Raw genomic sequence first — 57,671 nt, forward strand, 5'->3', positions numbered from 1 at the left:
GGCCGACGTCTTCTATTATTTTCTGCCATGTTTCACCTCTTATATGTACTAACTAAGATATTACACTTTTTCGTAATTATTGGAAATAAATGTATTATTCTAACTAAAAATTTTAATATTATTTAACTTTTTCATGACAATTATAGCTTTATGTTGCATAACGATTCTAGTAAACTATTAGCGGTATATTATAAATATCGGATCAGTTGGGAGAAAAAATGGATTATATTGATAAATTAAAACAAGACGTGGCGTTATTGCCTAATGGAATGAGATTCAATGTCAAAATTAGATTTATAGAACGTGTTTTTGACACTTTGTCGCAGCAACAATTGCCTAAATATCATTTTCCCCAATTGGAGTTGAGCGAAGATGAAATCACAGACTGCTTACGTCAAAACATGGACATTAAAGAAGCCGACTTTGAGGCTCTTTTGAAAAATTTAGAAACATTTGACCACGATCTTGGTGAATTTCGTACACAACTACAGAATAAGTTTGGTTATTGGGCAACGATCACTCAGGATTTCGTTAAAGAATTAATTACTGAATTTCCAGAACAGAACTTTTTGGAATTAATGGCTGGTAATGGTTATTTATCAAAAGAGTTACGTAATTTGAATGTAGAAACATACTGCACGGACAATTTAAGTTGGGCTAGTCATAATCAAACTGGCAAAAATCTATTAACAAGAGTTGAATCAATGGATGCTTTGCAGGCTTTAAACGAGTATGGTAGTAAAGTTAATAATGTCATTCTGGCTTGGAGTCCTGATCGTGAAGATATTGATGTTAAAGTTTTAAGAAAGGTTCGTGAGATGGACGTAAACTTTTTAGTTATTGGTGAAAAATCCGGTGCTACCAATAGCAAGGAATTCTGGAGTACGGCCAAATTAATTGATGATCCTCGAATTGATCGAATCAATCAGTTCTATTCACGTTATGATTTAGTTCACGATCAACTTTATCTAGTCAAATAGGGTAGAATAAGATACAAGATAAAATAATAGGTGAATATTTATGAAAAAGGTAATATCAAGTATTGTTATTTTTCTGATAGTTCTGCTAACCGGAGTTGCTATCTCAAAAAGTGATTCAATCAAGTACAACAATACAATGAACCGATTAGGTATGAGTGAACAAGCCATTGTTTTGCATACCAAATCTAAAAAAAATTTAGTCACAGCAGTTCAAGAATTGAGCAAGAAGAAGAAGGTTTCATCTTATCAACTGATCTTCTTTGAAAAAAGCAACAGTGATTTGGGATATATATACGGGCATAATAAGATCAATAAATTACCAATAACTTCGGGACGTTATTTTTCCCAAGATGATTTCATCTCGCAAATTCCATTTGCGGTACAAGGTAAGTCTTCCCAATTAGAATCCTACAAACCTCAGGGCCAAGCCTACATTCAAATGGGTGATCGCTATATTTCAGTTATTGGTAATATCGGTTTTGACGGTGCGGATATTCTAAACGGTCAAACATTGATCTCATTATCACCAAATCAACCAAAATCGAAATTACATCTGAATCAGGTAACGACAGTTCTAGATGGTAATGCTCTTTCAAATAAAGAGAGTTTGTCGAAAATTAAGAGTGTCCTACATGCTAAGTCATCCCATAAGTATGTACCCCAGACAGATGATTTTACTAATGCCGAAACGGTTAATAATGGTGAGATGTATCTAGTGGGAATTGTTTTACTATTCGTTTTGATCGTAATTGTTGACTTCTATATCTTAGTTCCTCTGAAATATGATCTGTCTAGATCACATTTAACGGGAGACTTGAAGAACAATTACCAAAATGGTTTAATGATTCGTTACTTAATTTATACATTAGTTCCTTTTATTGCTGGTTATGCTGCAGTTAATTGGACAATTGCTATTATCAGTCACAATACATTTAATATGTTCATATTAGTTTCTGTGTTAATTACTATCCTAATAGGAATGTCGCAAATAATTTTTACCAAAAAACGGAGTGAATAGTTTAATGAAAGTCGATTTGAGTCCTGACTTTAAAGAAAAATATCGTAATTTAATGGGAGAGCGTGCTGATAAGCTATTTGATGCTATTCAACAAGATAGCCAAGAGGCTTTTCGGCTTAATCCGCTTAAACCTAATTTTAAAAATGTTTCTTATTCTCTAAATCAACCAATTGAATATAGCAATATTGGCTATTTTGGTGAGATAAATGGTAATTCAATTGATCATTTATCTGGCTATGTTTACAGTCAAGAACCAAGTGCCATGTATGTTACGGAAATTCTTGATCCGCAAGAAAATGAAAAGATTCTGGATCTCTGTGCAGCACCTGGCAGTAAAACTACTTATATTGCTTCAAAAATGGCTTCTAAGGGCCTTTTGGTAAGTAATGAGATAAATACTAAGCGTGTTAAGGTGTTGTCTTCTAATATTGAAAGAATGGGAATCTCTAACACTGTTGTCACTAATAATTCTCCTAAGGACTTTGAAAAGAAGTTTGGACAATTTTTTGATAAGATCTTGGTAGATGCACCTTGTTCAGGCGAAGGAATGTTTCGTAAAGATCCCGAATCGGTTAAGTACTGGTCCTTAGACTATGTAGAACAGTGTGCTAATCGTCAGCAACATATCCTCGATTCGGCGTACAAATTATTAAACAACGGTGGCTCATTAGTATATTCAACATGCACCTTCTCACCGGAGGAAAATGAACAAAATGTCGATTGGTTCTTAAAGAAATATCCAGACATGCATCTGGTAGATGTTAGGAAGTATTCTGGAATGGAAGATGCTAAACCAGAGTGGGGAAATGACAATCCTGAATTGTCTAAAGCTTTACGAATGTTCCCTGATCAATTCAATGGTGAAGGCCATTTCATGTGCAAAATGGTTAAAGATGGAGACATTGAAGAACCTAAGGAACGTCAAATCAACAACAATTTAAAAAAAGACGATCTCAAGTTTGTTCAAAAATTTGCCAAAACTAATTTAACTACTTTGATTGACAAGAACTGGTTACGCATCAGTGATTTCTTATATCAAGCAGCTAGTTTAGATAGTCGTTTTAAAGGATTACATATCTTGAGAAACGGTTTAAAACTAGGAGAATTCAAAAAAAATAGGTTTGAGCCCGATATCGCTTGGATATTGGCACTCAAACCTGAAATGTTAAAAACTGTTTTTGAATTAGATGATGATCAATTTGAAAAATATCTCCATGGTGAATCGATCATTTTAAAAGAACGTCCTGATTTCGATAATAAATGGATTGGTTTGTCTTATCAAGGTAAACTCTTCAGTTGGGGACGTTACAGCAATTCCCAAATAAAAAACGTCTATCCTAAAGGATTAAGACGGTAAAATAATATTACGTTGTTTAGCATAATTTATTAAGTTTCCATCAAAGATGATGGGAGCTTTTTTTATATCCGCAATTGATTTAGCACCGATAGCAGCCATAATTAAGCGCAACTGTTTAACGAATTCATCAAAGAAGATTTCCGTTTCACTTAAAGAATACTTTTGTAAGTGGTGTAAGACTAATCCGGACATACCAACAGCACTGGCACCCATACGAATTGCTTTGATGACATCCATTGGTGTTCTAATGCCACCAGAAGCAAAAATAGTCATTTTATTTTGGTAGGGAATAGACTCCAAAAGTGACTCCACAGTTGAAAGCGAGAATCTATCTAAATAAGTCAGATCCAATTCATGATTGCGAGCACTCTCAATTTGAGCAAAGTCAGTTCCACCGAAGCCTGAGATGTCCACGTATTTAACGCCAACTTTATAAAGGTCGGCTAGATTATCTTTTGACATTCCAAAACCGACTTCTTTAACAATTACGGGTACATCGACTGAGGCAACAATTTGTTTGATATTATCCAACCACATGAATTCTTTATCACCTTCAGGCATTGCTAATTCCTGTAGGACATTCAGATGAACTTGTAGAGCACTAGCTTTTATCAGATCGATAGCTGTTTGGGCTTGTTGGGCATTAACCTTGGCAGAAACATTGGCAATTACAAATCCTTCCGGATTGTTATCCCGCAGAACGGAGAAAGAATTTTTAGTTTCTTCAGGTAAACGAAGATAGACCCCCATTGAACCGCTAGACACGGGGATATTTAGCTTATTCGCTAGTTGGGATAGTTCAGCATTAAATCTGGTCGATTGTTTGGATCCACCAGTAATTGCGTTGAAGTATATAGGTAAAGCCATTTTTCGATTTATAAATTGAGTTGAAAGATCAATCTGTTTCAAATTCAATTCAGGTAAGGCATTATGTAATAACCTAACACCATCAAAATCAGCAAAAGCCTCGTCTGTGAAGTATTTTTCAGCTAAGAAAAGATGTTCAACTTTACGTTGAATTTGGGCATCTTGTTTAGGCATGAGCAATTATTTCTCCGATTTTTAAAGTAAGAGGGGTGATTCCAACTTTTTGCCACTCTTTTTTCAATTCGGCGACATTTAAGTTCTTATCACTTAAGACAATTCCACAATCGCCACCACCGGCACCAGAAGTTTTAGCAGAACCGCCGAGTTTTTCAGCAATATCACAAAGATCGGTTAATAAATCGGTTTCAATGTGAACGTCACTAAATTCAGCTAGATCATCTAGCAAAGAACGATACTTGCTAAACATCTTTTTGATTAAAGCCGAATCATTGTTTTTAAAACCTTTAATTAATTGTTCAACATTTTTACGACTTTCTTGCAAGAAGTGTTGATACTTTTTAACTTTTTGAGCTTTGGTCAAGGCGATACGGTCAACTAAGATAGAAGTTGACGCTGGAGAACCAGTCCAACCGACTGTTAATTCAAGGTCTTCAGGTAATTCTAAACTTTGAATCTTTAGTTGGGGCCAATCTAAGGATAAAATTTCAGTAATACTGTGATTGCGAATCATGTTAAAGATCCAGTTTCGGTCAGGAGAGTAATAGGCTACAATGCCACCAAAGGCACTAGCAGCAATATCTCCCAAACTTCCATTTCCTTGAACTGATAAGTGTGAAATAGCAGCAATTTTGTAAATATCCATCGCTGACAGATCTAAATGATAAAAGTCGCCTAAAGTTTTAACTACGGCAACGGTGACGGCTGCCGATGAGCCTAGACCATATTTTTTACCATCTTGGGAATCGAGTTCACTTGTAACTAGTAAGTCATAGTAATTCAATTTTTTACCACGTTCTAGGGCGTATTTTTCAATGAACTTAATGGCTGCCAGAATGTATTGGAGTTGACTTTCAGAATCATCAAAGACTAGTTCAGTTCCTTGACGGTTCCAGTGAATGAGTTCCTTATTTAAGTTTTTTGACTGGATAGTTCCACCATTTTGAGTCTTATTAACGGTAACGGTGACGTATTTATTTACTGATGTAAGAACTGCGGGGAATCCTGTTTCAACAACAGCGTATTCTCCAGCTAAATATAATTTTCCAGGTGCTTTTCCTGTAGACAAAATATCATACCTTTCAATTTATATCAGATGTATTGGATGCCACTACCGATATTAGCAACAACGCAAGATACATTGGATAATTGTTCCTCAATGTATTTTTGAACCTTAGTAATCGATTCATTAGTACATATAATTTTAACATTTGGACCGGCATCAATTGTAGCATATGCGAGGATGCCTTTTTGACGTAATTCTTGAATTATTTGAAAAATTCGAATCGTCTCTGGTTCGAAATATGTAAATGAAGGATTAGCTGAAAGCGTTAAAGCATGCATGCTCATAGCGTTGTGTTCGGCAATTTCTCCAATCCTTTGGATATCTTTTTTAGCAATCGCTTGCTTAATTTCTTTTATCTCTGAAGCCACTAGTGTAACCCAATTTGGGTAAAAAGGGGAGGTTTTTACGCTATTTTCCATCCCTACGGTAGAAGAAATTTTTTTACTACCCTTATTAATAACCACAGATAATAACGTTAAATCAATTTGAGGATTTTCGTCAATAGGTGCAGCAAAAGAAGTTTCATTACTGTCTCCAGCAATCCATTCAACAAAACCACCATAGATTGAACGGCTAGCGGAACCGGACCCATTGCGAGCTAAAATTGAAAGTTCTCTTTTATTCAAGTTTAATTGCTTTGTTTCATTGATAGCCGCCGCTAACGCTGCAAAACCTGAAGCTGAAGAGGCAAAACCAGCTGAAGTGGGAACATGATTAACTGTGTCCACGATAAAATGATCATCAAAACTATAGAATTGACGAACCGTATCTAAGTATTTGAGAATTCGCTTGTTCTGAGTCTGATCCAACAGTTTATGGTTCAAATAAACTGTATCATGATGGTCATTAACTATTGTTACTTTGGTATCGGTATAAAATCGGTCAAGTGTTAGTGAAAGACTATTAGTACACGGTAATTTCAGGATTTGATTCTTTTTACCCCAATATTTGATTAAAGCAATATTTGTAAAAGCACGTGCTGTTCTAACCAATGTCTTCATCCTCCGCATAAATTGATAATGGTTGAATCCAGGTTTGTTCAGCTCCAGATTTGATCAATGCTTTTTGAATCATTTGAGCACTTTTCAAGTTTCTAGCTAAACAGATGATACAACCACCACGACCACCGCCAGTAATTTTACTACCTAAAGCCCCAGCGTGGTTAGCAGCTTCAATTAATTTGTCTGTTTTGGGAATAGCTAGATTCAATTTAGTTAAAGCTTCATTGGCCAGAGTAAAGACCAAACCTAATTTTTTGAGATTACCTTTAATAAGGTAATTACTAGCTTGAGTGGCATAATCACCTAATTGTTGTAGGTAAGCTCCAATTTTCTTAGGATCTTGATCGTACATTTTTCTGACATCAGCAACAGTTTCTTTAGTACGACCTTTAACACCAGAATCTGCAATAACGATGAATCCCTCAGAATTAAAATTAAAGTGTTCAGGTTCTACATCTTTACCAAATTTAATCGGATCATCTGAACTAACTGTCAAAGCATCCAAACCACTAGCTTTACCATGAGTAATAGTTTCCGATTTATTGACGTAATCTAATAATAGATTATGATTTAAATCTTTTTTAAAAAAATCGAAAAAGGCACGTGTAATTGCGGCCACAATCGCAGCTGAAGAACCCATACCACGTTCGATTGGTAATCCACTATCGATGTTGATCGTATAATTCAAATGTTCTTTGTTTAACTCAGAATCTAATAAGTTGATTAAATACTTTACGCCTGACAATGAATCAGGAATCTTATCTATTTTCCCTGCATAGTACTTTGAAATTAAAGAATTTTCTTTACTTTGTTGCATTTTGACGATCACGGGGGTACTCAACAAAGGGATTGCAAAAGCAGGGTAGCCATAAACTACCGCATGTTCTCCCATTATGATCGTTTTCCCATGACTTTTTCCTATTCCTTTAAGCACATGCTCACCTCAATTTCTCTAAGTCTTTATTTTATACATCTATTGATGCGATTTCCACTTTCAAACGACCAACTATGATAGAATTTTTTCGGGTGATGAATAATGACATTAAATTTCGTACTAGGTAAAAACCAATTTGATCATCATAAAAAGATGATGGAATTGTTCCAAGAGGATTATACCAAGGATCCAACGGGACAATTCTTCTTTTTAGTACCGAATCACATAAAATTTGAATCAGAAGTTAATATTTTAAAATACTTTCAAAAAGATAATGATTCATTAATTGCAACTAACAACGTCCAAACCTTTTCATTCTCACGATTGGCTTGGTATTTTTTGCGTGACAGTAGCGATTATAATTTAGAAACCTTAACACAAACTAAATCAGCTATGCTATTGAAGAATATTGTTCAAGAACATAAGTCTGAATTAAAAATATTTGCTGGGATGATTGATAAACCAGGATTTATTGACCAGATGATTTCCCAATTTAATGAATTCATGAATGGACAAGTTCAGCCAGATGATATTGATCTAGCTTTGAACTCGGAACAACAGGGGATTTTTGTCGATAAAATTAAAGAATTGAATCTTATGTACGGAGCTTATTTAGAACAAATTCAAAACTACAATACAAATGATTTTCAATTGAATTCATTAGCTGATTTTTTGAATACCAAGATAGGGACGTCCCATTATTATTTCTATATCGAAGGTTTTTCATCTTTCACAGCAACAGAATCCAATTTGGTTAAATCAATGTTGGTTAATAGCGGTAGTTTGAATATTTCATTGGTACTAGACCAACCAGTTTTTGATTCTACCGATGAATCGGACTTTTTTTTCCGCCCAGCTGCAACTTACCAACAACTCCATGACATGGCTAAGCAGAATCGTATTGTAACCAGAAACTACTTTGCCGATGAAAAGAGAATCAGCCTTGATTTGAGTAAATTGGAGGACTACTGGATTGAATCTAACATTGGTGGTATCAAAAAGAGCGGTTTAGATAGTCAAAATTCCGTTCAAATTTGGAAATGTACTGATAAGCAAACCGAAGTTTCAGCTATTAGTACATACATTCGCCAATTAGTAGCCACTCAAGATTATCGTTATAAAGATTTTCTGATTGTGGCACGTGATTTATCTGAGTACGCTTCATTTATCGAATCGTTTATGGAGAATAACCAAGTACCATACTTCATTGACTTACAAAAGAAAATGGCTAATCATCCCTTTAAACGCTTGATCGATTTACTATTTGCTATCGTTAACCGTGGTTTGCAAGTGGATGACGTAATTAGCTTATTGCGGACTGAATTGTTAATACCTGAAGCTTTTAGAGATGATCTACAGATTTTTCGTCAGGCGGTCGACTTAACTGAAAACTACGTTTTGACTAATGGAATTACTAAACGTGGTTGGATGGGAAAAAGCTTTAAACCGGATGTTAAATTAGATCCTGTAGTCGATAAAATTAAAATTTCTGAATATCAATTAATCAATCAAATTAAAGAATTTGTAAAGAATATTTACAGTCAACTAGAGAAATTTTTGAAGAAAGCACATTCCTCGATTGATAGTGTTAGTTTTCTGTACAATTTTTTAGAGCAGAATCATGTCTTCGACACACTGTTATTGTGGCAAAAACAAGCGACTGAACAAAAAAACTTAACTTTAGCTAATCAGCCAGAGCAAATTGTCAGCTTGTTCAATCAAATCTTGGATGAATATATTTCAGTTTTTGGTGAACGTGAATTTGATTCAAAAGATTTCATTGAAATTTTGGATGCAGCTTTTGAAAACGCCACTTATTCACAAATTCCTTCAACCTTGGATGCCGTCAGTATTTCAGAAATCGGAATGATTCAACCTAATAATCGAAAAGTAACATTTGTTTTGGGTTCAACAACTAATAACATGCCTGGAACAACCGTTTCCAATGATATTGTAACCGATGACGAACGTCTATTCCTCAATGGTGAATTAACTGATGGAAAATACTTGAATGAACCAGATGAGGTCATGAATAATTCTGAACCATTCCTACATGACATTACTTTCACAACTAGTTCTCTGCGTTTGATCTTTACATATCCTAATTTCACTGAGGATAACAAACAACAAGATTTATCCAGTTATGTAGTTCGAATTAAAAATCATTTCCGTTTAACTGAACAATTAGTGCTATTGAATCCATCAAGCGATGATCAATCCGAAAATGAAGTTATCCGTTACTTAGGATCTAAAGCTTCCAGTTTAAATTATTTAATTCGTGTTTCACGTTCTGCATTAGACAATAAAACTGACCTACCAGATGCTTGGAAGTATGTTCGTGGCGTCCTGTTAAACGAGGAACCAGAAACTTCAGAATTTGCTTTGAGTTCATTGAATTATCAAAATATTCCACAAAGCTTAAGTTTAGATACAGTTGAAGCCTTGTATGGTAAAAATATCAATGTTTCTATTTCTCAATTAGAAACTTTCTATATGAATGAATACGAGTATTTCTTAAAATACGGCTTAAGATTAAAACCTAGACGTTTATTTGAAATTACACCAGCACAGACGGGCTCAATTTTTCATGCGGTTTTGGATAGCTTAGTTAAGTATCTGCATCAAGAACAGGGACGATCATTGCGTGATATGTCTGATGGAGATATTCAAAGCTTAGTTACTGATTTATTTGCTGCCCAAATTGATTTACCAGAGAATCGAATTTTTAATTCTTCTGCCCGCATGCAATATATTGCTGACAAACTGAAAACTACTTTGATTCAATTGGTTAAGAATATGAAATTGCAATTCTTACGTAACAGTTCTGAACCCGAAAAATCAGAAGTTACTTTTGGTCGTATCAACAATAAACAGGATTTACCTGGTCTTTCTTACCAAATTCCAGGGGGACATTTAGTTAATGTTCGTGGAAAAATTGATCGTATCGACGAAATGGTTTTGGATAACATCACTTACTTAACGATTATTGATTACAAGTCAGGTAATAAGAGTTTTGATTTTTCACAATTCTTAGACGGTATCACAATGCAGATGCCAACCTACATTCAAAGCGTCCTAAATAATCTTCATCTCTTAACAGATCGTAAAAATGCTAAAGTAGGTGGAGCTTTGTATGAACATATTCAAAATCCTCTGATTACCTTGGATCGTTCCTTGATCAATACTAAGTCGTTGGACGATTCCGCAGATATTCAAGATAGCGACATTCAAAATAAAATCTTCAAAGAGTTCCAGTTAAATGGTCTGCTGGTCAATGATGAAGAATTACTGGCTAATATTGATACTCAAGCTCTTACTAAGCAAGGTAAGGTTGCTAAAACTTCGCCAGTCGTAAAAAAGGGAAGTAACAATGTTATTTCCCAAGAAGATCTATTCAGAATTCTGAACTATAACGACCACCTAATTCGTCAAGCAGGAGAAAAAATTTATTCTGGTAAATTGAATTTGAATCCGTTCCGCTATGGGCAAATGACTGGTTTACAATACAGTGATTATCGACCTATTTTTGAGTTTGATGCAATGTTACCAGAAAATGAATACCACGATGTTATCAATTACAATAAAGAAAATGTCATTAAAGAAATACAAAATATTTTAGAGGATGGTGAAGAGGATGCCTAAATGGACTGATGATCAAGAAAAAGCCATTTATCATCGTGGGCACGATATTCTAGTTTCAGCAGCGGCTGGTTCCGGTAAGACGACCATTTTGATCGAACGAATCGTTGAGATGTTAAAAGACGGTGAAAATATTGATAATCTTTTAGTAGCCACTTTTACCGATGCAACAGCGTTAGAAATGAAAGAACGTCTTCTAAAACGAATCAAAGAACTTGTGAATGATAAAAGTTTGAATGCAGAAACTCACAAACATCTTCAAAAACAAATTTTTAGAGTTCCCATCGCCAATATCAGTACTCTACATGCTTTTTGTTTGAGCATTATCAAAAAGTTTTATTACGTTATCGATTTAGATCCCAATTTCCGTTTATTGAGTGATACAACTGAACAGTCAATTATGAAGGAACAAGCATACGATAATTTACGAAATAAGTATTATGACAAAGATGATGCTGACTTTATTAAATTGACTGATAATTTTACCGATGACCGTAGTGATGATGGCTTAAAGGATGTTGTTTTTAAACTGTACGATTTTGCGATTACTAATGCTGAAACGCAACAATGGTTGGATAATTTGATTGCCACATACCAGTTTACTGATAGTTTTTCCGAATCGAATTTTTACAAAAAAGATGTTGTTCCTCAACTTAAACAACGGTTAGAACAATTGATTGAATTAGCTAATCAGGGAATTGATCTGGCAGGTGAAGATGAATTAGTTAACAAATCACTCTTTGAAACTTTCGATGTAGCCAAGAAAAATTTGGCATCTCTGGAAGCTGAAGTGGGAGTAAAAACGTATTCTGAGATTAGAGCTGAATTAATTGGTTTCAAGTTAAAAACTGCTAAGCGCCTTTCTAAAGATGATAAGGAAGGTAACGATCTTACTTTTTTGGAAAAATCTAAAAAAGTACGTGACCAATTAAAACGTCAATTAGATAAACTATTCAATAATTTTTTTGTGCAATCAGAAGCAGGCGTTCAAGAATCATTGATACAATCACAAACCATTATTGCCAAGTTAGTAGAAGTTGAACGTGGTTTTATCAAAGAATATGATCGCTTGAAAAATAATAGTCATACTTTGGATTTCAATGATTTGGAACATATGGCTGTGATGATTTTGCAAACACCAGTCGACAATCATATGGTGGCACTCGATTATTATCAAACTAAATTTCACGAATTGATGATCGATGAGTATCAGGATGTCAACGCTATGCAAGAAAAAATCATCCAACTCTTATCAAATGACGACAACCACATCTTCATGGTAGGGGACATTAAACAGTCAATTTATGGATTTAGGCAAGCAGCACCATACATTTTTGCTCAAAAATACGAGGATTTTCAAAATTCAGATAATCCTAGTGAATTGATTCAACTATCTAAAAATTTTCGTTCGGCCGAGTCAGTTGATGATTTTGTTAATCAAATTTTTAAACGAATCTTTGATAAAAAGATTGGGGATATTGACTACGATGACAAATCTAAACTGATTCCTGGAACTAATTTTCCAGATACAGTCGATAGTGAGAACGAGTTCAATTTAATAGTGAATAATGACGATGAAGATATTGAAAAGCGTCAGTTATTGATTGAAAATGCTGCCAAACGTATTCAAGCTTTAATTAAGAGCCAATATCAAATCTATGATGGCAAGAAAGATGAAATGCGAACTATCAAGTATTCCGATATTGCAATTCTTTCTCGAACTAAGGAAAATAATACCGATTTGATCTCTTATTTTGCTAAAGCTGACATTCCTATCATGGTTACTGATGCTCAGAATTATTTTCAAACAACAGAACTACAGATTATGATGTCAATGTTAAACATTATCGATAATCCTTATCAGGATATTCCACTAGTAGCTGTGTTACGTTCACCAATTGTGGGATTAAATGAAGAAGAACTGGCTGAGATTCGTCTCGTGGATAAACAAGAGTTTTACTTTACGGCTTTAAACGAATACTTACACGCTGAGACATCAAAAGAGAACATCAGAAATAAGGTTCAAACTTTCTTGTTACAATTGGAAAATTATCGTGATTTTGCCAATAAGAATTCTATTGCCCGTTTGATTTGGAAGATTTATCAGGAAACAGGTCTCTTAGAGTATGTTTCAGGGATGCCTGGTGGTAAACAACGTGCTGCTAATTTACATGCCTTGTATCAACGTGCTAATGCCTATGAAGAAACCAACTATAAGGGGTTACATCAATTTATCAATTTTATTCAACGAATGCAGGATCTTGATAAAGATTTGTCACAACCCAATAGTATTGAAGCAACTGATGACACGGTTAAAGTCATGACAGTCCATGCTTCCAAAGGATTGGAATTTCCAATCGTAATTTACTTGGATATGGCTAAACAATTTAACAAGCTTGATTTTCAGGGTCAAACTGTTTTTGATACTGACCAAGGTATTGGTATCACGCTAATTAATAGTCAAACCCGCTTGAAATATAGTACTATTCAACACAGTGTTATTAGTAATCGTCGAAAAGTTGCTACAACTTCGGAAGAGATGCGTTTGCTGTATGTAGCCTTGACACGTGCTAAGCAGAAATTAATCATGTTTGGCTTTACCAAAAAAGTTGAAGATACAATCAATACTTGGGATGAAGTTAGTCCTAAAACCGGTGTTATCAATGAAGCTATTCGTCTAAAAGCTAATAATTTTCAGGATTTAGTTGGTATTAGTACTTTATCAGATGAAGATCGAGAAAAAGTTTCCGATGAACTATACCTAAATAAAGATTGTAACCTGCGTTTGAACTTGATCTATCCAGAAATTAAAGATGATCTGACTTCTAAGATTATTATTCCTAAGAAGGTTCCAGTAGAACCATCGGATTTATTTAAGAAAACTGTCAAGCAGTTGCTTGATTTTAATTATCGCTATCAAGAATCGGTTGATACAACGGCTTATCAATCAGTTTCTGAAATCAAAGGTCTGTTTGCTGATCCTGATGATGAGAATATGGCTGAAGATTTACTGGAAGATAAGTCTCGTTATAATTTAGGTTCATTTGCAAAACCGCAATTTTTAACAAAAACGAAGAAAGTTACTGCTGCAGAGGTGGGTAGTGCCACTCATTTAGTTTTACAAAAAATCAATTTAGATAAAACACCTGAAATTGCTGATTTTCAAGATTTAATTCAACAAATGATTAATGAAAAACTCTTAACGGACGAATTGGCAGAAAAAATTGACAGTCAAAGCTTAGCCGACTTTTATCAAAGTAATCTTGGACAGACAATTATTGAGCATCATGATGATGTTAGTCGGGAATTTCCTTGTTCAATTTTGATGCCAGCACAAAAATTGTTTAAAAACTCTTCAAAAGACTATTCTATTAACGATAAAATATTAGTTCATGGTATTATTGATGGAGTAATTGAATTAGATCATGGAATAATTATTTTTGACTATAAGACTGATCATATAACTGACCAAAATTTTGAAGAATTAGTCTCTAAATATTCCGGACAAGTCAATTTATATGCAGAAGCTATTTCTGTGATTAAGAATAAACCCGTTGTGGGTAAATATCTTTACTTCTTGAAGATCAATAAAGCTATTGATTTACAAGAAAAATGAAGATGAGAGGTGAATGATTTGAAAAATTCTTACGCTGTTGTTGATTTAGAAACAACCAATTCTAATTGGCATGACAACGGGCGTATAATTCAATTCGGCTGTGCCCTTATCGAAAACGGTGAAATAACACATATCTATGATCAAAAAATCAATCCTAAAGTACCGATTCCAGGTCGAATCACGGCTTTAACGGGATTGAGTGATGATGATGTTAAGGATTCACCAACATTTGAAGAAGTTGCACCTGATATCTTTAAACTTTTAAAAAATCGAGTTTTTATTGCACATAATGTGAATTTTGATTTGACCTTTTTAAATCGAGAACTTAAACGTATCGGAATGAACCAACTCAATGTCAAAGCTATCGATACTGTTGAATTATCGCAAATACTTTTTCCAACCATTAGTAGTTATAAACTACAAGATTTAACACATTATTTGAGTATTACACATAAGAATCCACATAGTGCTAACAGTGATGCTCACGTTACCGCTGAACTATTTTTGATTATTCTAAAACGAATTCAGCAATTGCCAATTCCAACTTTACAAATGTTAGCTAAATTTGGTAAAAATACTATTCGTGAAACTAATTTAGTTTTCAAAACTATATTGGAGGAACGCGAAAAGAATTCACGTTCTTCAGTCCTACCGGCTTATTTATATGAAAAGAATGGCTTGATTTTACGTAAAAAAGATTTTCATGTTAGTGAAAAAATCGATCACACAACTAAATATCCACAAACTCGTGAAGCAAAAAAAGAGTTATTAGATGGAATTTTAGATTATCGTGTCAATCAGTCAAAATTGATGGATAACATTTACCATACGAGTCAACACCGTGATAAAGTTAAAAAATGGAATCTGATTGAAGCACCGACTGGCGCTGGTAAAACATTAGGTTATCTTTTGCCATTATCCTATTTGGTTAATATTGATCAAAAATTAGTTATTGCGACAACGACAAAGGTTTTGCAACAACAAATCGTGGAACAATCGATTCCGTTGCTTAATCAAGTTACTGACAATGAGTACCACGCTGAAATAGTCAAAAGTAGCTATAATTTTATTGACCTAGATCGTTTCTACGAGGCTTTAGATAATTACCGTCTGCATAGTCATACGGCAATTTTGAAGATGAAAATTATCGTTTGGCTCACAATGACAACGACTGGTGATTTGAGTGAACTACATTTGACTAATTACAACAGTCCCTTGTTCAGTATTATTCGTCACCGTGGTGAATCTAAGGAAAATACTATCTTTAGTAATGATGACTTCTGGCTTTATCAACAAAATCGTTATTTAGAGTCAAAGATTCTGGTCACTAATCAGGCTTTCTTGGCCCGTCACTTGGATAGTCAATATTGGGGTAAAAACTCTTATTTGGTTATTGATGAGGCTAATCATTTTGCTGGAAGTCTACGTAGTGCTAGTTCGCCGACAATTGATTTTCTCAAATTGAACGAATATGTTAAGAAGATAAGTGATATTCTCTATCAAAATCGTGTAACTTTACGTTATGCTTTCACTGAAGTAACAACACAATTGTGGAATTATCAGGATTTGCAAGGGATGGAAACTCATTTTCAAGCAATCGACGAATTAATGGAACGTTTGGAATATAATATTTTTGGAACTTATGTTCAAAATAAAGTTAAATTCAAGGATCGTGAAGATTTCGTTTCAATTTTAGATAGTAACCATAAATTTGGTCGGAACAATCCCAAATTATTTGAATTATTGTCTGATTTGATTGTTGAACTGTCACTCGTTTCCAATCGTGTTGAGACTTTATTCGATCAATATAACTTTCAAAAGAATTTTATTTCGGTTGAACTCTCTAAAGTTATTTCAAATCTAACAATTGAGAATAACAAGCTACGTGATGTTATTTTAAATTTGGATGACTTACTACAAGCCATTCAGGAAAAGGATACTAAGTTCGGTGTCCAAATTGATATGCGTGATTATTATGAAGTCAATACGCTTAAAATCAGTTGGCGCCAATTTGATATTCAAGGTCTAATTGAAGCAACTACGGAACGATTCAGTCAGATTTTTGCTATCGGAGCCGCGATTACGATTCAAAAAGATTTTTCACATTTTATTTTGGATACACAATTGAATCAAAATCAGATTAATCAAATGGTAATTTTGCCTGATGCTAATAGTATTTCGAAGAATAGTAAAATTTATTTGCCATCTAATTTGCCTGATATTCAATCCTTAAGCAGTGAAGAGTATTACGCAATGGTGACGAAATATATCGTTGATGTTTTGGATAATCTGGACCATCAAACTATGATTCTCTTTAATTCATTGAATACCTTGAGTAATGTTTACGATCGATTGATGGAAACCGACGTCAAAGAAAAGTGGGAAATCTTAGCTCAAGGGGTCACAGGCTCAAATGAGAAGATCAAGAAACGCTTTGCTATTGGTCGTCGTTCTGTCTTACTTGGAGCCAATTCCTTCTGGGAGGGAGTCGACTTTCCTAAGAAGATGTTGGAAATTTTGATTGTTACGAGAATTCCATTTGAATCACCTGAACAACCAGATGTAAAAATCAAACAGGATATTTTGAAGGAACAAAATCTTAATGTCTTCAAAGTTGATTCTTTGCCAAACGCTATTCTGCAGTTACGACAAGGCTTAGGGCGTTTAGTGAGAACACCAAACGATCGTGGCGTTATTTTACTATTAGATAATCGCATTTTAACTAAGAGTTATGGCAAAACAATTTTGGATTCCTTGCCAAAGGGTCTACCAGTTGTTAATGAAGATATGGATACGATTAAAAAAGATATAAATGAGTTTTTGAATTAGCCAAAAGATTGCTATACTATTCTGGTAACTGAGAAAAGGAAGAACTTATGAATAGAAGTACAAAAGTTTTATTGACCATATCTTTGATCGCACTTGCTATTGTGTCAGTACTAACGTATTTAAATCTTTCATTTGCAACATTTTCAAGTGCAAAGTCACAAGCTAACGATATTGCAAAGGAAAAAGCGGGAATCGTTCAGCCGGACTATTTCGGTAACTATACCCGTAAAAAACAATATTATGCAGTTGGTGGTTTAACCAAAGGTCAAAAATATCGTTATATTATTATCAATGCAAAAAGCGGTAAAACAGAAATCGTCAATAAGAATACAGCACCCGTACGTCAAACAGTTATTGCTGATGTAGCTCAACGTTATGGTGCCAAAAAGATTTTGCATATCAATTTGGGACTATACAAGAAAAAGCCAACTTGGGAAGTAGCTTTCCAAAAGAAGAATGGCAGTATCGGTTATAATTTAGTTGATTTCCGTACAGGTAAAAGTATTCAAATAATAAATAATATTTAAATCAAATAAAAAAAGTCGAGATAACATGTTCTCAGGCTTTTTTTGTTAATTGGAGTAATTAAGTATGGAAGATGAATTATTCAATGAATTTGTGGAAAGTGGTAGCACTAGTATTAATAATTTAATTCTGCAAAACTATCATAATTTGGGCATGACTGAAAAAGATTTAATTGTTTACCTAGCCCTTTCCATGTATGCTCAAAAGGGCGTTACTTTCCCAATGGCAAAAGATTTGGCTAAAAATACCGGCATGGATGAGGCCAGCATTTACACTATCATTCAGGGTCTGATTAAATTAGGCGTAATTGAATTAAAAACAATTATGGATCATCATCAACAGCGAGATATTTATTCATTAACGCCAATTTATCATCGAATTAAGAGCTTACTGCAGCAGGAACAAGAGTCTAACCAACAAAATCGTTTGATGTCGGAAACCGAAGAATTATTTAGAAAAATTGAAGTTGAATTTGGGCGTCCTTTATCACCAATTGAACAAGAACAAATTCATCAATGGATCGATGACGATCATTATAGTGTTGAATTGATTGATCTAGCTTTACGCGAAGCTGTATTAAATCAAGCTTATTCGTTAAAATACATGGATCGGATCCTTATTAGTTGGGAAAAGAGTAATATAAAGACAGCAGAACAATTACAAGACCGTCGAAAGAAGTTGGGATATTAATGTTAAAAGATGAACAGATAGTTTGGGCCATTCGTCAAATGGAAGACGATGTCGGACCTGTAGGACCATCGCTAGATTCAAGAACACCATTTCAATATTTGATTTCGGTAATCTTAAGCGCTCAGGCAACAGATGTCTCAGTTAATAAAGTTACACCAATTCTGTTTGCTAAATATCCAGAACCTAAGGATTTAATGAATGCTGATATAGAAGACGTCGAACAGATTATTAAAAGTGTTGGCTTATTCCATAACAAGGCTAGAAATATTATCAAAACAGCCGGTGTCGTTCACACAAAATTGAATGATATTGTACCTGAAACTAGAAAGGGTATTATGGAGCTTCCCGGCGCTGGTAGAAAAACTGCTAATGTAGTCTTAAGTGATGTCTTCCAACAACCAACATTTGCCGTAGATACACATGTTTCGGCTATCTCTAAGCGACTACATTTTGTTGATCAAAAAGCCAATCCACTACAAGTTGAAAAGAAAATTGTTAGTGTGATGCCTCCCGAAGAACTACATCAAGCACATCACACAATGATTGAATATGGACGCAAGTATTCTATGAAACTTGATCCTGCCAAAGAGACTAATCAGTTGATTATTAAATGCGATAAATTGAATGCTGAAAATGAAAAAGATTAAGTAAATAAAGTAGTGTCGGAAATTTTTCTGATGTTACTTTATTTTTTTACAGCGATATACTATTAGTATCTTGAAAACGAATACAAAGGAAAATTATTATGACTAAAACAATTATGTTAGCATGTGCAGGCGGAATGTCCACTTCATTACTTGTCACAAAAATGAGAAAGGCTGCAAAAAAAAGAAATATTGATGTTTATATCTTTGCTACTGCTAGCGCAGCCATTCCCGAAGAAGCTCAAAAACATAATCCTGCAGTAATCTTATTAGGTCCACAGATAGGTTTTCAATTCGATAATATAGTGAATGAGGTTGATGTTCCAGTTGATGTAATTGATATGAAGGATTATGGAATGATGAATGGTGATAAAGTCCTTTCCTTTGCATTATCTAAAATAAGTTAATACCAGTCACAAAATTAACTCAAAAATCATATTGAAGTAAGACATTCAACTTTGAATGCCTTATTTTTATATCATCATTCCGTATCATAAATTTTTTTGAAGGTCTTTAAAGTTATATAACCGCAAAAAATGAGAATAACTGGACAAGATAGCACACTGAATGTAAGCGGTTTATGATGTATTCTGTAATTGTTAATTGAGATGGCCATCTCTTATAAATCACACAGTAGAGGTACTACAATGCAAACTAATTTTCTATGGGGTGGTGCTATTTCTGCAGGTCAAACTGAAGGAAATAGAAACCACGTGAAATCTAAAATGTCCAATTTTGACATGTTGCCAATGGATAATCGAAGACTAAAGCTTGTTTATAAAGACGATGACAATAATATTTTTAATACTTACAATGATGATCACCATCCTAGTGATTTAGGAATTGATTTTTATCATACATATATCCAGGACATAAAACTATTACACGACTTAGGGATTAACGCTTTTAGATTTTCAATCTCTTGGACCAGACTTTTTCCAACAGGTGAAGAAAAGACTCCTAATCAGGATGGAATGGAATTTTATAGAAATATTTTTAAAGAACTTAAGAAATATAATATAGAACCCGTTGTAACTTTAAGCCATTTTGAAATTCCTGGATGTAAGCTGATTCCTGAGACAACTTTTAAGAGAGGGTATAATGAATAAATCGTCTCTCAAAAGGAAGGAATTTTTACATGCCAACTCGTTACGACAAAGAATTCAAACAAAACATCATCAACCTATATAAGCAAGGCGAATCAGCTGCCCAACTGGCCAGAGAATATGGCATTGGCTATTCAACCGTTCATAAGTGGATCCAGGGCCAAGCCAAAACTCAATCCGGTAAATCGCCAGACGAAATTAAAGCGATGGAAAAGCGGCTGGCTTCCCTGTCTGAGGAGAACGAAATCCTAAAAAAAGCCCTGGGCTTCCTTGCGCAGAAGTAACCAATATTTTTGATTACATTCACCAAGAAAGCCATCACCACCAGGTAACTAAGATGTGCCGAATCCTCGGTGTTTCCAGAGCTCAGTATTATCGTTATCGATCCCCAAAGCCTTCAAAACGCCGGGCCGAAGATGCGGACTTAAAACAACGGATTCTGCGGATCTTTGCGGAATTTAAGCAGCGATACGGTGTTATGAAGATCCACCATGAATTGAATCTGGAACTTCAACCACTGCAGCGTCGGTGCAGCCCAAGACGGATTTCCCGGCTCATGAAGGAACTGGATATCCACTCCGTTACCGTCAATAAATGGAAAGCGGCTTCGGCTTCCAAAACCAAGGTTGAACAGCGTCCCAACTTGCTTAAGCAGGATTTCTCGACCACTGGTTTAAATCAAAAATGGACCGCTGATATGACCTATATTCAAACGAAGCGTAATGGCTGGTGTTACTTATCAACCATCATGGATCTGCACTCAAGACGAATTATCGGCTATTCATTCTCAAAAAAGATGGATACTGATTTAGTCTTAAAGACCCTGGAAAGCGCGGTTAAAAATCGAACCATTACTGGGGACCTGATTATCCACACAGACTTAGGATCACAGTACACCAGCGATGATTACAACCAACGGTTAACAGAACTACATATCCGCCACTCTTACAGCCGTAAGGGGTGTCCATACGATAATGCACCAATGGAATCTTTTCATGCTTCCCTCAAAAAGGAATGTGTTTATCCAGTGCCGGTCTTTGAGAATTATGAAACTGCCGCTGCTGTCCTTTTTGAATATGTGCATGCTTTCTACAATAGGAAGAGAATTCATAGTTCACTGGGCTACCAGACCCCCTTACAAGTTGAAATCGCAACACTTGCGAGCCAAATGGCCGCCTGATTTAATGCTTTCCAGGGTTCAAATAAGTTATTAATCACGATTAATGATTTATTTGAGCTGTGGAAGGTAAACGCGGTTCTGAATGTCTCTTAAAACCTGTCTCAAATATTGACTTCAATCCAATTTTAGATGTAAACGATTTTGATAACTATAAGGACTTTTTCTTGTACTCGTTCAACTATAATGACAGTCTGCAAGCAGATACCTTTTTAAAAAAGTTATTTGAACAATCAATAGTATACGGCATCAAAAACAATAATGATTTGATTGCATCTATATTTGATCGACTATTTTGTAAACATTTCATTTCATTTTTTCATAAAAGTATCTATCATTATTCTATTATTCAGGAACATTAAAAAAATCCGTACTCAACTTTTATGTTGAATACGGATTTTTAATTTCTTACTGACCAGAACTGTCAGTAGAAGAGCCATTAGTAGTAGCACCACTATTAGTAGAACTACCACTGTTACTATTGCTGTTTGTTGTACCACCACTATTTGAATCACCGGTATTAGATGAGCTGCTGCTATCGCTACCAGAATTATTATTAGTTGAGGTACCACCACTATTACTACTGTTACTATTTCCTGTATTAGTATTGCTACTATTATTGGAATTTGTACTACCAGTATTAGAGTTGCTATTTGTAGTAGATGAATCACTCGAATTATTGGTTGTTGTGTTATCACTATCACTACTACTGTTACTATCGGAATTTGTACCTGTACCTGTTTCAGTATTATCTTTATCAGTTGTATCATTATCGGAATCAGTTGATTCAGATGAACTGCTTGAATGATTATTTGTCGTTACTTCATTGCTGCTGGACTTAGATGCACTACTTGAAGAATAATCAGAATCCTTATATGGATTTGATGGTGCATGTCCCTTCACAAACAACTCTTTAGTGTAACTAGATGAACTGGAACTAGGGGAGGCCACAACTGGTGTTTCTGAACCAGAGTTTTGAATTCTCATTGAAACAACGGAACTTGGTTTCTTCCAGTTAGGATTACTATTAGTATTCTCAGCCAAATAACTCATTTCAGCTTTGTAGATCTTTCCAGCAACACTTTGATAAGTGGATGAAATACCATTCTGATTTGGAGAATCGTAACCGGTCCAAACACTAATTGAATAATTCTTTGTATAACCGTTATACCATGAATCTTTAGCCGTACCACTCAAAGCTGAATTTTGAGCAATAGATTCTGAACTGTAGTTAGTTGTACCAGTCTTACCGGCTTGATGTAAACCAGAAATATTAGCATAAGTAGCATAACTTGAAGGTACACCCTTAAGCATATCGGTAATCATATAAGCCGTTGAATCCTTCATTGCTTGCTTACCATTTTTGCCATAAGTATGAGTGATACCGTCAGCTGTTTCAATCTTAGAAACATAATATGGTTTGTAGTATGTTCCACCATTAGAAAAGGCAGAATATGCTGCTGCACCTTGAAGTGATGACACATTACCACCGATACCAACGGAAAGATATTTTTCAGTAATATTAATGCCCAGTCCTTTGACAAATTTCTTGGCATTGGAAAGTCCTACGGCTGATAGAGTTCTAATAGCAGGGATATTTCTTGAGTTGACCAAAGCTTTACGCATGCTCATTTGGCCCTCATATTGCTCATCCCAGTCTTTCAATTGGATATTGGTACCAGCATAAGTATATTCGGTATCCTCAAGTTGATGATACGTGGACCAGTTTAGGTTTTCGATAGCCGGAGCGTAATCAAGCAATGGTTTCATTGTTGAACCATTACTACGTCCAGTTTGAACAGCACGGTTCAAACCAAACTGAACATTACCTAGATTACGTCCACCAATCATAGCCACAACTTTACCATTATTAGGGTTAACAACGGATGCACCAACTTGCATTTTTGAATCAGGGAAAGATACATAGTTAGAAGAATTTACAATATTGTAAAGACGTTTTTGGGCATCATAATCCATATTAACGGTAATTTTTAGATTATCACGATATGGATCAAAGCCTTTCTTCTTAACTTCCGTAATTGCTTCCTTGATATAAGGATCAGCAATAATTCGCTTGGAATTATTACTATTACTTACTTTCTTATATGGCTGTAATCCTGAAGTGATCGGCGTGTTCATAGCCTCATCAGCTTGAGCTTTAGTAATCTTATTATTGTTATACATCGCTTGAATAACTAAATCACGGCGTTGCTTAGCCTCTGTTGGGTGAGTATATGGATCATAATTACTTGGAGCATTGGGCAAACCGGCCAACAAGGCCATTTGAGCTAAACTAAGTTGCTTCAATTTCTTACCATAATAATATTTAGCACCAGTTTCAACGCCATAGATACCATTGTTCAAATAAACTTTATTCATATAAAACTCGAGAATCTGTTGCTTAGAAAACTTTTGACTGACCCTCATTGCCAACCAAGCTTCCTGCATTTTACGTTTAAAAGTCTGATCCTTAGTTTCAGTAGAGAAAACCGTCAATTTGACCAATTGCTGCGTCAAAGTACTTCCACCTTGGAGAGTACCCTTAGTAACATTATTAAAGGCTGATTTAGCAATTCTGACAGGATCAATACCTAAAGGTTCATTGTAAAAATTCTTATCCTCAATAGATACAACAGCGTCTTCCATTTGTTGTGGAACCTTATCGATCGTAACGTAATTTCTTTTGTTATCACCTAAAGACGCGATTTGCTTACCAGTAGAATCTACGATCGTTGAAGAACCACCACTTTGGAGGTTTTCCTGACTAATCGCTGGAGCACTGAAAGCATAGTATACGAAGACAAACAAGAATATTCCGGCTAAAACGGCCACAATGGAAAGAATCCATTTCAAAATATTTTTGAAGGTTAATATACTGGTATTCTTATTCTTCATTTTTTCTCCTTCCCACTTTCGATTAACTGTTGAACAGCATTAATATAGGGTAAAGTAGGATTATAATCTGATTTGATTTCAATGGAACTATTGACAATATCTTTCAATTGAATTGATTTTGCACCATTATTTCTTTGTGCTTCCCAATGTAAAAAGATTTCATCAGCTGGCGTTACAAAATAGCGTTTTAATTCTACGTATTTTATAATGACAAAGCAGATACCACCTTGTTTTTGACACATTTTTAAATGATCAATTTGATGTTGATGAAAATTCTTTAATGGAAAGATATTTTTGTTTTTAGTTTCCTTAGCTTCAAAATCAACATAATAACCATTGTAAACACCATTATAATCGGTAGTAGAAGCATGCCGGAAGTAAGCCTCTCTGATAACAGCTTTACTTCTTTTCGGATAATCTACTTTAACGATCTGAATAGGTGTTGGCTTCTTATATATTACCGCTATATCGTGACTACGATAATATTTATTACTTTCATTAATTTCTTCCTCTAGAGTCATACCGCGATCACCAAAAATCATTTTCTTTTTGGCACTCGATTCGCTAAGAGGAGATTGTGATGGTTTATTATTAAAAACTTGACCATCAGGGTAGTTTATTTTCAAAATATCAACTCCTACTGTGCAAATTATACCATGATGGCAAAAATATTAATTAGGGGAGATTTCTTTATGTTAAAAAATTTATGGGTAACGGGTTACCGATCTTTTGAACTAGGTATTTTTAAAGATGATGACCCAAAATCTAAAGTAATTCAAGACTTTTTTCAAGAAAGACTAATTAATTATGCTGAAAATGGAACTCAATGGATAATAACTGGTGCACAATTGGGAACTGAACAAATTGTGGGTAAATCTATACAAGAAGTTAAGAAAAAAGGCTATAATATAAGACATGCAGTGATATTACCATATGCTGAATTTGGAAATAAGTGGAATGAGAACAATCAGCTATTACTAAAAAATTTTTTAAGAAACGCTGACTATGTCAACAAAGTTTCCAATATGAGTTATCATTCAGGTAGACAATTAAGAGTATGGCAAAGTTTTATGCTTCAACATACAAATGGAGCTTTGATTTTCTACGATCCCGATAGCGGTGGTAAGCCAAAGTATGACTATGAGGCTATTAAATCTTATCAGGATAGTGGAACTGATTATCAACTGGAATTAATAGATTTTGATTCTATGCAGGATTTTGCTAATATGTTATCAGATAGCTAGTTTCAGTCGTTTCTAGAATAATAATTAACACTGGGGTGTTTAATAATGAACAATATGAATGGAATGAACCAAAACGGTAATAATAACAACGGTAATGAATTTGCCTTAAATTACCAACCTAACGATATTTTGCAAAAGGAATTCAAAACAAAGATGAGAGGCTACGATCCTAACGAAGTCGATCAATTTTTGGATGGTATTATTAAGGATTATGAAACTTTTACAAATGAAATTGGTCAATTAAAAGCTGAAAATGAAAGTCTAATGCAATCACGTAATATGAACACAAGTCCATCAGCACAAGCACAACATAGACCTCAAGTTCAGAACAGAAGACCACAACCACAACAGAAACCAGTTTCAAGCTCAATTGCTGAAGCTTCAACTAATTATGATATTTTAAGACGTCTTTCTAATCTTGAAAAACGTGTCTTCGGTCATGATTTTGCTAATGGTGTTCCCGAAAATAATAATGATGGGGCTAAACAATTTGCATCAGCAGTTGTTCCTAACAATATGAATAACCATGATGGAGTTGAGAGTGGTCATACTGAGATCAATCCTAATATGAATAATGGCTTCAATAATCAAAATAATTTTCAAGGAAACCGCCCTATGAACGGCAATTCTGGACAAAATCAAAATAATTTTAATAATAATAACAATTTTAACAGATTTTAGTGTATACTATTCAAGTCGGTAAATTACGAGTAATCGCGGTCTAGTTATCTAGGCTGAGGAAGGTCCACGCCCGCGCGAGCTGAGATGCTTGCAGTGTTTGTGCTTGGCCCAATAAGCCAAGGTACCTTCGGGTAACGGCAGTGAAAGCACTAAGGTCTTTTGACTATGTGTTAATAGCTTGAAAGTGCCACAGAGACGGATTATTGTGAGAAATTGCAATGGTGGAACGAGGTAAACCCCGCAAGCGGGCAACCCAAACTTTGGTAGGGGCGCTTCATAACGAGAAATGAATCTACTGTGAAGGCTTAATTGTAGATAGATGATTACTAACTGTGTTAGGATTGCCAGCCTAACACATGAACAGAACGTGGCCTATAGGAGTTTATCGAGGCAAAGGGACGACTTGTTCGTCCTTTTTTTATACAATCAATTAAAAATTAAACTAAGAGGGAGCAATATGAAATTAATTGCGACTATGTCAAGCGGCTTTGAATCTGTAACCGCAAAAGAACTACAGAATTTGGGATACGATACAAAGACCGAGAATGGTAAGGTCTATTTTGACGGTGAATACGAAGATATTGCTAAAACTAACTTGTGGCTCAGAAGTGCTGATCGAATTAAGATTTTGATTGGTACTTTTAAGGCAACAACTTTCGAAGAATTATTCGATAAGGTTTATGCAATCGATTGGGACAATTGGCTACCTTTAAATGCAGCTTTCCCTATTAAGGCTAGAACTGTCAAATCACAATTACATTCAGAACGTGATATTCAAGCTATTACTAAAAAGGCTATCGTTAATAAAATGGCCGATGTTTTTATGCGTCGTGGACGTTTGCCTGAGACTGGTGCAAAATTTCAAATTGAAACTCGTATTCATAAAGATGTTGTAGAAGTAACACTTGATACAACCGGTGAATCATTGTACAAGCGTGGTTATCGTGTTGAACACGGTGCTGCTCCTTTAAAGGAAAACTTTGCGGCTGCTATGATTCTTTTAACAGTTTGGCATCCTGAAGAAGATCCTTTCATGGACCCAACAACAGGTTCTGGTACCATTGCTATTGAAGCTGCACGTATGGCTAAAAACATTGCTCCTGGTATCTTACGTCACTTCCTATTCGAAGATTTCGATTGGTTTGATCCTAAAATTTTGGCTAATCTTAAAGAAGAAGCTAAGGCTGGCGTAAAAAAGGATCTCGACTTAGATATCTTTGCCAGTGATATCGATGGCTCGATGATCGACGTAGCTAAATTAAATGCTCATGATGCTGGTGTCTTACATGATATTCAATTTAAGCAAATTGCTGTTAAAGATTTGAAGATCGAAGGGGAGTATGGAACAATCATTTCTAACCCACCTTATGGTCAACGTATGAGTGATATGGCCGGTGTTAGAAAACTATATAAAGAAATGGGAGAAGTTTTCTCAACCGCTCCCACTTGGAATAAATATATTTTAACTAGTGATGTTGAATTCGAAAAATACTATGGCGAATTAGCTACTAAGAAACGTAAACTTTACAACGGTTCTATTAGAACGGATATGTACCAATACTGGGCTAAACACTAAAGACTATTACGTCTGTGTAAGTCCCAAAGAATGATTAAAATAATAACAATAGTAATGATTAACGAAAAAATCCAAGACCATTCTTGATCGGCCACGGGTAATTTCATATTCATACCATAAAAACCTGATACGATCGTGGGGATGCTTAAAATGATAGTATAAACTGTCAGCACCTTCATGGTCGTATTTGTTCTGTTGTTTAAAATATTATTATAGGTATTAGAAATACGATCAATAATATCGGAACTCAAATTGACCTGATTTTTAATCTGTTCAATTTCAATAACTGAATCGTGAAGATGCTCATGAGTAGCCTTAGTTAAATGTAATTGTTGAACCTTGCCACTAGAAATGAGTTCTATTTCATTAAGAACAGTTGCGTTACCACTAATGGCCGTACTCAAGTAAGTTGTTAAATCTTGTAATTCGGCTAAATCCAAAATTTGATTTTCTGAAGAATGGTGTTTCTTGATCAAACGTTGGATTTTATTTCTTTTAGAATCGGTTTCACTGATTTGATCACTATAATCACTAGAAATCTGATCAAAAGTATGAAAGATAAGTTCCCAAAGTAGATTTTCCTTGCCTTCACCAAAATTCTTCTTCGCATAAAGAAGGTAATCTCTTACATAGTGAGTAGCATCGTTAGTAAACAAAAAGAGTTGCTTATCCTTGATAGCAAAAGAAATGGGTAAGACTCTTTGTGATAGGTCGTCACTTTGTTCATTTTCATTTTGTACGTTATAAACGATCAAAAAAGTTTGACTATATTCATCATATTCAAAACGAGCTCGTTCATTTTCATCATCAGCATAGTCAAGAATTTCGTTGGTTAGACTATAATTTTCAATCAGTGATGTACGATCAGAATCATTTAAATTCTTAGTCGAATGAACGTCTATTAATTTGTGGTCTTGGTCTAATACTGTTTCATTAATCATTTTTTATCCCCTCATTAAGGATAATGATACCAAAAATAAAAAGTGGGTTGAGAATTATTTTTCTCAATCCACTTTTTTCACGTATATAACTAAATTATGGAGTAAATAGTTTTAATAGTTCAACTTCAGGAATTCCCTTGAAATAGTCATCTAAATTAAATTGGTCTAATACTTTTAAAATATCTTCACGATCAAATTTAATATTCAATAACTTTTGTTTAATATCGTTAACATCTTTCATACCAAAGAAGTCACCATAAATCTCGATATTTTCAACTTTACCATTCTCAATATTATAACGAACGTCAACCGTTCCCATATCAAAATGTTTTCTCTGTTTAGCGGTAAAGGCAGGAGATTTACCATAAATCCAATCCCAATTGTAGTAGTATTCTTCTTTAATTTTATCAATTTGCTTCTGATCTTCAGGAGTGACAATGTATTCCTTATCTTTAATTTCATCTAAACTTTGAGCATGGAATAATTCCAATAATAACTTGTCACGGAACTGTTCAGTTGTTAGATCTTGATATTCTGGTGCTAAATAGGGACGTAGGTTGGTTACTCGGCTTCTAATTGATTTAATACCCTTAGAAGCAATCTTATCTTTTTGAACGTGAAGTGCCTTAGTTAAGACATCTAAGACCACATCAAGTGATAAGGTTCCGTGTGAGAACGTTTTTCCATTTCTAGAATACATGGCATTACCAGAGAATTTTTTACCATCAACTAGTAGATCATTTCGACCAGAAACTTCAGCAGTAGTTGCTCCCATTTGATGAAGAGCATCAATAATTGGTTGTGTGAATGATTTAAAATCACCAAAATTCTTATCATTTGAATCAACCACAAAACTAAAGCAAAGATTACCTAAATCTTGATAAACAGCACCACCACCAGAAATTCTGCGGGTAACGGTGATGTGATTATCAGCTATATAATCACTATTAATTTCTTCAATCGTATTTTGATTACGACCGACAATAATACAAGGTTTTTCAATGTAAAAAAGAACTAGGGGCTCATCGAATTCAACGTTATTCATTAAATATTGTTCGGTGGCAAGGTTATCACGAATATCGCGATCTTTCATAACAACGTAGTACATAAAGAGTACCTCCTCATCTGAATTGGAAACGCTTTTATACTAGCACAGTTATCAAAATTTAGAAATAAATTAACTACGATATTTACGGATAGTTAACATTTTTTGATGAACTAAAGCATGTGCTTCACGATTATCCTTGTCAGCAATATGCTTGATAAAATAACTAGGAAAATGATCTAAACTTTGTAATATTTCATCTAATATCGGTTGATAGTGCTTGGAATAGTTTTTTTCCACACTATCAACTACAATTTGGCTGTCAGAATGAATTAAAACTATCTCATCATTCCAACCATTTTTTATAATTTTCTTTAAAGCTATTTTTAATGCCAGAAATTCTAAAAAGTGATTATCATCAAAATTTTGAACTTGTGCGTCAGTATAAATTTTGTTATCAATCCTTATTACAAAGCTAACGACACCTAGATTTAAATTAGTATTTAATCCGGCATCGGTGTACAATTTAATCATATTTATTAAAAACCTTTCAGGAGAAATTATGTCAAAGAAACATTTTGTTCAACCAGCAGGACCATGGGGGATAATTATGTGGTCGCTTGCACTTAGTCTTGTATGTTTGGGGATTATTTTACAATTGGAGATAATGTCTTTGAGTATCGTTCCATTTTTAATTTGGATCTTAGACGCTGTCTATGTAATCTATATTATATCTAACTCTTGGGTAAAGTTTACAAATGGTCAAGTTGTTATTAAGGAACCTTATTACAAAACACGTATTTTTGAGAGTAAAGATGTTAACATTAAGGCAAATAACCAATGGACTTTGGAATTTAATTTCAGTAATCACGATTATTTTCCATTTAAGATTACTTCCACAAAGGGTATTTTAAAATTAATTAGAAAAGAAGCAGGTGAAAGCAATGTCATTTCCAAGTGATATCGAAATTGCTCAAATAAATGAGCACGATAATATGAAGAATATTAACGAAATTGCCAATAAAATCGGTTTGACACCAGATGATATTGAACCATATGGACACTATAAAGCTAAGTTTTCTGGTCGTAGTATTACCAAATCAATGGAAAAGGACGATGGAAAACTTATTTTAGTTACATCTATCAATCCAACTCCAGCTGGAGAAGGTAAGTCAACTGTCGCTATTGGACTAGCTGATTCTCTACAATCAATTGGTAAGAAGACTGTTCTGGCCTTACGTGAACCTTCATTGGGCCCTGTAATGGGAATGAAGGGTGGAGCTACTGGTGGTGGTTATGCTCAAGTCGTTCCTATGGAAGACATCAACTTACATTTCACTGGTGATATGCACGCCTTAACTTGTGCTGTTAACACTTTAGCAGCTTTAATTGATAATCACATTCATCAAGGAAATCAATTGAATATTGATCCTCGACGTATTGTTTGGAAACGTGCTTTAGATATCAATGATCGTGCATTAAGAAATACGGTTATTGGTTTAGGTGGTCCATTCAACTCAATGCCTCGTGAGGAACACTTTGAAATTACTGTTGCTAGTGAATTAATGGCTGTTCTTTGTTTAGCACAAGATATTGATGACTTAAAAGAAAGAATCTCAAGTATCCTTATCGCTTATACTTTTGATAAAAAGCCAATTTTCGTTCGTGATTTACATGTTGAAGGTGCAATCACTGTTCTATTAAAAGATGCTCTAAAACCTAACTTAGTACAAACACTTGAAAATACACCAGCTATCATTCATGGTGGTCCATTTGCTAATATCGCCCATGGATGTAACAGTGTTTTAGCTACTAAGCTAGCTATGAAGTTAGGCGACTACGCTGTTACTGAAGCCGGATTTGGTGCTGATCTTGGCGGTGAGAAATTTATGGACATTGTTGCCCCTAGATTGAGTCATGCTCCTAACGCTATCGTGATTGTAGCTACTATCCGTGCTTTGAAGTACAACGGTGGTCAAGCTCTTACAGATATTCAAAATGAGGATCTCAACGCCTTAAATCTCGGCTTTAAGAACCTAAAACGTCATATTCACAATATGCGTTATTATCACGTTCCTGTTGTAGTGGCTATTAATAAGTTTGCTACTGACACAGATAACGAAATCAAACTCTTAACTAGTCTCTGTGATGAAGTTGGCGTTGATGTTCAATTAGCTGAAATTCATCATGAAGGAAGTAAAGGTGGTCAGGCCTTAGCTAAGGCTGTTGTTAAAGCAACTGAAAAAGAATCACAATATACACGTCTTTACGAAGACGAAGAAACTACTGAAGCTAAAATTGCTACGATTGCCTCTGAAGTTTATGGAGCTAACAATGTAGAATACAGTAAGAAGGCTCGTAATCAGTTACAAATTTTGAAGGATAACGCTTGGGATGATTTACCAGTCTGTATCGCTAAGACTCAATATTCACTTAGTGATGATCCTAAACGTCTAGGTAGTCCTAAAGACTTTACACTTCATGTCACTGACATCGTCCCAAAGCTTGGAGCCGGATTTGTGGTTGTATTGACAGGAAACATTATGACAATGCCAGGTTTACCAAAGAAGCCAGCTGCTTTGAATATGGACGTTGATAATGAAGGAACTATCGGAGGATTATTCTAGTGCAGTTGATTTATTGGTTGCTTTGCGCGATCTTAGTTATTGGTGATCAAGGACTAAAATATTACGTCACGAGTAATATTGCTCCAATGAGTGTCCACGAATTTATCCCGGGAATCCTATCTATTACACATATCACAAATACTGGTGCAGCTTGGAGTATGCTTGAGGGTAAGATGATGTTCTTTTATCTAATTACCATAATTGCCGTAGTCGTTTTAGTCTATCTCTTCATCAAAGCTGCTAAGACTGAATACATGTATCGATTTGCGTTAATTTTCCTATTAGCAGGAACAATTGGTAACGCAATTGATCGTTTCACTAGACATTTTGTGGTAGATATGTTTAATTTAGATTTTATGAATTTTCCAATATTTAATTTAGCGGACACTTATATTACGATTGGTGTAATACTAATAATTGTATCTTTGTTTGTCCAACTAGCAGGTGAGAAAAATAATAAGTAAGTCTTTTGAATTAGAATACAATGAACCAAAAAAGAACCGTTTGGATGCCTATTTGAATGGTGAATTAGATGATTTGACAAGATCACAGATTCAAAAATTGATTAAAGATCAAAACATTTTAGTTAATGGTCAACCAGTTAGCAAATCTGGCTATAAGATCACAGCTAACGATAAAATCACTGTTAATATTCCTGAAGAAGAGCCTATTAAGGCTGTTCCAGAGAATATTCCGATTGAAGTTGTTTATGAAGATCAAGATGTTATTGTCGTTAACAAGCCTCAAGGGATGGTAGTTCATCCTGCGGCTGGTCATCCAGATAAGACGCTTGTAAATGCTATCTTATATCATTGTCAGATTAATGATGATGATGTTATCCGTCCAGGAATTGTCCATCGTATCGATAAGGATACTTCCGGTCTTTTAATGATTGCTAAGAACAATTTAGCTAAACAATCCTTGATGAAACAGTTAAAAGAGAAGTCTAATTTACGAGAATACTTGGCAATCGTTCACGGTAATTTTAAAGAGAAAAAAGGTAAGATTACTGCACCATTAGGTCGATCCAAATTCGATCGTAAGAAACAAGCTGTTGTAGAAGATGGTCGCCATGCAGTTACTCACTTTGAAGTTTTGGAACAGTTTGAGGACTATTCGTTACTAAAATTAAAATTGGAAACTGGTCGAACTCATCAAATCAGAGTTCACATGCAATATATCGGTCATCCCGTTGCGGGAGATCCTTTATACGGCCCAAAGAATACCTTGCCTGGTAAGGGCCAATTCCTACATGCACAAACACTTGGATTTGAACATCCAAGAACTCATGTGTGGATGCAATTTTCGATTGAACCTCCAAAAATTTTTCAAGATACTCTTGAGCAATTACGTTCTCAACATTAAGTCGTGATATAATCTACAAATAGAATTGTGTGCGATTATAAAATAAATTGAAGCACTCACTTTGTGAGTGCTTTTTTGAAAGTAGGGAAAAATATGGCTAAAGAAATTATTGACGGTCAAACAATGACCAGAGCTTTGACACGTATAACTTATGAAATTATTGAAAGAAATAAGGGAATTGAGGATTTGGTTCTTGTAGGAATTAAAACACGAGGTGTCTTTGTTGCTCATCGTATCGAATCAAGATTAAAACAATTGGAAAATATCTCGATTCCCGTTGCTGAACTTGATATCACACCGTATCGTGATGATAAAACTCACGAGGAGAAAGATATTTCCAATGTAAAAACACAACCCTTGGATATTGACATCAATAACAAACATATTATTTTAACAGACGATGTTTTATACACTGGTCGTACTATCCGTGCAGCCATGGATGCCTTGATGAGTGCAGGTCGTCCTAAGAAAATCTCTTTGGCTGTTCTTGTAGATCGTGGACACCGCGAATTACCAATTCGAGCAGATTTTGTTGGTAAAAATATCCCAACTTCTCAAAAGGAAAAAATCAAAGTTTCAATGAAAGAAATCGATGGAGAAGATAAGATTGAAATCGAATAACTACAATTTTTGAGGAGTTGCTATAGAATGAAACGTTATTTAATTTTAGAAGACGGAACTGTGTTTCCTGGAGAAGGATTCGGATCTTCTATCATTACCACGGGACAATTGGTAATATCAAATAATCGTACTGGAATTGAACAATCCGTAACCGATCCTAATGCCGAGGGTCAAATTATTGCTTTCACAATTCCTTCTGTTGGTAGCTCAGGAATTAATCGAGATTTTTATGAATCTATCAATTCACAATGTAAGGGTGTTGTTATTGGTTCATCCAGTATCTCAACTGTTGATAATTCAGTTTCATTTGAAGATTGGATTACCAGTCTACGAATACCTGGTATCAAGAATGTCGACATTAGAGCTTTGTCCAGACATATTGCTGAACATGGTGAAATGAAAGCTAGTATCATGGATACCCATGACGAGCATGCTATTGATCAGATCAAAGCTTTAGTTTTACCCCCTGATCTAGTTAAAAGAGTTTCTACTCGTCAATCGTATCCAAATCCCAACATGGGACGAAAGATTGTTATCGTCGATCTAGGGCTCAAATATTCCATTTTGCGTCAATTATCCTATCGTGATTGCAATTCAGTTATCGTTAATTATAATTCCACAGCAAAAGAAATCGAAAATTTACATCCTGATGGCATTATTTATTCTAATGGACCAGGCAATCCACAAGATTTGCCAAATGTTATTAAGAGTATTCAAGTTTTGCAAAAGAAATATCCTATTTTGGGTATTGGTCTTGGTAATCTATTAATAGCTCTAGCCAATGATTGCCAAATAGAAAAACTGACTACACCACATCACGAATCATCCCTAGCTGTTAAGGAAGTTGCCAGTGGCAAAATTGATTTTGTCAATCACAATCATTCCTACACCTTAGATCAAAAATATATTGGTTCATCCGACTTCATTGTTACCAATATTTGTGTTGCTGATGGAACTATTGAAGGTATTCGTCACGAATATTTGCCAATTATGGGTGTATTATTTGAACCAGAAGCTGCACCTGGACCAACTGATGGATATTATGTCTTCGACGAATTTATCGATTTAATTGATTCAGTGAAACAACAAGAGGGGGCTGGAAGTCAATGGAATTAACTGAAGTACATACAATTCTAATCATCGGCCCAACTATTAGTGATAAAAATGTTGATTTATCAACCGCACTTTATGATACAGTCGACATTTTGCATCAATTAGGGTACAAAACTTCAATTATTGTTGAAGATCCAACGTCATTACTCTCTTCGGGAACTTTCTTTGATAAAACAGTTGTCGAAAAGGTTAGTGGTGATAATGTATTAAAATTTGTTCAAAAATATCATCCCGATGCCATTTTGCCTACTGTCGGTGATCGTAACGCATTAGGAATCGTTTCTAGTTTAAATGGTAAAATCGGTAGTACTAAAATTTTAGGGGCTAATTATGCCTCTTCTTTGGCTACTTTTAAACGTGATTTATTCATTAAACGACTAAACAAAGCTAAACTACCAGTTATTAACTTTATTTCTTCGGATGATGAAAAAGAAATTTATAGCTTCATTCGTTCAATCGGTTTTCCAATTATTGCAAGAAGACGTTATTCCAATCGTCATTCAAGTGGCTGGACCAACATCAATAATCTGTTTGAACTTGATAATTTCATGGCCTTAGATGATTTGGAAGATACTAAAATTGAAATTGAAAGAAGTATTCGGGGCTTTAGTGAATACTCCTTTACTATTTTACGGGATAGTTTTGATAATTCATCCTTAATAGGTACGATTGAGGATATCGAGCCCATCGGTATTCATCATTTAGATTCAAACTTAATTTCACCAGCAATTTCTTTAAATGATTCAAAACTACAACGTTTAAGAAATTATTCAATAAAATTAGCTCGAGTTTTCAACATTATTGGTGTCTGTACCGTTCATTTTGCCTATAATCACGTCACTAATGAATGTTATATTACAGAATTTATCCCTCGTTTAAGTGAGGAAACTAAGTTTTTGGAATATGCAACAAGTTATCCCGTTGCCACAGCCGTAGCGGAACTTTGTGTTGGCTTTCATCTAGATAAGCTTCAACTCGATGCAGGTAATTTCTTTAATGGAGCAACTGAACCATTTGTTGATCACATTACCTCACGTTTTCCTCAATGGAATGCCCCTGGTCAAAAGTATTTAGGACCTAGTAAAACATCCAATTCTAGTATTATTGTAAATGGATTTAGTTTAGAGGAGGTTCTCAATAAGGGAGCACTCAATGATAAATTGAATAACAATTTCAATCGATATGAAGAATTACGTAAATTGGATGATGATGAGTTATTTGAAAAAATCATTCACCCCACTAATTGGATGCTGGATGTTTTAATGGAAGCAATGCGTCGCAATTTTGAAAAACCGGTTTTATCAGAAATCACCGGTATCAATATGCCATACTTAACGGCTTTGCAAAATATCATTGACAACAGTCTTATTATTCGTGAAGGTGAGATTGATGTTCACAATGTCGAACGTATGGTTGAAATGGGTGTCAAAGGAGTGGGGCATAGCAAGTTACTATTAGATAGTTCCGATATTGTAACTAAAACAGTTGTAAAAAATAAAACTGCTATATCTGTGGCCAATAGGAATTATCCTAATCATAATTACTTCGTTACCGCAGGTATCAACAATGAGTTGAAGTTAAGCGACCGCAAAAAAATTATTGTACGCACACCAATAATCTCTTCAAAAACTGACACAACTATCAGACAATTTGTTTTATTCCAATTAGCCAAATCAATTGATCAAAATGGTTTGGAACCTATCATTATTGGACGTGAACCCTGGAATGCACCACTAGCCATGCGTCGAAAGATTGTGGAAGTCGATGACCCTCACATGGAAATGAAAGCTCTCAACTTGATTCCCAGTGATAGCATTTTAAATATCATTGATTTATCAAAGAATTTAGTTGATACAGAAGATGACAGTCGAGTATTTCAATTTAGTGCTCAAGAAATTAAGAATATTGATCTTCAAGCAAACACTTCTGCTAGAGTAATGGTAGTTTCTGATGGTGAGAATTTCCTAGTTCCATCAGTTATTTATCGAACTAAGAAAAATAATCATCTCTATGAGGTTAGTTCAGTCAACAACTTTATGTCACCTGAAAATTATAATGAGTTTTCCCAACTGATTGCTCAAGAACTTGAAGATGAAAATCAAGTGGCTATTTATAACTTTGAATTGATTAAACAAAAAGATCATTGGCTCGTAACTAAAAAGTATCGTGGTATGACTAATGACATTATCAGACATGAATTAGCTAGTTCCGTTCACGTAATTGATACATTGGTTAAATTATTATTGGGTAATAAGATTGGCGACGACCTTTCACTCGAAGAAATATTCAATAATTTCGATGAGCAATATCTTCTAACAATTGATGATAAGCGTTATAAGCTGTTGAACAAAGAAGAAATGGAAGACGAATTAAAGAATTTAAGATAAAAAAAGGAGGCTGTGACATAAGTCTCAAAAAATAAAAGCTGATGAATGAGATTCTTATTTCATTCATCAGCTTTTTCTGTATCATTATATAAAAAAAGAGAAGATACCTCGCACGCATCTTCCCAAAATTTATCACTCCAAAAGGAGATCAAAAACCATGAATAATTATAACATAGACCAAATGACATTAAGTATTCCTTTAGATTACAAACCAAAAGAAAATCATCCAGCTAGATTTATCAACGATCTTGTCGAATCGCTTAATATTGAAAAAGTCTATTCTAGCGGGAGGCCGCGAGAATATGACTTACGTGCAATGCTAAAATTGATACTTTTTGCGTACTCTCGCAGTGTAATGACTAGCAGAAAGATTGAAGAATTTGCTGAAGAAAATATCGTTGCTAGATGGCTTACACAATATCAAGTTCCCTCATATAGAACCATATGTAGATTTAGAATTTCAGATGAGATTGAAACTTTACTTGATGATAGCTTGACGAATTTAACTAGTGTTTTAAAACAAAATGGTCTGATTGATGAAGTGTCCTTTATTGATGGTACGAAAATATTGGCAGATGCCAATAAATTTTCGTTCGTTTGGAAAAAGAATACCATCAGATTCGATGATATGAATAAATCTCAAATTCAAAACTTATTGTCCGAAATAAACGAGGTACGATTAGGTATCGTCGAAAATCCTTCGGATCTTTCTGACGATGCTCTAGAGGAAGTACAAATAAAACTTGAATTACATCTTGAAGATTTAAACGCCAGAATAGAAGCTAATCCTAAAAAATCTCCTAATCCTGATAAACAAGAACGCCGAAAATTAAAATCATATTCCCGAAAACTTGATAACCGTATTGATAAAAAATCTGAACACGAAAAACAGATGAAGAAATTCGATAAAAGAAATAGTTATGCTAAAAGTGATGAAGACGCAACATTTATGAGAGTCAAGGAAGATCCCATGCTGAATGGTCAATTAAAACCTGCATACAATGTTCAGATAGCCACTAGTAATCAATTCATTACAGGTGTTGGAATGTTTCAAAATCCAACTGATACAAGAACATTGATACCATTTATAAAACAGCTTGAAGAGAACCATACGCTTGGCGACGTGATCGTCGCCGATGCGGGATATGGTTCTGAAAGTAACTATCAATTTTTAGATGATAACTATAAGAAATACGTTATTCCGTACTCTACTATGCTCAAAGAGAATTCAAAGAAATGGAAAACAGATGAAAAGAAGGTAATGAATTGGAATTACTACGAAGACGATGATTATTATATAAATCCTCAAGGTGTCCGTTTCAGTTTTAATGCATATCGAATAAGAACTGATAAATATGGATTTAAACGTTACTTTAAAGAATATATTTCCGAGATATTTGATGATGATCACAATAGGATTCCTCAGGCGTTCACGCCTGGTGGGAATCGTAAAAGAATATACATCAATCCTTCATTGGAATATTTTAAAGCTAGCATGAGAAGTAAACTTTCGATTCCCCAATATGCTGATATTTATGCACGTAGAAAAAATGACGTGGAACCAGTCTTCGGAAATATGAAGGCTTGTTTAGGTTTCAAAAGATTCCATGTTAAAGGATTGAATAAAGTTAAAAAAGAAATGATGATCGTAGTAATGGCATTGAATATCAGGAAACTGGTATCAATGTCATTTTTTATTTGTATTTTTAGAGAACAAAAAAGTTCGATGTGGAATTTTTTCAAATTCGCATCGAACTTTTAAGATAAAGAGACTGTTTTGTCACAGCCTCTTTTCTGCTTTATTTGGCTTTTAAATCAGCTACTAATTGGCGATCAGGATCAACCAAAATAGTTTTTTGACCTTCAAAGATAACATACCCTGGTTTAGCACCATTAGGTTTACGAATATTTTTGATTTTAACATAATCAACTGGAACCTTGCTCGAATCACGAGCTTTAGAATAGTAGGCTGCAATTGTTGCGGCTTCAGTGATTGATTGTTCATCAGGATCACTTGTTTTCAAAATAACGTGTGAACCAGGAATATCCTTCACATGGAACCAGTAGTGATTCTTTTGTGATAATTTCATCGTCAATTGGTCGTTTTCAATATTATTTTTACCAACAATAATATCAACACCCGTTGATGATTGGAAATCTTCACCAACATGCTTCTTACGTTTCTTACGAGCATTACGACGTTTCTTCTTGATATAGCCTGAATCAATCAGTTCATCAACAATACCATCGACATCCTCAATATCTACGTATTCAAGAGATGCCAAAACTGATTCCAAATAGTTGACTTCATTCGTAGTAATATCCAATTGTTCTTGAACATGGGGTATCGAATTTTGTAACTTACGATACTTTTTATAGTAATGTTGAGCATTGTCAGAAGGGGAGTACTCTGGATTCAGTTTGATTTTTACCTCTTCATTATTGTAGTAATTAGTCAAAACAATTGAGCTAGAACCACGTTTAACTTGTGACATGTATGTCGTCAATAATTCACCATAAAGATTGTATTTAGCCATCACATCAGTCTGTGATAATTGCTTATTCAATTTTTTAATCTTAGACTTATCTTTTTTCAAAATAATATCTAAACGATGCGTAATGCTCTTGGTTTGCTGTTCAATTCGATCAACTCGAGCTTTATCTAAATAATAATTATCCAAAAGCTCACTTAAACTTGCATAAGTATTAACTTCTGTCGTGGTATTGCTAAAACCAATAGGGAAGAAACCTAACTTGTGTTTGTCTTTAGTGTTGGCTGTATTAGGCATTAAATGATTTTCATATAAATTCATGAAATCATCTAAAGTTTGGCCAGCTGCTATAAATTTTTCCAATTCGTATGATGTATCTAAACCAATACCTTCATACTTTTGACGAATATCGGCTGCCGATAAATCTTGAAGATTTTCATTTTTCGTTGAAAATGGATTGATTTTATTCTGTGCAGGCGGTAACTTATAATCGTCCCCGGGAAGCAGTCCACGGAAACTATTATTTTCTGGAGAAACACGTTTAATTAAGTCAATAATTTTTCCATTCTCTTTATTTAGGAGAAAAATATTACTGTGTCGACTCATGATTTCGGTAATTAACCGATATTCATGAATATCGCCCAATTCATTTTTAGCACTCAAATCTACGATTACGATACGATCATTATTCAATTGTTTAAAATCTTGAATAATAGCACTAGTGATATACTTTCTTAGCGACATAACAAAAGTTGAAGGTTTAGCGGGATTAGCAAATGGCTGATCCGTAATCTGAACTCTTGCATATGAGGGATGAGCTGATAATAATAATTGTTGATTCTTACGGTTACTTCTAATTGTAAGGATCAATTCGTTAGCGAACGGCTGTTGAATTTTAGCAATTCTACCGCCACGGAGATTCTGATTCAATTCGTTTACCATCACATGGGTAAACATTCCGTCAAAGGACATAATTGACTTCCTTTCTATATTGCGTGATAAATTCTGAAACTTTTGCAGTGTAACAAATATAAACTCGATTGAATATGATATAATTTAATGGTTATACAATCATTATACGTAACCAAACAAGGAATTGATAAATTTATGAAAATAGCCATTGTAACAGATAGTACATCTTATTTGCCACAAGAAATAGTCGATAAATATAATATAACAGTTGTGCCAATAGAGGTAGTATTTAATACTAAAACATATCGTGAAGATATTGATATTACTACGTCTCAATTCTACAAACTCTTACATGAATCACCTGAGTTACCCTCAACGGCTCAACCTTCAATTGGTGAAATGATGAACGTGTACGACAAGCTGGCTAAAGAAGGCTATGATACCGTAATTTCAATTCATTTGGCAAGCACTATTTCTGGTTTTGTAAATAACCTTAAGAGTGCTGCTCAGACAATTGATGATATCAATGTCGTCGTTTATGATTCACATATTACTGTACGCCTAATGGGCTACCTAGCTCAAGAGGCAGCCAAAATGGCTCAAGAAGATAAACCACTTAGTGAGATTCTTGAACGTCTAGATGACTTAAGAAGCTCTATTGGTGAGTCTTTTGTGGTAAATGACTTAAAGAGTTTAGTTAAAGGCGGAAGATTATCAAATACTTCTGCTGTCATTGGAACCATGTTAAATATTAAACCATTACTAGAATTTGATGATAATTCTCACAAAATTGTTGCCTATGATAAAGTTCGATCCATGAAAAAGGCCAAGTTAAAAGCTGAAGAAAAATTGGCTACGGCCATGGATGAGGCTCCATATCCACTACGTTTATTGGTAATCGATGCTGACGATAAAAGGGATGGAGATCAATGGGCAAGTGAGTTGCATGATAAATACCCTGATATTACACTAGATCGTTCATACTTTGGACCTGTCATCGGTGCTCATTTAGGTAAAGATGCGTTGGCCATTGCTTGGATCAAGGATTTTGATAAAGCATAATTGAAAGCCATATGGCTTTTTTATTTTACTGAAATAATATAAAATATTTATTATAAATAATGCTTCATAAATGTTTTTATTGAGTTAAAATGAATGTAACCATTATTTTCATAGGGAAAAGGGGAGTATCATGTTTTCTAAAACTAAGAGAGCAGCTATTTTAGTAGCCGCCAGTGCACTTCTTGCAACGAGTTTGGGAGGAAATATTGTTTACGCCGATACAACAACTTCGACTGATACAAACAATACTTCTGTTACAAACACAACTGCAGCTGATAGTAGTACTACGACTGCCAATACTGCTGATAAGGATGCAACAGTATCAACTGCTACAAATAACAACAGTGATACAAACAATCAAGTTGTGAGTCCGGCAACTAAAACACCATCTAATGATACAACAAGTACAACTAACAGTAACAGTGATACTACTTCTACAGCTTCAACAACTGCCAAGACACAATCGACTTATAACAATATTGACATTGTAGCGGTTAAAAAAGCAATGTTAGTTGAACTAAATCGTTTGCGTGCACAAAATGACCTTCCAGCCTTGACTTCTGTAGTTACATTAAACAACTACGCTCAATCAAGAACTGATGGCTTCACAAGTACTGGTGTTGATAACCATGCTGGCTGGAATTCAGCTAACATGTATCCATATTATTTGGATGCTGAGGAAAATATTTCTCAAATGCCATATTCAATGTTAGGTACATCAGATCCAACTGCCATTGCCCAAAAGGTTACACATGAGTTTTATAGTGAAACTTATGATCCTGAACCTAATTACGGTCATAGAAAGAATATGCTTAATCCATATATTACTTATGTAGGAATTGGTGTAAGTGTTAGTTCCAATGGGATGGTTTACTTTGCACAAGAAATGGGTAATGATCAAGCATCTCATGATAAGTATGACGCTTCAGACATCTATTCATACTACTTAACTAATGAAAATGATTATGCTAATGTTTCTAAGTATGATCTTGCTGATGCTAACCGTAAGAATGCAGATTATGTTAGTCGTGATAACTATGCTGTAGCTGATATAAGAGGTGGAGTAACTACTAAGAACAAGATGACTCCTATTTACGATCGTAATGGTAATAAGCGTGTTGATCTTGTTTTAGGACCTGATACTTCATGGGCTTCAGATATTATTGCAATTATTGATGGTAATTTCTTCTATCATGTATGTACTAATGGATTTGTTGCTGCTGATGACGCTCTACCATGGGCTAAATTCTTATCAGGAACAACTGTTACAGCTACAACTACTGCCAAAGTCTACAACGACAGCGGTATCTACGCTGGATATACAGTAACTCCTGGATCTTCATGGATTGTCGATCGTCGAACTGTTAATCCAACAACTAATACTAAGATGTACCGCATCGGTACTAACGCTTGGATTCAACAAAATGAACTAACTTTAAACTAGAAATTATGAGTAAGAGGCTGTGGTAAAACAATCTCTTAATTAAAAAGTTCGATGTGAATTTGAAAAAATTCAATATCGAACTTTTTATTTTATATAGAAGTTTACATATTAGATATTTATTTGAGGTGAGATTTTAAAAATGAAATTAACTGGTTATGAAGATCTGTGCGTTCAGAGAACGATTTCAAATATATATAAAGCATTTGAAAAACTGATTTGTGAGAAAGAATATCAAAAGATTACGGTTAAGGAACTTTCCGAACTAGCTCAAATTAACAAAAAGACATTTTACCGTTACTATCCAACACTGGATGATTTATTGACAGAAATGCAAGCTAAATATGCTGAGGAATATCTAAAAGAAATAAAGGAATATCAGTATCCAAAAGATTTAGCAAAAAGTGTTAGAGCGTTTTTTACTTATTCAGCTGATCAAGGTGAAGCGTATGACAAAATAACTTCCAGTGTAGTCGGAAACTACGTAGGAATTCGCCAACAAATGATTGATAATGTAATGAATTCTACCTGGGGTGAATCCAAAAAATTTAATTTAATGACGGACTGGCAACAAAATGCTCTATTGAATTTTGTCGAGCAGACAGGATTAAACGTTTATAAACAATGGGTCAGTCAAGGTAAACAAGAACCTCTTGAAGACGTGATTGAGTCGGCTACTCTATTGATGCAGGGTGGCGTTAATAATTTTCTGAAACAGAATAAGTAATTAAAGCAGATATTTCAAATAGATATCTGCTTTTTTGATGTCCAAATTTTCAAATTGACTAACTTTATGACACTCTTTTTTTGGAAAAGGTTACTTATGTCACTCTTTGAGAAATACTGCCCATTTTTTTGCTATTTAATTCATTGCATAATGAATACATCGTAAAGGAAAGCAATGAGGTAATAACAATGACTATAAAGATAAGTGAAGAAGAAAAGGTAGCTTTAGCCGTTCGTCAACAAGTACAAGGTATGGTTACTGGAGATATAGATATATTGAATAAAGTGATTGTGCCAGATGCACATTTTATTCATATCACTGGAACAGATCAGACCAAGGAAGAATGGCTACAACAAATCAAGATAGGACGCATGCATTATTTCAGTAATAAAGAAAAATTAATGCAAGTCGAGGTGAACGGTGATTTTGCAAAGGTTGTTTCCAGAAATGAACTAGATGCAAGGATTTATGGTTTTCGTAATACTTGGCCTTTGGAGTCCAGAACTGAATTAACTAAAAATAATGGTCAATGGCAAATAGTTTTGTCACAGGCTTCAATGTATTAAGGGGATATCAAAAATATGATGACAAAAAGAAGAGTGACAATAGCAACGGTCGCTTTGTTGATTGCTAATTTTATGGGTGGACTTGATGCGACGATTGTTAATACAGCATTGCCCGCAATTACTAGTGATTTAAACGGTATTAGATTAATCGGATGGATCAGTTCTATTTTCCTACTAGGAACAGCCGTTACCACTGTTCTGTGGGGACGAGTAGGGGAGATTATTGGAAAGAAACTAACTTTTCAAATCTCATTACTATTATTTGTAATTAGTTCCGTTATCGGGGGCTTATCAACAAATATGATTATGTTGATTGTTGCACGTGCTTTCATGGGAATCGGCGCTGGAGGAATGGTTTCAATTCCATTTATTATCTATGCGGATCTATATCCGAATCCATCAGAACGTGCTAGAGCACTAGGCTGGGTTACAGCTTCTTACACGCTCTCGACCGTAGTAGGACCACTAATTGGGGGTTGGTTAGTCGATACACTTTCGTGGCATTGGGTATTCTTTATTAATTTACCAATCGGAATTATTTCATTATTGATGCTTCAATTTAGTTATAAAGAAAATAGAACGGAGATAACTGACAAGTCATTTGATTATTTAGGTTCAGGAATGTTGATTTTAACACTAATTGTTCTATTATTTGCCAGTGATTCAATTGCCTCAAGTATAACAAGGGCAGTAGTTCTATTAGTAATTGGTTTGATTCTAATGGTTATTTTTTATCGAATCGAATCTTCTAAAAAGAATCCATTAGTACCAACTGAATTATTAAAGAACTGGCGGATTCAATCTCAAAACGTCATTATGTTTTTGATTAATGGTTTCTTTATTGGATATAGTGTTTATGCTCCAATGTGGTCACAAGGACTACTTGGTACCAATGCTACTTATGGTGGTTTAACACAAATCGGTGGTTCAGTTTTACTATTGCTGGGAACCAGATTGACTGCAAACTTAATGCCAAAGATATCCTACAAGAAAATCGTTATGATTGGTAGTTTCAGTATTCTAATTTCAGCTTTAGCGATGATTATTGCTACTAAGAATGCTCCATACTGGTGGTTATTAGTCAGTGGTGCATTTGAAGGGTTCGGAATGGGACTTTCATTTACACCAATGCAAGTTTCAATTCAAGATGATGTTAGAAAAGAACTGATCAGTGTTTCAACAACATTTGGCTTGTTATTCAGAACTTTAGGACAAACATTTATGTCTGCTATTTTTGGAGCTGTTTTGAGTATCAGTACTGCTAATCAAGTTGGAGGCAAAATTACTAGCCGGATGATCAATAAATTAACTGATGCATCATCTGCTAAGACATTGCCACAAAACTTATTGCCACAATTAAGAACAATCTTATTCAACGGTATGCACACCATCATGTTCATTGGATTCGTTTTAGTAGTGGTTGCTATTATTATTAATTTCACTAGAAAAGAACCTGTTAAACAGGAACGCTAAAAATTTAATGTCACTCTTTCTTTTAAAGCGTGGCATAAGTAACTAAATAAAAAACATTGACCATTTTTTTATAGTTGATCACGCCCCATAATAGATTTTGTAAACAAAGAGAGTTAATAAAAACAGAGGAGATTTATATTATGAACACACAAGAAATTTCAGATCGTATCGAATTAAAACAATTGGTAGATTTATTTTCAAACTACTCTGACACTAAAGAAAATGACAAGCAAGTCGCACTCTTCACTGAAAACGGTGTAGTAAATATCATCAACGATGGCAAAGTTAGTTTTACTCTCAATGGTAGAAAAGAAATATTTAATGCTTTTAGTTCTTCAATGGATGAATATTCATCAGTCTTCCATATGAGTGGTCAACAAACTGTTGATTTTATTGATGAAACTCATGCCAACGGTGTGGCATATAACTATGTTGTTTTGGTTAAAACTAACGAAGAAAACAAAACAGTTACAACTAGTGAAGGTGTTAGATACCAAGATAAATACGAAAAAGTTAATGGAAAATGGTTAATTTCTGAACGAAATTCAAACTTTATCTGGCATACAGAAGATATTAAATAATCTAATTGGAGAAACTATTATGAAAAATATATTAATTATTGGAGCAACCGGTTCAATTGGAAATGCAGTAAGACAGATGTTTTTAAGAAAAACAGATGCTCAGTTAACGCTGTTTTCTAGACGAGTTAATAGATTAAAATTAAATACCTCTAGAGAAAAAGCCATTTCGGGAAGTGTAACAGATGATACTGAATTGGCATTGGCAGTAAAAAGTCAGGATTTCGTTTTCGTGGCCTTAAGTGGTGATATGAAGACATTTGCTGAACATATTGTAAAAGTTATGGATCAAGAGAATGTTCAAAGATTGGTATTCATTACAACTATGGGCATATATCAAGAGATTCCTTCTTGGTTAGGTGACTCTCCAGAACCTTATAGCAACAGTATTTTAAGACCATTCAGAGAAGCAGCTGATTTAATTGAACAATCAGACTTGAACTATACAATCGTTCGTCCCGGGTGGTATACCAATGGTCCTGTTAATTACGAAATTACACAAAAAGGTGAACCGTTTGGTGGACATGATGTTTCCAGAAATAGTATTGCCGACTATGTTGTTAAATTAAGCGAAAATAACACATTAGATAATAGATCCAGTGTGGGGATCAACGAAGGTTAGGAGAAAACTATGGATAAAAAAATTACATTAAATAATGGTATTGAAATGCCTACTCTAGGGTTTGGAGTATTTCAAATTCCTGATTATGATGAATGCAAGCAGGCCGTTTTACAAGCACTCAAAAATGGCTATCGTTTAATTGATACTGCCGCAGCTTATTTGAATGAAGGTGCTGTAGGCGAAGCAATTAAAGAAAGTGGTATCGATCGAAAAGAGATGTTCGTAACAACTAAACTTTGGGTACAAGATGCTGGTTATGAAAATACTCAAAAAGCTATTAATGCTTCACTAAAAAGATTAGGCTTGGATTATATTGATCTATATCTAATTCATCAACCACTTGGCGACGTTTATGGCTCGTGGAGAGCAATGGAGGATGCCTATAAGGCAGGAAAATTAAAATCTATTGGTGTAGCTAATTTTGAAAATGATAGATTACAAGATTTGATGATGCACAATGAAATCAAACCAGCGGTTGATCAAATTGAATTACATCCCTTCTTTGCTCAACCCGAACGTGTTCAATGGTTGTTAGATAACGATATTGTACCAGAGGCTTGGGGACCATTTGCTGAAGGGAAACAAGGTATCTTTACTAATCCTACAATCAAGAAAATTGCTGATAAGCATGGTAAAACAAATGGTCAAGTGATTTTGAGATGGTTGAACCAACGTAATATTGTTGTTATTCCTAAGTCTGTTCATGAATCTAGAATTATTGAAAATGCCGATATTTTTGATTTTACTTTGAATAATTCAGAAATGAAACAAATGGAAAATTTGGATCAAGGGGTCAGTTTGTTTGGAAATATGCACGATCCACAAACAGTTAAACAACTTGGTAGTGTTAAGTTTAATTATTAAAAGATAATTTTTATTTAAAATTAAATATATTGAAGAACGACTGGCTTATAACGGACAATTAGTTTAGATCAACGAAGCTCCAGAATCAATCGATCAGAATTTTCTTGCTCAGCGGGGTATTACTATCAGTGCTTTAAATCTAGGTGGAGCACATAGAAGTAACAGTTACTCTCAAAAAAGAGATTTAGGAATTATGGCGACTGAATTATTGAACCTAGTCGCACAGGAAAAATTAAATCCTTGTATTACTGAGATTTTGCCATTCGATCAATTAGTTAGTGGACTGGAAAAACTGTATCATCACGATACGGTCGGAAAAATTGTTGTTAAGATTTCAAAGTAAATATAGTCGATAAAAATTGATATTTTTAGGATTGGACAATTTAATTTTAAACAACTTATTTTAATTAATGTTATGTAACCTTTCGTTATGTAAATCTATAAACAAAATAAAAAAGGATTCAGTATTGAAATTTTTACAATACCGAATCCTTTTTTTAGTTAAATTATATACGAAAAGCATCATAATCTGATTGAAATCTTATTTATCCAAAATCAATCTGATCTAACATTGCCTCACGAGATTCTTGGTCAAGTCCCAAATACGCTAAAGTCATTTGTTGGCTACTGTGATTTAACAAACGCATCACCAAACCAATGTTGTAGTTCGATTGAACGTAAACACGATAAGCACCAGTTTTTCTCATCGTATGTGTTCCAAGATAATTAATATTCAGCAAATCACCGGTCTTAGCCATCACTTTATAAAACTGTTTTTCAGTTATGTGTCGTTCAGGTCTTTTCATTGAAGGAAACAACCATTCAGAATTCACTTTATTCTCTAACAACCATTTTTGGTAAATCAATAGATCACGAGTGATAGGTTTCAAATATAGAGTATTGGGTTTTCCAGTTTTCTTATCATGGATAAATGCCGTTTTCTTCAATTCATCATATTTATCGAAAACATCATCATATTTCAAAGCTAAAACATCAGAGACTCGAAGTAGGGTAGCTTTACCGGTTTGAAAGATCGTATAATTCCTGCGACCGTATTTAAAATTTCGTAATAACGTATCTTGAACTTCACTTAAAATGTTACTGTCTTTGATTGGTAAAACTAATTGTTTCATTATTTCTCCATTCAGAACAATTGATAGTAATTTTAGAACACAATTACTTAAAATGCCGGTTTAATAGGCTTCTCGATTGTAGGGACTATTATTTAGTATATTTAATAAATAACCCCTAGGTATTAATTGTAATTTTTTTGGCTTGCTACGTCAACATTTTAAAGGGGTTATTTCTTACCAATAGCCCCTGTTTTTACCATAAAAAGATAATTTTAGCGAATCTTAATTCTAAGGCCAAGTTCATTCTTTTGATGACCAACTATTCATCTGGCATTCATAGAACACGCCTGTCAGCATCATTGATTTCAAATAGTAAAAAAGCCACTAAGAATTCTGAATCAAAATTAATCTCCAAATCTAGACTAAAAAAGAGATTTTAATTATTTCCTAACTAAATTTATTCATTTGAACAGAAGATTGAATTAGACAAGTGCTTTAGCCATACTGTAATTATAAATAATTCATTGGAGAAATCGATATGAATAGTGATTTAAGAAATCTATTGCTAGCAACCAATTTAGGTAAAAGTCGTTATCATCCATTGGCGGGATGGAATATCCTAACTATTCTTTATGGAAATCGAACCAGTGCAGATATTCCACGGACCTTAGGATTTTTAGTTGAACAGTACAATGCCAATTACTTAGATAGCGAAAGTGAGGAAAATTTAATTACCGATGCCGTAATCAAAAGCGTTTTAAAAACATTAGAAGAAGATGCCAAATTTATTGAGGTGTCACCTAGAAAAATCAGAGTTCGAATGACAAGCGGAGCCTATCATATGCAGAATGCTCCTGTATATCGAATTACTAGTCAAGGAATTGAATATTTATCAATGCTCCCTAAAGTTCTTGACGCTGAATCAACAGTCACTGCCAATACTGCCAGAATCAAAGAGTACTGTGATTTGTTAAATAAATTGAATTCTGAACATTTAGATACTTCACACACTCAATTATTTAATGATTTTTATAACATGGTTTCTGCATATTCCGACGTGATGAAAGGGATGCACAAATTAAGTGAAGATTTAGAAGAAGTATCGAATGACTTAGCCTTTAATCACGGCGGAAAAATCGCTGAACATTTAAATCAAATGTTGACAGAGAAAGCGGTTCCTGCTTATGTGCAATTAATTTCCCAAGGATCAGTTATTCAAGATTTGAATCATAATAGTATTTTTCCAGATCAGGTAGCTAGAAGTCGTCAAGGCGAAGATAGCTTAGAAGTTGACCAGGCCATTGATAATCGAACAAAATTGTCTGTTCAAATACATCGTGATAAGAGTTATGTTAAAACACAGTTACAAAATTTATCCAACAGCTTTGATCCAACCTCCACTGGGATTGATAGCAATTTTGATTCAATTTATCTAATTTTTAATACGATTAAAGATTCCATCGATTTATTGAGCAATGAGTACGACCATATCAATGCTCAAACAATTGATGTTAAGCAATTGACGAAACAAATTGATGAACTTTTAACTCACTATCAAAATATTTCGATACCAGTTCAATTACCTCGACACTTGGCACAGGATAGAGAAATTTCTGACTCAAATGATTTATTGGAAGCTGAGACTCTTGGTCCAGTTATTTATCAAGCTAATTCATTTGTTAGACAAGTTGCTACTGCTGAAGATAATCCTGAAGTTGCTAATGATGATGAAATCATCGAAAATTACGCTGATGCATTAAAAGAATTTCAAAATATAGTTATGATTGATGATAGAAAGGGACAAGTTGATCGTAATTTAGAGTTAGAAAACTTATTGACAAGGGATGAAATAGTTCGCTTATACAGTGCCACTAATTATAATCATTATGAAAGTTTTGCCCCATTTGGTCGCCCCGTTAAATCAGTCAAAAGAATCATTGAATCAAAGGCAATTTGGATACACTGTAAGAAAGAACAATATAGCGTTCAATTACCAAGCGGTTTTTATTTTAATTTTTAAAGAAAGCGAGAATTAATGTGACTGTTCAACTTAATAATTCTGAACGTTTAGTTATTAATCAGCTCTTAGATACAGGCTTATTCACCAGCAAACCATATAAGCCAACAAATGAAGTGACAAATGCCATTAAATCAATGAAGAAACCCCAATTTCAAAAGAGAATTAGTATTTATTTAAGAGATTTAATTGGTATGGCTCCAGAAAATGTTCAAGAGAATATTTTATTACTATTTGGTAATGAATATGAAAATAGTGAAAACATTCATGTTTTACTTGCAACATTGAAGGCAGTTATTAATTTGCCTGAATTACAAGCCAATCAAAAAGATCGATCCGTGTTAACTCAGACTATTGTTCGCCAGGTTCACAGCGAAGTAATCGACTTAGATGAAAAAGAAATAAGGCGGATTATTAATCAGTTATTTGTTGATCGCTTTAAGCTTTTTACTTTGGACTATCCAGAATTAACACAGAGCAATCAAAGCCAGGAAGTGGCTGAATATTGGAACGTCAATCCGAATTTCAATCAAGTGGCTCAAGCCATCGTTAATCAATTACTTGTTCATCAAGAATTGGATTTAAACGACGAGCAAAAATTAAATCGTCTTCTACTAAATAGTCGATTTATAAGCCGAGAATCTAATTTTACTTTATGGAACTATTTAATGGATCATAAAGACTCAATTAGTCAATCTTGGAAAAATTTAAATCGTTTTGATTTAGAAATAGGGGACAATTATGCCTTATTATTGGATACTAAACGACAACAAGTAAAGTCCAAGCCATCTGTCGTAGCAATCGCAGTAGCCAAAGCAATTCATACTGGGGTGAGTGAAAATAATTTAAATGATCTAATCAAAGAACAAACAAGAATAATCTTTCCCAAGAATTCAATTGCACTCTCAGCAGTAAAAGAAGTTCTAATGGACTTTGGATTAATTAAAATTAAAAATGAATTTATTTTTCCAACACCATTAATTCAACGATTTTCAATTGAAAAAAATAATAGAGGTAATGATGATGAATAGAGAAATGTTGACGCCAGTAAGTTTTCATTTGAGAAATTTTAATAATTATATCCAACTTGATATTCCTGTTTCTAAAAGAGGAAATTTCACTTTGATTGGTGAGAATGCAGCTGGAAAAACTACTTTGGCCAATTGCTTTTTTCCAATGCTTGTTGATGGTTCAATTGCCACACCATCTTTTAATCCAGCTAAAGGAACCGATAAGATTGAGAGAACTTCAACTCGTAATTCAAAAAATGATACTCGAACATTTGAGAGTATGTTATTAGGTTGGGGGAAAGGAGCTATGAAGGTAAGAACTGGTTACAGTTACGTCCTTCTAAAATCTAAATCACGGCAAGTAATCATTGGTATTGGTGCTCATAGAGCGGTTGGAGAAAATAGAAAACCCACCTGGTGGTTCGTTGCAACTAGTAACAATGTTAACGAGAAATTAGTGCTAATGACTACTGACAAAAATAATCTAGCACTTGAAAAAGATGCTTTCATAAAAATAAATGCTGCTTTGGGCAATAGTTTTAGAGTTTTTTCACAACTCGGTGAGTTCCAAAGTTACATTGCCGAAAATATTTATGGCTTTACTGATATCAGAAGCTTACACCAATTGGCTAACACATATCGACTGTTGGCATCTCCAATTTTAACTGCAGGTAATGCTAGATTGACACCGATTCTAGAAGCTATGAAGAATGCACAGGAGGGAATTGATAATCAGATAATCAGCTCTGTTGCCGCTACGCAAAGAGGGGTAAACAGAAAAAGAGCCTTGTTAGAACGTATTTCTCGTGGACAAGATCGGTTAAAGAGATTGAAAAAAGAGATATTCTGGAGAAATTTCAATCGTTTGAATGAGCGTTACTTAGATCCGTATTCTAAGCTTCTTCAGCAAATAAACGAATTAAATGGCAAAAAAGAGAAAGCACAAAAAGATTTGTCAGTTTACTCTGGTCAACTGAAATTATTAAAATATCAATTAGAAAAAGCCTCTGAAACTGTTTCAAAACTTCAGGAACAAAAGGCTAAACAAAAATCTATTACGGAACAACGTAAAAATAAACTTGCAGTAGTGAAATTACTAAAACAGCAATTGAAAAATTACTCAGAGACAATTGACTCCTTAAGAAAACAAGAAGTGGAACTTAATAAGAGTCGAAAAAGAATTCAAGTGCTTGAGAGTGAAAAGAATCTTTTAAATCAAAATTTAACTTCTATTAAGAATAAAACCATTGAACAAACAAAGGGTCTTCAGCAATTGGATACTAACTTAACAATTATTAATCTCAAAAATCAATTAGAGAAGATGAAACATTATCTACATAAAATGAAAAGTCTCCAAAAAGATTATCAAAACATTGTTGATAGTCAAATTCATTTGAATGAAGATATTAAGATTGTAACTAATATGCGTGAAAATATGGACGTGAAAATTGATTTAAGAACAAATGGTCCAGTCGTTGGTAGGATTAGAAATGGATTACATCAAGATAACTTAGAAGTTCATAACGCTGGTGCCGCTCAAATGAATACTCGTTATGCAGCTTTGGAGCAAAAAAAATTAGATTTGCTGTCCAACAACCCTGATCTCAAGGAATTTTTAAGAGATTCCAATCTATATAAAAAATTAGATGATGTTTCGAAGTATTTAACACAATTGAATAAGGAGCTAGAGAAGAAGGATTCACAATTAAAAGATGAAAACTCAGATTTAATTCATATTCAAGAAGATATTTCTAAAATAAAACAAGCTTTAGAGGATGAATTCAAAGATTTTGATTTAGAAGCAAAAAAAGCTAAAGTACTAAAGATTAACCAAGAAATTGCCATCTTAGTCGTCGATCCACTCTTAAATGATAAATTAAACAAGGCTCAAAGCAATTTACGAAAATACCAACATTCAGAAACAGATTTGAATCAAAAGATTACGACTGAAACCACTAATATTTCGAACTTCGAAAATCAGAATAAAGAGCTAACAAGATCACTTAACGAGACAAAAGAACAAGCTGAATCTTATATAACATCGCTTAAACCATATGCAATAGAGGATGTTGAGATAAACAATATAGATGATGCGATGATTTTTTTAAATCAACATCGCAATGGAGTTAAAAATTATAGATATGAAGAACTATCAACAAAAATTTCCAAATTAATTCGTACTAACAATAGGGATGGAATCGATCCATATGCTTTAGATACATTATTCGAAGATCGAGGGTACAATGATATATCTAGTTTAATGAGACAAAATCGATCAGTTTATGAAAATGATCTGATTACAGTCTCTTTTGATATTAATCAAGTACAGAAAATTTTAGATAATGATTACTCTGCAGTTGAAAAATCTTTGAAACAATTAAAATCCGGAAACGAAGTTGCCCAGATAACTTATCTTCAAGCAGCAATTCATCAGATTTCTGATCAATATGAATTGATTGACGGCTATAATGAGATGCTGGCTCAAGGAGTAAAACAGACTCATGGTATTCAATTGAAAGTATCATTGAAGCCTAAAGATGTTGATGAGCAAGTAATTAAGGAGGCAAGAGATACATCATTAAGTAAGCGTCCTACTTTGTTAAGAGAAGTTCAAAATCGTTTAGAGAGATTGGCCAATGATACGGATGTAGCAGATGATGATGAATTATTCATGGAAAAAGCTTATCAACTATTAGACATTAGACATTGGTCAGACTTTCAAATTTGGATTCACCGTAAACAAGCGGAAATTGGGGAATTCGAATTAGTCGATGATAAATTTGTGCAGTCAGGTGGATCTGGAGCTGAAAAGGCACAAGCTATGGTATTACCATTGTTACTTGTTCCAAAAATGATTTTACATCGATCAAAAAAATCAGATGCTCCACATTTAGTTATGTTTGATGAATTTGCTGACAAACTAGACCCTGAAACTGCCAAATCCTTTGCCAGAACTATCGATCAATTTGGGTTCAATTTTCTAGCAACTATGCCAAGTGGGTCTCAAAATAAAATTTTAGCCGATGGAGTTGATAACATAGCTTACGATGTTATAGCGCCAGCTAAAAAGAACGATAGTAAATTTCACAAGAATATTGTTCGACCAGCACTAATATGGACAAGGTGAAAAGATGAGTAAATATTTGAAAACTTACCAAGAAAAAACTGGAAAAATATTAAAACCACAGGCAATTAAACTAGATAAACTCTTCGATCATATCGAAAAGAGGATGCCATTACCACCACGTGGACAACAGGCTGTAAATTTGGGCTTTACTGCACACACTCTCAATGATTCAAGTGAAAATCCTGAAATTTATAAATACTATCATTGGGTAATCAATTACTTTTTTAAAGACAAGCCAATAAACGAATTGAGTTCTAATTTGATTGGAACTTCAATTGTCACTGCCAATTTAATTGAAACCAATCTACCGCAGCCAATTACTCTAAATCCTTGGCAAATGAGAAGCCCTGAACTTTTCAAAATCAACTCTAAAAAGGTAATTATTATTGAAAATAACGGTGTCTTTATTTGGTTATACAAACTACATCCAGATTGGCCATTAATAAATCAATCGGGAAATGATTTTAACAAGACTTATAATGATTTTTTGAGAATGTTGACTTCAAAAAATATCGAAATGACTTACTTGGGAGATTTAGATAGTGAGGGCATGCGAATTGCTGAGCACCTTTCTTCAATATTACATACCAACCTATTTTCTATTCAAACTCCAGAAAGAGTCCTTGATTGGTTAGTTAGATATGGTAAAGGTGATTCTGGACGCACGACAAAGCTTCCCATCACCAATAAAGTTTTACTAAAGGAAATGGAATCGATCAGTGCATTAGAAAAATTTGTTGAACAGGAACAGCTAATTAGTGATTACGAACAATACATCCCAGAATGGTTGAAAAAGTAGTCGTCTGTATGTATTATGATGTATAATGTACACACGAGGAGATGATGCAAATGATTAATCCAGCTGATTTGAAACAAAATGTTAAAATGTTTAAAAATGGTAATTCATATGCTTTTAGAATTTCAAAAAAGGATAGGGAATTCCTCGATGCTGATAATGACACCCATTTTGAAAAAATTGTATCACCGGATGGTAAAGAAATAACTTTTAAAAAGATTGAAAAAGTACGTCCCAATGTTCTAGAAACTGCTAGTAAATTGTACGACAAACATTCTGATTTGATGAAAAGACTGGAAAATCTATGATTTATTTGACTGAAAAAGAGTTTATAGCTATTAATGAATTAGTGCTAAAACGCTCAAATAGTAAGTCTATTGGTATTCAATACCCTCAAGGATTAGATTTAGTAGTCAATCAACCCAAGCAGGTTGTTTTTGGAAAAGAATTATATCCCAATATTTGGATCAAAGCTGCTTTTATTATTCAGATATTATTCAGAAAATTACCAAAAAGCATATATTTATAGATGGAAATAAGAGAACAGCACTTTTATCTGGATTAACATTTCTTAGTATAAATGGGATTGAACTGAACTTTTCAACTGACGATGGTGAATCACTAATATTGAATGTAACTAATGGTTCGGATAATGATTCTATAATGGTTTCTTTAGCTGAATGGTTAAAGAGCCATTCTAAGCCTCTCCAATAATTAGGGCTCTTTGTCAAATCGTATTGATGAATAGTTTTTGTATAGAAGACAACCTCATGTAGGTTGTCTTTTTTTA

Annotated in this window: 52 protein-coding genes, 1 other RNA gene and 1 pseudogene (2 of these 54 cut by a window edge); 41 read left to right on the forward strand and 13 right to left on the reverse strand. The window is 34.2% G+C overall.

All coding sequences use genetic code 11. The annotated features are described in order from the left end of the window. Nucleotides 1-29: the start of a signal peptidase I gene (gene lepB / locus ACI6PB_RS06380; RefSeq protein WP_025085057.1), read on the reverse strand. Its footprint begins 637 nt before the window's first position; 29 of the gene's 666 nt are visible here — the first part of the coding sequence; it begins with the start codon at nt 27-29; its stop codon lies off the left edge, out of view. 189 nt (nt 30-218) lie between these two features. On the opposite strand from lepB, the gene ACI6PB_RS06385 reads away from it, so the two are divergent. From ACI6PB_RS06385 to ACI6PB_RS06395, 3 genes are read left to right on the forward strand one after another with little or no spacing between them, the layout of a single operon-like run. Further along, nucleotides 219-980, forward strand: coding sequence for a hypothetical protein (locus ACI6PB_RS06385; RefSeq protein WP_309510943.1), 762 nt, complete (start codon nt 219-221; stop codon nt 978-980). A 40-nt stretch (nt 981-1,020) separates the two neighbouring features. Next, complete coding sequence (locus ACI6PB_RS06390) at nt 1,021-1,998, forward strand: hypothetical protein (RefSeq protein ID WP_404327167.1); 978 nt, start codon at nt 1,021-1,023, stop codon at nt 1,996-1,998. A gap of 4 nt (nt 1,999-2,002) precedes the next feature. Continuing rightward, the gene (locus tag ACI6PB_RS06395) at nt 2,003-3,355 is read left to right on the forward strand and encodes an RsmF rRNA methyltransferase first C-terminal domain-containing protein (protein ID WP_404327168.1); all 1,353 of its coding nucleotides are present in this window, start codon (nt 2,003-2,005) and stop codon (nt 3,353-3,355) included. Here ACI6PB_RS06395 and fni read toward each other — a convergent pair. The 4 genes from fni to mvk are packed head-to-tail and all read right to left on the reverse strand — an operon-like array spanning nt 3,344 to nt 7,400. Further along, nucleotides 3,344-4,396 (reverse strand): type 2 isopentenyl-diphosphate Delta-isomerase, encoded by a 1,053-nt coding sequence (gene fni / locus ACI6PB_RS06400; protein WP_025085054.1) that lies wholly within the window; start codon nt 4,394-4,396, stop codon nt 3,344-3,346. The genes ACI6PB_RS06395 and fni overlap by 12 nt on opposite strands. After that, complete coding sequence (locus ACI6PB_RS06405; protein ID WP_025085053.1) at nt 4,389-5,468, reverse strand: phosphomevalonate kinase; 1,080 nt, start codon at nt 5,466-5,468, stop codon at nt 4,389-4,391. The genes fni and ACI6PB_RS06405 overlap by 8 nt, the downstream gene beginning before the upstream one ends. A 23-nt stretch (nt 5,469-5,491) precedes the next feature. Beyond that, nucleotides 5,492-6,457 carry a diphosphomevalonate decarboxylase gene (mvaD, locus tag ACI6PB_RS06410; RefSeq protein WP_025085052.1) on the reverse strand — a complete coding sequence of 322 codons (966 nt, stop codon included), beginning with the start codon at nt 6,455-6,457 and terminating at the stop codon, nt 5,492-5,494. Further along, nucleotides 6,450-7,400, reverse strand: coding sequence for a mevalonate kinase (mvk, locus tag ACI6PB_RS06415; protein ID WP_404327169.1), 951 nt, complete (start codon nt 7,398-7,400; stop codon nt 6,450-6,452). The genes mvaD and mvk overlap by 8 nt, the downstream gene beginning before the upstream one ends. Before the next feature lie 102 nt (nt 7,401-7,502). Here mvk and ACI6PB_RS06420 point away from each other — a divergent pair, with 102 nt between their 5' ends. The 10 genes from ACI6PB_RS06420 to ACI6PB_RS06465 all read left to right on the forward strand — a co-directional run bounded on the left by ACI6PB_RS06420 (nt 7,503) and on the right by ACI6PB_RS06465 (nt 21,629). Then, on the forward strand, nt 7,503-11,042 hold the full coding sequence (locus ACI6PB_RS06420) for a PD-(D/E)XK nuclease family protein (RefSeq protein ID WP_404327170.1): 3,540 nt from the start codon (nt 7,503-7,505) through the stop codon (nt 11,040-11,042). Continuing rightward, nucleotides 11,035-14,655 carry a helicase-exonuclease AddAB subunit AddA gene (addA, locus tag ACI6PB_RS06425; RefSeq protein WP_404327171.1) on the forward strand — a complete coding sequence of 1,207 codons (3,621 nt, stop codon included), beginning with the start codon at nt 11,035-11,037 and terminating at the stop codon, nt 14,653-14,655. The genes ACI6PB_RS06420 and addA overlap by 8 nt, the downstream gene beginning before the upstream one ends. Nucleotides 14,656-14,664: 9 nt before the next feature. Further along, nucleotides 14,665-17,484, forward strand: coding sequence for a helicase C-terminal domain-containing protein (locus ACI6PB_RS06430; protein ID WP_404277412.1), 2,820 nt, complete (start codon nt 14,665-14,667; stop codon nt 17,482-17,484). A gap of 47 nt (nt 17,485-17,531) precedes the next feature. After that, nucleotides 17,532-18,011, forward strand: coding sequence for a hypothetical protein (locus tag ACI6PB_RS06435; RefSeq protein WP_404327172.1), 480 nt, complete (start codon nt 17,532-17,534; stop codon nt 18,009-18,011). Nucleotides 18,012-18,075: 64 nt separating this feature from the next. Next, nucleotides 18,076-18,699, forward strand: a complete 624-nt coding sequence (locus ACI6PB_RS06440; RefSeq protein ID WP_025085046.1) for a DnaD domain protein — start codon at nt 18,076-18,078, stop codon at nt 18,697-18,699. Further along, the gene (nth, locus tag ACI6PB_RS06445; RefSeq protein ID WP_025085045.1) at nt 18,699-19,346 is read left to right on the forward strand and encodes an endonuclease III; all 648 of its coding nucleotides are present in this window, start codon (nt 18,699-18,701) and stop codon (nt 19,344-19,346) included. The genes ACI6PB_RS06440 and nth overlap by 1 nt, the downstream gene beginning before the upstream one ends. 95 nt (nt 19,347-19,441) lie before the next feature. Then, nucleotides 19,442-19,750, forward strand: coding sequence for a PTS sugar transporter subunit IIB (locus tag ACI6PB_RS06450; RefSeq protein ID WP_309511226.1), 309 nt, complete (start codon nt 19,442-19,444; stop codon nt 19,748-19,750). A gap of 240 nt (nt 19,751-19,990) precedes the next feature. Next, the gene (locus tag ACI6PB_RS06455; protein WP_404327173.1) at nt 19,991-20,452 is read left to right on the forward strand and encodes a family 1 glycosylhydrolase; all 462 of its coding nucleotides are present in this window, start codon (nt 19,991-19,993) and stop codon (nt 20,450-20,452) included. Nucleotides 20,453-20,481: 29 nt separating this feature from the next. Next, complete coding sequence (locus tag ACI6PB_RS06460; protein ID WP_002816285.1) at nt 20,482-20,733, forward strand: IS3 family transposase; 252 nt, start codon at nt 20,482-20,484, stop codon at nt 20,731-20,733. A 17-nt stretch (nt 20,734-20,750) separates the two neighbouring features. Further along, nucleotides 20,751-21,629 (forward strand): IS3 family transposase, encoded by an 879-nt coding sequence (locus ACI6PB_RS06465; protein WP_309511212.1) that lies wholly within the window; start codon nt 20,751-20,753, stop codon nt 21,627-21,629. 405 nt (nt 21,630-22,034) lie between these two features. Here the strand turns inward: ACI6PB_RS06465 and ACI6PB_RS06470 are convergent, their stop codons facing one another. Both ACI6PB_RS06470 and recU read right to left on the reverse strand, forming a co-directional pair. Next, nucleotides 22,035-24,521 carry a transglycosylase domain-containing protein gene (locus ACI6PB_RS06470; protein WP_056955976.1) on the reverse strand — a complete coding sequence of 829 codons (2,487 nt, stop codon included), beginning with the start codon at nt 24,519-24,521 and terminating at the stop codon, nt 22,035-22,037. Next, on the reverse strand, nt 24,518-25,147 hold the full coding sequence (recU, locus tag ACI6PB_RS06475; RefSeq protein WP_404327174.1) for a Holliday junction resolvase RecU: 630 nt from the start codon (nt 25,145-25,147) through the stop codon (nt 24,518-24,520). Before recU ends, ACI6PB_RS06470 begins: the two co-directional genes overlap by 4 nt. A 66-nt stretch (nt 25,148-25,213) precedes the next feature. Between recU and ACI6PB_RS06480 the strand changes: the two genes are divergently transcribed. From ACI6PB_RS06480 to ACI6PB_RS06495, 4 genes and pseudogenes are all read left to right on the forward strand, one after another. Next, nucleotides 25,214-25,765 carry an SLOG family protein gene (locus ACI6PB_RS06480; protein ID WP_025086147.1) on the forward strand — a complete coding sequence of 184 codons (552 nt, stop codon included), beginning with the start codon at nt 25,214-25,216 and terminating at the stop codon, nt 25,763-25,765. 63 nt (nt 25,766-25,828) lie between these two features. Then, a pseudogene (gene gpsB / locus ACI6PB_RS06485) lies at nt 25,829-26,242 on the forward strand (cell division regulator GpsB); the annotation flags it as partial. 225 nt (nt 26,243-26,467) lie between these two features. Further along, nucleotides 26,468-26,826, forward strand: an RNA gene (gene rnpB / locus ACI6PB_RS06490) — RNase P RNA component class B. A 77-nt stretch (nt 26,827-26,903) separates the two neighbouring features. After that, entirely contained in the window at nt 26,904-28,022 is a 1,119-nt protein-coding gene (locus tag ACI6PB_RS06495) for a class I SAM-dependent RNA methyltransferase (protein WP_056955977.1), read from the forward strand. Here the strand turns inward: ACI6PB_RS06495 and ACI6PB_RS06500 are convergent. From ACI6PB_RS06500 to ACI6PB_RS06510, 3 genes are all read right to left on the reverse strand, one after another. Then, nucleotides 28,019-28,963 carry a magnesium transporter CorA family protein gene (locus ACI6PB_RS06500; protein WP_404277463.1) on the reverse strand — a complete coding sequence of 315 codons (945 nt, stop codon included), beginning with the start codon at nt 28,961-28,963 and terminating at the stop codon, nt 28,019-28,021. The two genes, ACI6PB_RS06495 and ACI6PB_RS06500, sit on opposite strands and share 4 nt — an antisense overlap. A 94-nt stretch (nt 28,964-29,057) precedes the next feature. Next, nucleotides 29,058-30,071 (reverse strand): lipoate--protein ligase, encoded by a 1,014-nt coding sequence (locus ACI6PB_RS06505; RefSeq protein ID WP_404327175.1) that lies wholly within the window; start codon nt 30,069-30,071, stop codon nt 29,058-29,060. Between the two features lie 69 nt (nt 30,072-30,140). After that, complete coding sequence (locus ACI6PB_RS06510) at nt 30,141-30,542, reverse strand: reverse transcriptase-like protein (protein WP_025086019.1); 402 nt, start codon at nt 30,540-30,542, stop codon at nt 30,141-30,143. Between the two features lie 28 nt (nt 30,543-30,570). On the opposite strand from ACI6PB_RS06510, the gene ACI6PB_RS06515 reads away from it, so the two are divergent. The 8 genes from ACI6PB_RS06515 to ACI6PB_RS06550 all read left to right on the forward strand — a co-directional run bounded on the left by ACI6PB_RS06515 (nt 30,571) and on the right by ACI6PB_RS06550 (nt 39,883). Beyond that, nucleotides 30,571-30,969: an EbsA family protein gene (locus ACI6PB_RS06515; protein ID WP_025086018.1), complete on the forward strand. Its 399-nt coding sequence runs from the start codon at nt 30,571-30,573 to the stop codon at nt 30,967-30,969. Continuing rightward, nucleotides 30,953-32,635 carry a formate--tetrahydrofolate ligase gene (locus tag ACI6PB_RS06520; RefSeq protein ID WP_404327176.1) on the forward strand — a complete coding sequence of 561 codons (1,683 nt, stop codon included), beginning with the start codon at nt 30,953-30,955 and terminating at the stop codon, nt 32,633-32,635. The genes ACI6PB_RS06515 and ACI6PB_RS06520 overlap by 17 nt, the downstream gene beginning before the upstream one ends. Beyond that, nucleotides 32,635-33,099 carry a signal peptidase II gene (lspA, locus tag ACI6PB_RS06525; RefSeq protein ID WP_025086017.1) on the forward strand — a complete coding sequence of 155 codons (465 nt, stop codon included), beginning with the start codon at nt 32,635-32,637 and terminating at the stop codon, nt 33,097-33,099. Before ACI6PB_RS06520 ends, lspA begins: the two co-directional genes overlap by 1 nt. Further along, nucleotides 33,092-34,000, forward strand: coding sequence for an RluA family pseudouridine synthase (locus ACI6PB_RS06530; RefSeq protein WP_056955693.1), 909 nt, complete (start codon nt 33,092-33,094; stop codon nt 33,998-34,000). The genes lspA and ACI6PB_RS06530 overlap by 8 nt, the downstream gene beginning before the upstream one ends. A gap of 93 nt (nt 34,001-34,093) precedes the next feature. Then, entirely contained in the window at nt 34,094-34,621 is a 528-nt protein-coding gene (gene pyrR / locus ACI6PB_RS06535) for a bifunctional pyr operon transcriptional regulator/uracil phosphoribosyltransferase PyrR (RefSeq protein WP_025086016.1), read from the forward strand. 27 nt (nt 34,622-34,648) lie between these two features. Continuing rightward, complete coding sequence (locus ACI6PB_RS06540; protein WP_025086015.1) at nt 34,649-35,737, forward strand: carbamoyl phosphate synthase small subunit; 1,089 nt, start codon at nt 34,649-34,651, stop codon at nt 35,735-35,737. Further along, entirely contained in the window at nt 35,728-38,121 is a 2,394-nt protein-coding gene (locus ACI6PB_RS06545; RefSeq protein WP_404327177.1) for a carbamoyl phosphate synthase large subunit, read from the forward strand. The genes ACI6PB_RS06540 and ACI6PB_RS06545 overlap by 10 nt, the downstream gene beginning before the upstream one ends. Nucleotides 38,122-38,278: 157 nt before the next feature. Continuing rightward, nucleotides 38,279-39,883: an IS1182 family transposase gene (locus ACI6PB_RS06550; protein WP_025086411.1), complete on the forward strand. Its 1,605-nt coding sequence runs from the start codon at nt 38,279-38,281 to the stop codon at nt 39,881-39,883. Between the two features lie 37 nt (nt 39,884-39,920). Here ACI6PB_RS06550 and ACI6PB_RS06555 read toward each other — a convergent pair whose 3' ends face one another. Further along, a complete protein-coding gene (locus tag ACI6PB_RS06555) occupies nt 39,921-41,585 on the reverse strand; it encodes an NFACT family protein (RefSeq protein WP_404327178.1) in 1,665 nt (554 codons plus the stop codon). Nucleotides 41,586-41,720: 135 nt separating this feature from the next. On the opposite strand from ACI6PB_RS06555, the gene ACI6PB_RS06560 reads away from it, so the two are divergent. From ACI6PB_RS06560 to ACI6PB_RS06600, 9 genes are all read left to right on the forward strand, one after another. Beyond that, nucleotides 41,721-42,587 carry a DegV family protein gene (locus ACI6PB_RS06560; RefSeq protein ID WP_404327179.1) on the forward strand — a complete coding sequence of 289 codons (867 nt, stop codon included), beginning with the start codon at nt 41,721-41,723 and terminating at the stop codon, nt 42,585-42,587. A gap of 130 nt (nt 42,588-42,717) precedes the next feature. Then, nucleotides 42,718-44,031 carry a CAP domain-containing protein gene (locus tag ACI6PB_RS06565; RefSeq protein WP_404327180.1) on the forward strand — a complete coding sequence of 438 codons (1,314 nt, stop codon included), beginning with the start codon at nt 42,718-42,720 and terminating at the stop codon, nt 44,029-44,031. Between the two features lie 139 nt (nt 44,032-44,170). Beyond that, nucleotides 44,171-44,755, forward strand: coding sequence for a TetR/AcrR family transcriptional regulator (locus ACI6PB_RS06570; RefSeq protein ID WP_404327181.1), 585 nt, complete (start codon nt 44,171-44,173; stop codon nt 44,753-44,755). A gap of 188 nt (nt 44,756-44,943) precedes the next feature. Continuing rightward, complete coding sequence (locus ACI6PB_RS06575; protein ID WP_404327182.1) at nt 44,944-45,321, forward strand: nuclear transport factor 2 family protein; 378 nt, start codon at nt 44,944-44,946, stop codon at nt 45,319-45,321. A gap of 15 nt (nt 45,322-45,336) precedes the next feature. After that, nucleotides 45,337-46,794 (forward strand): MFS transporter, encoded by a 1,458-nt coding sequence (locus ACI6PB_RS06580; protein WP_404327183.1) that lies wholly within the window; start codon nt 45,337-45,339, stop codon nt 46,792-46,794. Nucleotides 46,795-46,934: 140 nt separating this feature from the next. Further along, on the forward strand, nt 46,935-47,375 hold the full coding sequence (locus ACI6PB_RS06585; RefSeq protein WP_034544300.1) for a nuclear transport factor 2 family protein: 441 nt from the start codon (nt 46,935-46,937) through the stop codon (nt 47,373-47,375). A gap of 19 nt (nt 47,376-47,394) precedes the next feature. After that, nucleotides 47,395-47,994, forward strand: a complete 600-nt coding sequence (locus ACI6PB_RS06590; RefSeq protein ID WP_025085771.1) for an NAD(P)H-binding protein — start codon at nt 47,395-47,397, stop codon at nt 47,992-47,994. A 9-nt stretch (nt 47,995-48,003) separates the two neighbouring features. Continuing rightward, entirely contained in the window at nt 48,004-48,858 is an 855-nt protein-coding gene (locus ACI6PB_RS06595) for an aldo/keto reductase (RefSeq protein ID WP_025085772.1), read from the forward strand. Nucleotides 48,859-48,982: 124 nt separating this feature from the next. Next, entirely contained in the window at nt 48,983-49,201 is a 219-nt protein-coding gene (locus tag ACI6PB_RS06600; protein WP_268870504.1) for a zinc-binding dehydrogenase, read from the forward strand. A gap of 202 nt (nt 49,202-49,403) precedes the next feature. Here the strand turns inward: ACI6PB_RS06600 and ACI6PB_RS06605 are convergent, their stop codons facing one another. Further along, complete coding sequence (locus ACI6PB_RS06605) at nt 49,404-49,991, reverse strand: site-specific integrase (RefSeq protein WP_404327184.1); 588 nt, start codon at nt 49,989-49,991, stop codon at nt 49,404-49,406. A gap of 478 nt (nt 49,992-50,469) precedes the next feature. Here ACI6PB_RS06605 and ACI6PB_RS06610 point away from each other — a divergent pair, with 478 nt between their 5' ends. Genes ACI6PB_RS06610 through ACI6PB_RS06640 form a run of 7 tightly spaced genes read left to right on the forward strand, consistent with a single transcriptional unit; the run spans nt 50,470 to nt 57,595 of the window. Then, entirely contained in the window at nt 50,470-51,951 is a 1,482-nt protein-coding gene (locus ACI6PB_RS06610; RefSeq protein ID WP_404327185.1) for a hypothetical protein, read from the forward strand. Nucleotides 51,952-51,968: 17 nt separating this feature from the next. After that, nucleotides 51,969-52,979: a hypothetical protein gene (locus tag ACI6PB_RS06615; RefSeq protein WP_404277492.1), complete on the forward strand. Its 1,011-nt coding sequence runs from the start codon at nt 51,969-51,971 to the stop codon at nt 52,977-52,979. Further along, the gene (locus ACI6PB_RS06620) at nt 52,969-56,085 is read left to right on the forward strand and encodes an SbcC/MukB-like Walker B domain-containing protein (protein WP_404327186.1); all 3,117 of its coding nucleotides are present in this window, start codon (nt 52,969-52,971) and stop codon (nt 56,083-56,085) included. Before ACI6PB_RS06615 ends, ACI6PB_RS06620 begins: the two co-directional genes overlap by 11 nt. A gap of 4 nt (nt 56,086-56,089) precedes the next feature. Next, complete coding sequence (locus ACI6PB_RS06625) at nt 56,090-56,884, forward strand: DUF2399 domain-containing protein (protein ID WP_404327187.1); 795 nt, start codon at nt 56,090-56,092, stop codon at nt 56,882-56,884. A 50-nt stretch (nt 56,885-56,934) separates the two neighbouring features. Beyond that, nucleotides 56,935-57,189: an AbrB family transcriptional regulator gene (locus ACI6PB_RS06630; RefSeq protein ID WP_119326307.1), complete on the forward strand. Its 255-nt coding sequence runs from the start codon at nt 56,935-56,937 to the stop codon at nt 57,187-57,189. 5 nt (nt 57,190-57,194) lie between these two features. Next, nucleotides 57,195-57,410, forward strand: coding sequence for a hypothetical protein (locus ACI6PB_RS06635; protein ID WP_404327984.1), 216 nt, complete (start codon nt 57,195-57,197; stop codon nt 57,408-57,410). Continuing rightward, nucleotides 57,344-57,595 (forward strand): type II toxin-antitoxin system death-on-curing family toxin, encoded by a 252-nt coding sequence (locus ACI6PB_RS06640; RefSeq protein ID WP_404327188.1) that lies wholly within the window; start codon nt 57,344-57,346, stop codon nt 57,593-57,595. The genes ACI6PB_RS06635 and ACI6PB_RS06640 overlap by 67 nt, the downstream gene beginning before the upstream one ends. Nucleotides 57,596-57,668: 73 nt before the next feature. Here ACI6PB_RS06640 and ACI6PB_RS06645 read toward each other — a convergent pair whose 3' ends face one another. Further along, nucleotides 57,669-57,671 carry the final stretch of an ISL3 family transposase gene (locus ACI6PB_RS06645; RefSeq protein ID WP_056950777.1) on the reverse strand. 1,248 nt of this gene lie beyond the right edge of the window, so the window shows 3 of its 1,251 coding nt (coding positions 1,249-1,251); the start codon falls outside the window, past its right edge; its stop codon occupies nt 57,669-57,671.

The sequence above is a fragment of the Companilactobacillus paralimentarius genome (assembly GCF_963227125.1).
GTDB classification, from domain to species: domain Bacteria; phylum Bacillota; class Bacilli; order Lactobacillales; family Lactobacillaceae; genus Companilactobacillus; species Companilactobacillus paralimentarius.

Coding starts and splice junctions, on each gene's coding strand:
- ACI6PB_RS06610 (WP_404327185.1), top strand. CDS start 50,470: ATGAATAGTGATTTAAGAAATCTATTGCTAGCAACCAATTTAGGTAAA.
- ACI6PB_RS06455 (WP_404327173.1), top strand. CDS start 19,991: ATGCAAACTAATTTTCTATGGGGTGGTGCTATTTCTGCAGGTCAAACT.
- ACI6PB_RS06580 (WP_404327183.1), top strand. CDS start 45,337: ATGATGACAAAAAGAAGAGTGACAATAGCAACGGTCGCTTTGTTGATT.
- ACI6PB_RS06605 (WP_404327184.1), bottom strand. CDS start 49,991: ATGAAACAATTAGTTTTACCAATCAAAGACAGTAACATTTTAAGTGAA.
- ACI6PB_RS06460 (WP_002816285.1), top strand. CDS start 20,482: ATGCCAACTCGTTACGACAAAGAATTCAAACAAAACATCATCAACCTA.
- ACI6PB_RS06510 (WP_025086019.1), bottom strand. CDS start 30,542: ATGATTAAATTGTACACCGATGCCGGATTAAATACTAATTTAAATCTA.
- ACI6PB_RS06520 (WP_404327176.1), top strand. CDS start 30,953: ATGTCATTTCCAAGTGATATCGAAATTGCTCAAATAAATGAGCACGAT.
- addA (WP_404327171.1), top strand. CDS start 11,035: ATGCCTAAATGGACTGATGATCAAGAAAAAGCCATTTATCATCGTGGG.
- ACI6PB_RS06435 (WP_404327172.1), top strand. CDS start 17,532: ATGAATAGAAGTACAAAAGTTTTATTGACCATATCTTTGATCGCACTT.
- ACI6PB_RS06470 (WP_056955976.1), bottom strand. CDS start 24,521: ATGAAGAATAAGAATACCAGTATATTAACCTTCAAAAATATTTTGAAA.
- ACI6PB_RS06440 (WP_025085046.1), top strand. CDS start 18,076: ATGGAAGATGAATTATTCAATGAATTTGTGGAAAGTGGTAGCACTAGT.
- ACI6PB_RS06395 (WP_404327168.1), top strand. CDS start 2,003: ATGAAAGTCGATTTGAGTCCTGACTTTAAAGAAAAATATCGTAATTTA.
- ACI6PB_RS06630 (WP_119326307.1), top strand. CDS start 56,935: ATGATTAATCCAGCTGATTTGAAACAAAATGTTAAAATGTTTAAAAAT.
- ACI6PB_RS06595 (WP_025085772.1), top strand. CDS start 48,004: ATGGATAAAAAAATTACATTAAATAATGGTATTGAAATGCCTACTCTA.
- ACI6PB_RS06550 (WP_025086411.1), top strand. CDS start 38,279: ATGAATAATTATAACATAGACCAAATGACATTAAGTATTCCTTTAGAT.
- ACI6PB_RS06585 (WP_034544300.1), top strand. CDS start 46,935: ATGAACACACAAGAAATTTCAGATCGTATCGAATTAAAACAATTGGTA.
- ACI6PB_RS06540 (WP_025086015.1), top strand. CDS start 34,649: ATGAAACGTTATTTAATTTTAGAAGACGGAACTGTGTTTCCTGGAGAA.
- ACI6PB_RS06495 (WP_056955977.1), top strand. CDS start 26,904: ATGAAATTAATTGCGACTATGTCAAGCGGCTTTGAATCTGTAACCGCA.
- ACI6PB_RS06515 (WP_025086018.1), top strand. CDS start 30,571: ATGTCAAAGAAACATTTTGTTCAACCAGCAGGACCATGGGGGATAATT.
- ACI6PB_RS06505 (WP_404327175.1), bottom strand. CDS start 30,071: ATGTACTACGTTGTTATGAAAGATCGCGATATTCGTGATAACCTTGCC.
- ACI6PB_RS06620 (WP_404327186.1), top strand. CDS start 52,969: ATGATGAATAGAGAAATGTTGACGCCAGTAAGTTTTCATTTGAGAAAT.
- ACI6PB_RS06575 (WP_404327182.1), top strand. CDS start 44,944: ATGACTATAAAGATAAGTGAAGAAGAAAAGGTAGCTTTAGCCGTTCGT.
- ACI6PB_RS06590 (WP_025085771.1), top strand. CDS start 47,395: ATGAAAAATATATTAATTATTGGAGCAACCGGTTCAATTGGAAATGCA.
- fni (WP_025085054.1), bottom strand. CDS start 4,396: ATGCCTAAACAAGATGCCCAAATTCAACGTAAAGTTGAACATCTTTTC.
- ACI6PB_RS06420 (WP_404327170.1), top strand. CDS start 7,503: ATGACATTAAATTTCGTACTAGGTAAAAACCAATTTGATCATCATAAA.
- ACI6PB_RS06390 (WP_404327167.1), top strand. CDS start 1,021: ATGAAAAAGGTAATATCAAGTATTGTTATTTTTCTGATAGTTCTGCTA.
- ACI6PB_RS06565 (WP_404327180.1), top strand. CDS start 42,718: ATGTTTTCTAAAACTAAGAGAGCAGCTATTTTAGTAGCCGCCAGTGCA.
- ACI6PB_RS06570 (WP_404327181.1), top strand. CDS start 44,171: ATGAAATTAACTGGTTATGAAGATCTGTGCGTTCAGAGAACGATTTCA.
- pyrR (WP_025086016.1), top strand. CDS start 34,094: ATGGCTAAAGAAATTATTGACGGTCAAACAATGACCAGAGCTTTGACA.
- ACI6PB_RS06545 (WP_404327177.1), top strand. CDS start 35,728: ATGGAATTAACTGAAGTACATACAATTCTAATCATCGGCCCAACTATT.
- ACI6PB_RS06385 (WP_309510943.1), top strand. CDS start 219: ATGGATTATATTGATAAATTAAAACAAGACGTGGCGTTATTGCCTAAT.
- ACI6PB_RS06555 (WP_404327178.1), bottom strand. CDS start 41,585: ATGTCCTTTGACGGAATGTTTACCCATGTGATGGTAAACGAATTGAAT.
- ACI6PB_RS06500 (WP_404277463.1), bottom strand. CDS start 28,963: ATGATTAATGAAACAGTATTAGACCAAGACCACAAATTAATAGACGTT.
- ACI6PB_RS06480 (WP_025086147.1), top strand. CDS start 25,214: ATGTTAAAAAATTTATGGGTAACGGGTTACCGATCTTTTGAACTAGGT.
- ACI6PB_RS06625 (WP_404327187.1), top strand. CDS start 56,090: ATGAGTAAATATTTGAAAACTTACCAAGAAAAAACTGGAAAAATATTA.
- ACI6PB_RS06560 (WP_404327179.1), top strand. CDS start 41,721: ATGAAAATAGCCATTGTAACAGATAGTACATCTTATTTGCCACAAGAA.
- nth (WP_025085045.1), top strand. CDS start 18,699: ATGTTAAAAGATGAACAGATAGTTTGGGCCATTCGTCAAATGGAAGAC.